The following is a 55,469-nucleotide window of genomic DNA, read 5'->3' on the forward strand; positions in this document are numbered from 1 at the left end:
CGACCACCGGCGGCGCTCCTCGCTGCTCGACCACCGGCGGCGCTCCTCGCTGCTCGACCACCGGCGGCGCTCCTCGCTGCTCGACCACCGGCGGCGCTCCTCGATGCTCGACCACCGGCGGCGCTCCTCGCTGCTCGACCACCGGCGGTGTTGCTAGCTGCTCGACCACCGGCGGTGTTGCTAGCTGCTCGACCACCGGCGGTGTTGCTAGCTGCTCGACCACCGGCGGCGCTCCTCGCTGCTCGACCACCGGCGACGCTCCTCGCTGCTCGACCACCGGCGGCGCTCCTCGCTGCTCGACCACCGGCGGTCGAGCAGCGAAGGACGAAGTCCTGAGCGCCCGCCGAGACCCCCGCAGCCGACAGCCGACCTCAGTCCGCGGCGAGCGCCGCCAACGCACCCGCCCCGGCGCACACCGCCCCGAAGAGGTAGACCCACGGGTACCCGCCGTACGTCCCGAGCCCCTCCATCGCGATCAGCCCGCCGCTCACCGCGCTGGCCGTGGAGGCGCCCACCTGGCGCGCGAGGGTGTTGAGGCCGTTGGCCGCCCCGACCTGCGCGGCAGGCGCCAGGGCCATCACGGCCCCGGGGAGCACCGCGAACGAGAGCCCGATGCCCGCGCCGACGACGACCGACGCGCCCACCAGCACCAGCGGACGCTGCACGCTCAGCGCGCTGACCGCGTAGCCGGCCCCGGCCACAGCGAGACCGGCCGCGAGCGAGACCCGGTTGCCCCAGCCCGCGACGAAGGGTCCGCTGAGCGAGGCCGCCAGCATCATCGCCAGTCCGGCGGGCACCAGGCACAGCCCGGCCTGGAGGACCGTCCATCCCGACCAGCGTGGGTCCTGGAGCAGCTGGGGCAGCGCGACGACGTGGGTGAACATCACCACCCCGGCCAGGACGGCGACCAGGTTGACGACCACCATCGCCCGCCGGGCCGCGGAGCGCAGGTCCACGAGCGGATGCTCGCGCACGAGCTGATGGCGCGCCCACAGCCCGAGCACCACCAGTCCCGCTGCGGCCGTCCCGCCCGCGCGCGCCGCGGTCCAGGTGCTGACGTGGGTGAGGGCGAGCAGGCTGAGGACCAGCCCGACCGACAGCGCGCCCGCGCCCACCCAGTCGAAGGACGGGCCGGCCTCCGGCCGGTCGCGCGTCGGCGGGACCGCCACGGCCACGGCCACGGTCGTCATCGCCCCGACGACCCCCACCGCCCAGAACACCAGGTGCCAGTCCGCGACCTGCGCGACCAGGGCGGAGGAGGTCACCCCGAGCGCCGTGCCGATACCCATCGTCGCGCTGAGCACCGCGCTGCCGCGCTGCAGCGACGTACCGCTCGTCGACTGGTAGAGCAGGCTGATCGCCGTCGGGATCATCGCCGTGGACACGCCCTGCAGGGAGCGGCCGGCCACCAGCAGCGGGTAGGCGTCGGCCAGCGCGCAGACCACCGAGCCGAGCGTGGCCAGCGCGCTCGACCAGAGCAGCACCCGGCGCCGCCCGAATCGGTCGCCCAGGGCGCCGCTGACCGGTGTCGCGACGGCGGCCACGATCATCGTGACCGTCACCGCCCAGGCAGCGTCCTCGCCGGTGACCCCGAACAGGGCGGGCAGCTCGGCCACCAGCGGGATGAGGCTCGCCTGGGCCATCACCCCGACCAGGCAGGCCAGGGCCAGCACTAGGACCTGACCCCGCGGCGAGCGGAGCAGGCCCAGGGGCCTCACTGCACGACCGCTCGCGCCATCTCCTCCAGCATCGGCCGTACGTCGCCGCGCCGGTAGCCGAGCAGCTCGACCACGGCCGGGTCGGGCTCGTAGCGGATCACCGCGCCGCGGCCCGGCACGATCATGTGGTCGGGCAGGAACGGGTGCGACTCCTCGCGCTCCTCCAGCGTCCGGCCGCCGCCGCTGACGTCGAAGACCAGCTGGAAGTAGTCGCGGTAGCTGAGGTTCTCGTCCCCGATCAGGTACGCCGCCCCCGGCTCGGCGTTCTCGAGCGCGCCCGCGATCGCCTCCGCGAGGGAGCGCGCCGACATGTAGTTGGTGCCGCCCGGAGGAGCCGCGTCCGGCACCTTGGCCGTCAGCTCGCCGCGCCCCCAGGCCAGCATCTTGGCGAAGCCGCGGGCGTTGCGGCCGGGGATGGTGCCGACGATGGACGGCGGGTTCAGCGTCGAGACGTTGAAGTCGCCGTCGGCGAGCTCCCGGGACCGGTCGTCCGCCAGCTGCCGGGCGCGGACGTACGGGTTCGACTCGGCCAGGTCGGGCCGGACCATGTGGTAGTAGCTGCCGACCTGCACGGCCCGTCGTACGCCGGCCCGCTTGGCGCGCGCCATGAACGCCGGCACGCCCTCGGACTGGTACGCCGCCCAGAAGTCGGCGTCCGCGTCCTCGGCCTTCACGTGGCGCACGTCCTGCCCGGCCGCGAAGACGACCGCGTCGAACGGCTCCAGCTCGGCCTCGGTGAGGCCGCCGGTCGCGTAGTCGCCGAGCAGCACCGGGTAGCCCGCCACCGGGGACTCCTCGCCCGGCGCGCTCCGGGCACCGATCGTCACCTCGTGGCCACGCTCGGTCAGCAGCGTCGCGGCGTGGCAGCCGATCATCCCGGTGCCACCGATCACCAGCGTCTTCATCCAGACATCCTTCGGTTGTGGGGTCGTTCAGCGGGGGTGCGGGTCAGGCGAAGGTGGCCAGCCCGCCGGCCAGGACGGGACCGCGCGCGGACGCGACGTCGAAGGCGCCGCCGTCCCAGCCGCGCACCTCGAGCGTCTCGCCGGGGAACACCGGGGCCGCGAAGCGACCCTCGAGCCGGCTCAGGTCGGCGGGGTGCGCGCCGGCCCGCTCGGCCAGCACCAGCGTGGCGGCCGACAGCGTCGCGAGGCCGTGCAGGATCGGGCGCGGCTGGCCGATGCCCGCGGCGGCCTCGGGGTCCACGTGGATGTGGTGGCGGTCGCCCAGCAGCCGGTAGAGCAGCGCCGCGTTGTCGGCGGTCGGCAGCTCGGCCGTCCAGGCGGGCTCGCCGTCGGGCGCGGGCGGCCGACCCGGGCCGCGCTCGCCACCGAAGCCGCCACGACCCGGGGCGAACAGCGACCAGGTCGCCAGGAAGCAGTCGCTCTCCACCGTCACGTCGTAGACGGCGGCGCTCCCCTTGTCCCAGACGGCGCTGACGCTCGCCTTCATCGTCAGCTCGCCGCTGGCGGGCATCGGCGCCCGCGCCTCGAGCACCTGCGAGCCGTGCAGGGCGTTGCCCACGTCGAAGGCGCCGGCGCCGCCCAGGACGTCGGGCGCCCACTGCGCGAGGGTCAGGGCGAACGACGGCAGCACCCGCAGCCGGTCCTCGAAGATCAGGTCGAGCTGGTCGGGCCGGGCGCCGACGGCCAGCGCGAACAGGATGGGGTCGCGGTCGGTCCAGCTCACCGTGCGCTCGCCGAGCGCGACGCCGAGCCACTCCCCGGCCGGCGCACCGGACGCGGGCAGGTTCGACGGCACGTTCCCGGGCATGGCCGCGCTCACGCGCCGTACACCGGCTCGGGCGAGGGGGCCTGCCGCAGCAGCGCGCGCAGCCCCTCGCCGACGGCCTCGGCGCTCCAGCGCTCGCCGAGGTCGTGGGCGGGTCCGTGCGCCCAGCCGTTCTCGACGCAGATCCGGCCGCCCTCGATCTCGACCACCCGGCCGGTCACGTCGGCCGCGTCCTCGCTGGCCAGCCAGGCGACCACGGGCGAGACGTTGCCGGGGTGCATGACGTCGAACCCGGACTCGGGCGCGGCCATCTTGTCGGCGAACGGCCCCTCGGTCATCCGGGTGCGGGCCGAGGGGGCGATCGCGTTGACCGTCACGCCGTACCGGCCCATCTCGGCGGCGGCCACGAGCGTCAGCCCCGCGATGCCCGCCTTGGCGGCGGAGTAGGTGCCCTGGCCGATGCTGCCCTGCAGCCCGGCGCCCGAGGTGGTGTTGATGATGCGGGCAGCGCGGGTGCGAGCGGCCTTGGACTCGGACCGCCAGTACGCCGCCGCGTGGCGCATCGGCGCGAAGTGACCCTTGAGGTGCACGCGGATCACCGCGTCCCACTCCTCCTCGCTGGTGTTGACCAGCATCCGGTCGCGGACGAAGCCGGCGTTGTTGACCAGGATGTCGAGGCCACCGAAGGTCTCGATGGCCTGCTCGACCATCTCCCGGGCCGCGTCGAAGTCGGCCACGTCGGCACCGTTGGCGACCGCCTCGCCACCCGCGGCGCGGATGGTGCGGACCACCTCGTGCGCGGGCTGGTCGGACAGTCCCTCGCCCTCGTTGGAGGTGCCGAGGTCGTTGACCACGACCTTCGCCCCGTGCCGGGCGAGCTCCAGCGCGTGCTCGCGGCCGAGGCCGCGGCCGGCGCCGGTCACGATCGCGACCCGCCCTTGCAGGATGCCAGTCATGTCTGTCTCCATCGTCGTCCTGGGAACTCGGGAAAACCAAGCGTTCGCTAGGGTACCAAGCAAGTGCTAGGTTAAGGAACCCGCTCCGAGAGGTCGTGTCATGTCTACGCCCGCGCGCCTGCGCACCCCGCTCACCGAACTCACCGGGGTCGACCACCCGATCGTCCAGACCGGGATGGGCTGGGTCGCCGGCCCCCGCCTGGTCTCCGCCACCGCGAAGGCGGGCGCGCTCGGCATCCTCGCCTCGGCCACGATGACGTTGGAGGAGCTCGAGAAGGCGATCGTCGAGGTCAAGGGCCGCACCGACCGGCCCTTCGGTGTCAACCTGCGCGCCGACGCGGGCGACGCCACCCAGCGCGTCGAGCTGCTCGTGGAGTACGGCGTCAAGGTCGCGTCGTTCGCCCTCGCCCCGAGGCCCGAGCAGATCGCCCGGCTGAAGGAGAACGGCATCGTCGTGATGCCGTCGATCGGGGCGGCCAAGCACGCGAAGAAGGTCGCCTCCTGGGGCGCGGACCTGGTGATGGTCCAGGGCGGCGAGGGCGGCGGCCACACCGGCCCGGTCGCCACGACCCTGGTGCTGCCCAGCGTGCTCGACTCCGTGGACATCCCCGTCGTCGCCGCCGGCGGCTTCTTCGACGGCCGCGGTCTCGCCGCCGCGCTGTCGTACGGCGCTGCCGGGATCGGCATGGGCAGCCGCTTCCTGCTCACCAGCGACTCGGCGGTCCCGGACCCGATCAAGGCGCAGTACCTCGGCTTCGGACTGGACGGCACCGTGGTCACGACGAAGGCCGACGGCATGCCGCACCGGCTGCTGCGCACGGCGTACGTCGAGGGCCTCGAGGAGGAGAACCCGCTCAGGCGGCTGGTCCCCACCGCGCGGCGCACCCTGGAGTTCAAGCGGCTCAGCGGCGCGAGCTGGCGCGAGTTCGCGGGCGACGGCTGGCGGATGAAGAGGGCGAGCGACCGCAGCTGGTCGCAGATGACCCTGGCCGCCAACACCCCGATGCTGCTCAAGGCGGGCCTGGTCGACGGCGACACCACGGCCGGCATGCTGGCCGGTGGCCAGGTCGTCGGGCTCATCGAGGACCTGCCCTCGTGCGAGGAGCTGGTCGACCGGATCGTCGCCGAGGCGGTCGAGCGGATCGCCTCGGTCGGCACCGCCCTGGTCTGAGGAAGGGCGCTCGGACGCCGCGAGGGCGGCCACCCCACCTGGGGTGGCCGCCCTCGTGCGGTCCGGAGCGGCTCGGTCAGAGGCGCTCGATGATCGTGACGTTGGCCTGGCCGCCGCCCTCGCACATCGTCTGCAGGCCGTAGCGGCCGCCGGTGCGCTCGAGCTCGTGCAGCAGGCCGGTCATCAGCCGGGTCCCGGTGGCGCCGATCGGGTGACCCAGGGCGATGCCGCCGCCGTTGACGTTGACCTTCTCGTGCGGCGCGCCGGTCTCCTTCATCCAGGCCAGGACGACGGAGGCGAAGGCCTCGTTGCACTCGAAGAGGTCGATGTCGTCGATGCTCATGCCGGTCTTGGCCAGGGCGTGCTTGGTCGCGCCGATCGGGCCGGTCAGCATCCAGATCGGGTCGTCGCCGCGCACCGAGAGGTGGTGGATCCGGGCGCGCGGGGTGAGGCCGTGGTCCTTGACCGCCTGCTCGGAGGCGATCAGCATCGCCGAGGCGCCGTCGCAGATCTGCGACGCGACGCCGGCCGTGATCCGCCCGCCGGGAGCGAGCGGGTTCAGGCCGGCCATCTTCTCCAGCGAGGTGTCGCGCGGGCACTCGTCGGTGGTGAACACCGAGCCGTCGGCCAGCGTGACCGGCGCGATCTCGCGCTCGAAGCGCCCTTCGGCGATCGCCTGCTTGGCCCGCTCGTGCGAGGCGAGGGCGAAGCGCTCCATGTCCTCGCGGCTGCAGTCCCACTTCTCCGCGATCATCTCGGCGGAGTTGAACTGGCTGACCTCGACGTCGCCGTACCGCTCCCGCCAGCCCGGGGACTCCGCGAACGGGGTGGTGAAGCCGAACTGCTCGGCCACCGTCATCGCCGCGGAGATCGGGATGGCGGACATGTTCTGCAGGCCGCCGGCGACCACCAGGTCCTGGGTGCCGGACATGACGCCCTGCGCCGCGAAGTGCACGGCCTGCTGGGAGGACCCGCACTGCCGGTCGATGGTCACGCCGGGGACGTGGTCGGGGAGCCCGGCCACGAGCCAGGCGGTGCGCGCGACGTCGCCGGCCTGGGAGCCGATCGTGTCGCAACAGCCCATGATCACGTCGTCGACCGCGGACGCGTCGACGCCGCTGCGCTCGACGAGCGACCTCAGCACGTGCCCGCCGAGGTCGGCGGAGTGCACGGACGCGAGCGAGCCGCCGCGCTTGCCGACCGGGGTCCGGACGGCCTCGACGATGTAGGCCTCAGCCATGTCAGTTCTCCTCGTTCTCAGGATGGCTCAAGATCAGGCGTGCTGGCTGGACACGGCGAGGACCTCGCCGGTCATGTAGCTGGAGTAGTCGCTGGCCAGGAAGACCATGACGTTGGCGATCTCCCACGGGGCCGCGGCCCGGCCGAAGGCCTCCTTGCCCTTGAGCTCGGCGAGCAGCTCGGGGCTGGTCACCTTCTCCAGGAACGGGTGCATGGCCAGGCTCGGGGAGACGGCGTTCACGCGGATGCCGTACTGCGCCAGGTCGGCGGCGGCCGAGCGGGTCAGCGCCTTCACGCCCGCCTTCGCGGCGGCGTAGTGGGACTGACCCTCCTGGAAGCGCCAGCCGATCACCGAGGAGTTGTTGACGATGACGCCCTTCTTGCCGGCGGCCACGAAGCGCTTGCCGGCCTCCCGGATGCAGCGCATGGTGCCGGTCAGGGTGATGTCGAGGACCAGGTTCCAGGTCTCGTCCGGCATCTCCAGGATGTCGTCGGTGCCGCCCAGGCCGGCGTTGTTGATCATCACGTCGACGCCGCCGAAGGGCTCGGCCGCGTCGAGCAGCGCGACGACGTCCTCCTCCTTGGTCACGTTGCAGACGATCGCGGCGACCCGGTCCTCCCCGAACTCCTCCCCCAGCGCCTGCCGGGCCTCGCCGAGCCGGCGCTCGTGGGTGTCGGAGATGACGACCGCCTTCGCGCCCTCCTCCAGCACCTTGCGGGCCACGGCGGCGCCGATGCCGGCGCCCGCGGCCGCGGTGACCACCACCGTGCGGCCGGTGAGCAGCCCGTGGCCGGGGACGTAGTCGGGCAGGGGCTGTTCGGGCTTGGCGGCGCTCACGGGCGGGGCTCCTTCGGCAGGCCGAGCACGCGCTCGGCGATGATGTTGCGCTGGATCTCGTCGGAGCCGCCGTACAGGGTGTCGGCCCGACTGAAGAGGAACAGGGTCTGCTGGTCGTCGAGGTCGTACGGCGCCTGCTCCACCGTGAGCGCCTCCGCACCGCGGACCGCCATGGCGAGCTCGCCGAGGTCGCGGTGCCACCGTGCCCACAGCAGCTTGGACACCGAGGCTTCGGGACCCTCGGAGCCGGAGTCGTAGGCACTGAGCGTGCGCAGCGCGTGGGTGCGCATCACGGACAGGCCGATCCGGGCCTGCACGATCCGGTCGGCGAGCACCGGGTCGTCCCAGGCGCCGGTACGGCGCGCGGTGGCCTCGATGTCGTCGAGCTCGCGGGCGAAGCCGATCTGCTGGCCGACGGTGGAGACGCCGCGCTCGAAGCCGAGGGTCGCCATCGCCACCCGCCAGCCGTCGCCGGGCGCGCCGACGACCAGGTCGGCCGCGGTGCGGGCACCGTCGAAGAAGACCTCGTTGAACTCCGAGGTCCCGGTGAGCTGGAGGATCGGGCGGATCTCGACCCCGGGCTGGTCCATCGGGACCAGGAGGTACGACAGCCCGGCGTGGCGCTGCGACCCGGCCTCGGTGCGGGCCACCACGAAGCACCAGTCGGCGTGGTGGGCCAGCGAGGTCCAGACCTTCTGGCCGTCGACGACCCACTCGTCGCCCTCGAGCCGGGCCCGGGTCCGCACCCCGGCGAGGTCGGAGCCGGCTCCGGGCTCGGAGTAGCCCTGGCACCACAGCTCGGTGACGTCGACGATGCCGGGCAGGAAGCGCTTCTTCTGCTCCTCGGTGCCGAGCGCGATCAGGGTCGGGCCGAGGAGGGTCTCGCCGAGGTGGTTCACCCCCGCGGGCGCGTTCGCGCGCGCGTACTCCTCGTAGAAGATCACCTGCTGGAACAGGCTCAGCCCGCGGCCGCCGTACTCGACGGGCCAGCCCAGGCAGGTCCAGCCGGACTTCGCGAGGTGCTGGTTCCAGGCCACGCGCTCCTCGTAGGCCTCGTGCTCGCGGCCCGAGCCGCCGCGGCCCCTGATCGCGGCGAACTCGCCGACCAGGTTGTCCTCGAGCCACTGCCGGACCTCCAGGCGGAACTCCTCGTCCGCCGCGGAGTGGGTCAGGTCCACGATCAATCTCCTTCCCGGCCGCCGGAGGCCGGTGTCGCCCGGACTCGTCACACTACCAAACCAAGCACTTGTTTGGTAGTGTTCCCGCTCCCACCCCGAGAAGGAGACCGATGTCCGTGCAGCAGGCCCCGGAGACCACGAGCACCGAGCAGGAGCCGGTCGTGACCTACGAGGTACGCGGAGCCGTCGCGGTGGTGAAGCTGAACCGTCCGGAGTACAGCAACGCCCAGAACTCGAAGGTGACCTACGCCCTCGACGCGGCGTTCGTGCGCGCGGTCGACGACGACGCGGTCAAGGTCATCGTGCTGGCGGGCAACGGCAAGCACTTCTGCGGCGGGCACGACATCGGGACGCCGGGCCGCGACATCCACGAGTCCTTCGAGCGCAAGGCCGTCATCCACTGGGACCACGCGGACAAGCGGGGCGTGGACTCCCGCTTCGCCCGCGAGTCCGAGGTCTACCTCGGCATGTGCCGGCGCTGGCGCGAGATCCCCAAGCCGATGATCGCGATGGTCCAGGGCGCCTGCATCGCCGGCGGGCTGATGCTGGCCTGGTCGTGCGACTTCATCATCGCCTCCGAGGACGCCTTCTTCTCCGACCCGGTCGTGCGGATGGGCATCCCGGGCGTGGAGTACTTCGCGCACGCGTTCGTGATGAACCCGCGTGCCGCCAAGGAGTTCCTCTACACCGGCGGCCGGTTCGACGCGCGGCGCGCGCACGAGCTCGGGATGGTCAACCACGTCGTCCCCCGCGCGGAGCTGGAGAGCGCCACCTTCGCGATGGCCGACCGGATCGCCGAGATGCCCCGCCTGGGCCTCGCGCTCGCGAAGAAGGCCGTCAACCAGGTCGAGGACCTGCAGGGCCTGCGGGCGGGCATGGACTCCGTGTTCGGTCTGCACCATGCTGCGCACGCACACAACGCCGAGGTGGGCCGAGACTCGCTCGCCGGACTGGACGCCCGCGCGATGGCGCGCAGCAACAAGGAAGCGGATGGTGAGGTATGAGCCTGGGATTCACCGAGGCCGAGGAGGCCTTCCGGGCCGAGGCACGGGCCTGGCTGGCCGAGAACAACCCCGGCCGGCTGCCCTCGATGGACACCGAGGAGGGCGCCCGCGCCCACCGGGCCTGGGAGAAGACGCTGGCCGGCGGGCGCTGGTCGGTCGTCGCCTGGCCCGAGCAGTACGGCGGCCGTGAGGCCTCGCTGGTCGAGTGGGTGATCTTCGAGGAGGAGTACTACCTCGCGGGCGCCCCGACCCGGATCGCCCAGAACGGCATCTCCCTGCTGGCCCCGATCATCTTCGGCCACGGCACCCCCGAGCAGCAGGAGCGATTCCTGTCCGCGATGGCCGACGGCACCGAGGTCTGGGCGCAGGCCTGGTCCGAGCCCGAGGCCGGCAGCGACCTGGCGGGCATCCGCAGCCGTGCCGAGCGCGACGACGAGCGCGGCGGCTGGGTCCTCAACGGCCAGAAGACGTGGAGCTCGCGGGCGCCGTTCGCCGACCGCGGCTTCGGCCTCTTCCGCAGCGACCCGGCGGCCGAGCGGCACCGCGGCCTGACCTACTTCCTCTTCCCGCTCGACGCCGAGGGCATCACCGTGCGGCCCATCGCCCAGCTCGACGGCGACGCCGGCTTCGCGGAGATCTTCTTCGACGACGTCTTCGTCCCGGACGCCGACGTCCTGGGTGCGGTCGGCGACGGCTGGCGGGTCGCGATGAGCACGGCCGGCAACGAGCGCGGCCTGTCGCTGCGGGCCCCCGGCCGCTTCCTCGGCGCCGCGCACCGGCTCCTCGACCTGTGGGACGAGCGCGGCGCCGAGGCGCCGCACCTGCGCGACGCCGTCGTCGACGCCTGGATCGGCGCGCGCGCCTACCAGCTCTACACCTGGGGCACCGTCGACCGTCTGCAGGGCGGCGGGGACATGGGCGCCGACGGCAGCGTCAACAAGCTCTTCTGGTCCGAGCTCGACCTCGCCCTCCACGAGACCGCGCTCGACCTGCTCGGCCCCGAGCAGGAGCTGCGCGGCGAGGGCGCCGTCTCGGACGGCGCCTGGGTCGACGACTACCTCTTCTCGCTGGCCGGCCCGATCTACGCGGGCACCAACGAGATCCAGCGCAACATCGTGGCCGAGCGCATCCTCGGTCTCCCCCGCGGCGACAACAGGAGGTCGGGAGCATGAAGTTCGCTCTCTCACCGGAGCAGCGCTCCTTCGCCGAGGCCCTCGACGGGCTCCTCGGCGCCGCCGACGTCCCGGCCGCCACCCGCGCCTGGGGCGCCGGCGACACCGGTCCGGGTCTCGCTGTGTGGGACCAGCTCGCGGAGCTCGGCGTCCCCGCCCTAGTGATCCCCGAGGAGCTCGGCGGCATCGGCGGTACGCCGCTCGACGTCGCGGTCGCCTTCGAGGCCCTGGGCCGCCACGGCGTACCCGGCCCGTGGGTCGAGTCGGTCGCGCTGGCGCCCAGCCTGCTGGCCGGCACCGAGCACGAGGGCGTGCTGGGCGAGCTCGCGGAGGGGGCGGCCCGGGTCACGGTGGCCGCGCCGCCGCAGACGCCGTACGCCCTGGACGTCCAGGCCGCGACGCACACCTACCTCGTCGACGCGGACGGCCTCGCCGCCGCCGCCTCCACGCGGACGCTGGCCTCCGTGGACCCGTCCCGCCACCTGCACGCCGTCCAGGCCGAGGGCGCGACGGTCGCCGTCGACTCCGCGGCCCTGGCGCGAGGTCTCGACCTCGCTGCCCTCGCCAGCGCGGCGAGCCTCGTCGGCGCCGGGGAGCGGATGCTGCGCGAGGCCGTCGCCTACGTCGGCCAGCGACGCCAGTTCGGGCGCGCGATCGGCGAGTACCAGGCCGTCAAACACGCCCTCGCCGACGTCCGGGTCGCGCTCGACTTCGCCCGGCCGCTGGTGCACGGCGCCGCCCGCGAGCTCGAGGCCGGTTCCGACATCGCCGCGCGCGACGTCTCCGCCTCCAAGGTCGCCGCGAGCGACGCCGCCCACCTCGCCTCGCGCCGGGCGCTGCAGGTGCACGGGGCGATCGGCTACACCCTCGAACACGACCTGAGCATCTTCATCCTGCGCGTCCGTGCGCTGGTCGGCGTCTGGGGCACCCCGTCCCAGCACCGCGCCCGGGTGCTCGACCGCCTGACCGCGACAGCGAGGAGCTGACCCGTGCACTTCGGACTGAGCGAGGAGCAGGACGAGCTGGCGCGCGCGGTGCGCAGCCTGGTGGAGAAGCGGGCGGGACAGGTCGACGTCCGCACCGCCGCCGCCACCGAGGAGGGGTACGACACCGCCCTCTGGGAGACCCTGTGCTCCCAGATCGGCGTGACCGCGCTCGCCGTCCCCGAGGAGTACGGCGGCGCCGGCTTCAGCTCCTTCGAGACCCACGTGGTGCTCGAGGAGCTCGGCGCGACGCTGTCACCTTCTCCCCTGCTGGGCTCCGGCGTGTTGGCCGCCCGCGCGGTGCTCCTGGCCGGCAGCCCCGAGGACTGCGAGCGGCTGCTGCCGGGCATCGCCGAGGGCTCGACCGTCGCCGCCCTCGCGTGGGCCGACGAGCAGGGTCGCTGGCGCCGGGACGGCTCCGACGTCCGCGCCGTACGAGCGGGTGACTCCTGGGAGCTGACCGGGGTCTCGACCCTGGTGCTCGACGCCACCAGCGCCGACGCGCTGCTCGTGGTCGCCACCACCGACGACGGCCCGGCCGTCTTCGAGGTGGACCCCGAGGCCACGGGCGTCGAGCGTGTGAACACCCCCGGACTCGACCTCACCCTGCGCTTCGGCAAGGTCACCCTCGACGGCGTCGCCGGCACCCGGCTCTCGGGCGACCCCGACGTCGAGGCGCTGCTCGGCCGGCTGTACGCCGAGGCGGCGGTCGCCGTCTGCGCCCTGCAGGTGGGCGGCGCGCAGACCGCGCTGGACCTGACCGTGGCGTACCTGAAGGAGCGCGAGCAGTTCGGCCGGCCGCTGGGCTCCTTCCAGGCCCTCAAGCACCGCGCCGCCGACATGCTCGTCAAGGTGGAGACGGCCCGCTCGGTCTCCTGGTCGGCCGCCTGGGCGGTCGCCCAGGGCAGCGATGACCTGGTCACCCAGGCCGCCACCGCGAAGGCGTGGTGCTCGGACGCCTTCTCGGAGGTCGCCGGGGAGATGGTGCAGCTGCACGGCGGCATCGCCATCACCTGGGAGCACGACGCGCAGCTCTACTTCAAGCGGGCGCACGCCACGGGTCAGCTCTTCGGCAGCGCGCGCGAGCACCGGCGCCTGCTGATCGACGCCTGAGCCTCGATCACGGAGGCGGTCACTCCCCGCCGTTCCCCGCCCGCTCGGCGTGCAGCGGGCGGGAGACGTCGGCACCCGTGCTGACCCGCTGACCGTCGCGCTCGGCGGACAGCGTCCGCAGCGGCTCGGCCGGCCGCAGCCCGGCGAGGCTGCGGCGGGTGAGGTCCTGGTAGACCCGCACGCCACGCGCCTTCCAGGCCAGCGTCTCCTCGTCGAGAGGACCGACGACCCGGGCCGGGTTGCCCACGACCAGGGACGCCGGGGGCACCACGGTGCCCGCCCGAACGAAGGCGGAGGCGCCGATCAGCGAGCCGGCCCCGATGTCGGCGCCGTCCATCACGACGGCGTTCATGCCGACGAGGACACCCGAGCCGATCCGGCAGCCGTGCAGGATCGCGCCGTGTCCCACGTGGCTCTCCTCCTCCAGCACCGCCTCGGCGCCGGGGAACGCGTGTACCACGCAGGCGTCCTGCACGTTGGAGCCCCGGCGTACGACGATCCGGCCGAAGTCGCCGCGCAGGCTGGCGGACGGGCCGAGGTAGCAGCCCGCCTCGACGATCACGTCGCCGATGAGCGTGGCGGTCGGGTGGACGTAGGAGGTGGCGTCGACGACCGGGACCACGCCGTCGATCTCGTAGACGGACATCGCTCAGGCCTTCATTCCGCCGTCGATCACGAACTCCTGGCCGGTGCAGTACGAGCTCGCCGAGCTCAGCAGGAACGCCACCAGGGCGCTCGCCTCCTCGGGCCGTCCGGCTCGCGGGATCGGCAGGCCGCCCACGGCACCGCGACCGGCGCGGGACTCCTCCGAGATCATCTGGGTGTCCATGGCGCCAGGACAGATCGCGTTGACCCGGATGCCGTGCTCGCCGAGCTCGAGGGCGGCGGTCCGGCTCAGCCCGAGCAGCCCCCACTTCGACGCGGCGTACGCCGAGGCCTGCGGGTAGCCGCCCAGGCCCGCCACCGAGGAGATGTTGACGACGGCGCCGCCGTGCTCGCGCATCAGCGGGAAGACCGTCTGCATGCCGAGCGTCGGCCCCATCACGTTGACCCGGAAGTGCACCTCCAGGGTGCGCTCGTCGGTCTCGAGGAACGGCGCGCGCACGTACGCCCCGGCGTTGTTGACGAGGCCGTCGATCCGGCCGTGGCGCTCGGCCACCCGGTCCACGACGGCCGCCCACGCCGCCCGGTCGGTCACGTCGAGCGCCAGGCCCAGCGCGTCGCCCCCGTCGGCCGCGATCCCGGCCGCGACCTCCTCCGCGGGCGCGGCGGTCACGTCGGTGACCACGACGCGCGCCCCGTGGGCCGCCAGCACCCGGGCGTGGGAAGCGCCCATCCCCTGCCCCGCGCCGGTGATGAGCACGACCTTGCCGGTCAGGTCGACGACGGGCTGGACCATGGATCCTCCTGAGATTGGGCAAACAAGCGCTTGGTTTGGAATGTACCATCGATCACACACCGGACGAGGGAAGGCCGACCATGACTGCCGTGCACCACGTGGGGATCACCGTGAGCGACATCGAACGCTCGCTGGACTTCTACGCCGACCTGCTGGGAGGCGAGCGGCTCGGCCCGTACTCCCGCAGCGGACCCCGCATCGACGCGGTCACCGGCTACCCCGGGGTGACGGTGCACCAGGCGTTCGTCCGGGCGCCCGGCGGGTCGACGCTGGTCGAGCTGCTGCAGTACGAGAACGGCTCCTCGGTCGTGATCGACCCCGACAACGGGCACGTCGGCGCGGCGCACGTGGCGATCACCGTCACCGGCCTCGACGACCTCCTGGCCCGCTTGAAGGACCAGGGCGTCGAGGCCATCTCGGACCCGATCGTGGCCAGCGAGCCGATGGCCGGGCACCGCTGCGTCTACGTGCTCGACCCGGACCGCGTGCGCGTCGAGCTGGTCGAGCCGCCGGCATCCTGATCCGCGACACTCGCCGACACCTCGCGGGCGGCAGCGAGCAGCCGGTCCAGCCAGTGCCGGACCTCCGCCCCCGACGCGCCCGGCGGCATGCCCCACAGGGCGAGGGTCTCGATGACCCGGCCGTCGGGTGCGTGGACCGGCGCGGCCAGGATCCGGACGTCGTACTCGCCGTCGGCCGCGATCTCGGCCGGCTCGTAGTACGGGGTCAGGGTCTCGACGAGGGGGCCGGTGCGGCGGGACAGGACGGGGTCGTCGGCGTGACCGACGATCTCCTCCCAGACGGTGTCGTGGTCCGGCGCCACCAGACCGATCGACCAGCCCCGGTCGCGGACCCGGTCGAGCATCCGCCGGCACTCGGCGAGGGTTCCGGTCGGCAGGTCGCCGGAGGAGTACGACGTCCAGGTCGCGGTCGCCTCCCGATCTTCGAGGCCCCCGAGGAAGAGCGCGCCGTACGGCGGCACGAACGGGAGCCGGCGACCGACGTGAGCCCGGTACGAGCCCGCCGAGAGCCCCGCTCCCGCCATGATGACCAGGTCGCCGCCGACCACGGCCTGCGCGTAGCACTCGAGTCCCAGCTCGTGGGCGATCCGCTCCATCGGCCCGCGCGACAGGTCCGCGACCCGCAGCTGGTCGCGCAGGTCGGCGGCGTACGGCGCCACCAGCGTGCCCGGGTCGAAGCCGCCGTACCCGCCCTGGAAGAACAGCAGCGGCGAGCCCGGCCCCTGCAGCCCGAGGTCGCGCACCCGACCGAGCACGATGTCGTGGTCGCCCGCGTCGACGGTCCGGGCCACCTCGCAGTCGAGCCAGGCCAGGGCACCCTCGAGGACGGGCGCACCGCCCGGCGCGGGCCGCCACGCGACGTCCCTGAACTTGTCGTCGGCCTTGGAGGCGAACCGGCGGCACAGCTCCTCCTGGTCCACGGAGAGGACGTTGACGCAGAACGAGGTCGAGGAACGCAGCCGCGCGTAGCTGCTCGACGTCTTCTGCGGCAGGTACGCCACCAGCGGCGGGTCCAGCGAGACCGAGGTGAACGAGCCCAGCACCATCCCGCTCGGCTCGCCGTGCTCGTCGACCGCCGTGATCACCGTGACGCCGGTCGGGTAGTGCCCGAGCACCTGGCGGAGCTGCTGCTGGTCGACCATCGGCTGCTCAGTCATCGAGGTGCTCCCACAGGGTGCGCCCGCGGTACTCGCTGCGGAACAGGCCACGGGCCTGGAGCCGGGGCACGACCTCCTCGACGAAGTCGGCGAAGCCCACCGGCAGGTCGGCGGGCAGGATCACGAAGCCGTCGGCACCGCCGGCGGTGAACCACCGCTCCATCTCGTCGGCGAGCTGGTCGGGCGTGCCGACGAACGACCGGTGCCCGATGCTGAGCCCGATCCGCTGCACCATCTGCCGCAGCGTGAGCCCCTCGGACAGCGCCGTGCGGATGAACAGCTCCGGGCGGGAGACGCTGGCGTGGGCCGGGAGCTGGGACCGGATGTCCGGGAACGGCGCGTCGAGGTCGTGACCGCTGAGGTCGACTCCGCCGAACGACTGCTGGAGGAACTGCAGGGTCGCCTGCTCGCCCACGTGGGAGCCGAGCTCCTCGGCGAGCTCCCTGGCCGCCGCCTCGGTGCGCCCGAGGATGGGAGTGAGACCGGGCAGGACCTTCACGTGGTCCGGGTTCCTGCCGAAGCCCGCCGCTCGCCGCTTGACGTCCGCGACGAAGGCCTGCGACTGCTCCAGGTCCACCTGGGTGGTGAAGAGCAGGTTGCCCACCCGCGCGCCGAGGTCCATCCCGGGGCCGGACGAGCCGGCCTGGGCCAGCGGGAGCCGGCCCTGCGGGGAACGGGGGACGTTGAGCGGCCCCCGCACGTGGAAGTGGTCGCCGTGGTGGTCGATGGACCGGACCAGGTCGCCGTCGGCGTACACACCGGAGGCGCGATCGGCCACGACGGCGTGCTCGTCCCAGGCCTCCCACAGCGCCGTCACGACGTCGACGAACTCCTCGGCGCGCTGGTAGCGGTCGCCGTGGTCCGGGAGGTCGGTGCTGCCGTGGTTGGCCGCCGCCGCGGCGATGGCGGTCGTGACCACATTCCACCCGGCCCGGCCCTCGCTGAGGTGGTCGAGGGTCGCGAACTGCCGCGCGACGGTGAAGGGGTCGTTGTACGTCGTCGAGCTCGTGCCGACCAGACCGATCCGCGACGTGACGGCGGACAGCGCGGAGAGCAGCGCGACCGGGTCCGGGCGGGTGATGGCGTCCGTGGTGATCGAGGGGCTCAGGTTGAGCGTGTCGGCGATGAAGAACGCGTCGAACCGGCCGGCCTCGGCGAGCTGGGCCAGCTCTGCCCAGTAGCCCAGCGAGTGCAGCCGCTCCGGCTGGGTCCGCGGCGAGCGCCACACGGACTGCGCGACCCCCACCCCCTGGGCGAACAGCACCAGCTTCATCTGCGGTCGTGCTCCGGAACCCATGGCTTCTCCTCCGCTGCGCCGGTCGGCGCGTCGTTCGCTCGCCGCTCGCCGCGGCGGGGCGGGAGCGCTGTCGGATGTCGCTGTCAGATGTGACGGTCAGATGTGGCTGTCGACGGAACCCTGCAGGCGGGCCAGCTCCTCGGGGTCGAGCACCAGGTCCACTCCGCGCACCGAGTCGAGCACCGACTCGGGCCGGCTCGCGCCCGGGATCGGGATCACGCACGGTGAGATCGCGAGCAGCCAGGCCAGGGCGACCTGCTGCGGGCTGACCCCGCGGTCCTCCGCGACCGCGGCGAAGTCCGCGACCTGCGAACCCAGCGCCTTGGCCTCCCGCATGCCGCCGAACGGGCTGTAGGCGAGGAAGGCCAGGCCGAGCTCCTCGCAGAGCGCGACCTCGGGCAAGTGCTCACGCACGAGCGGCGACAGCTCGTTCTGCACCGAGACCAGCGCCGGGCCGAGGATGTCGACGGCGGCGCGGATCTGCTCGACGCCGGCGTTGGAGATCCCGACCCGTTGGACCAGGCCCTCGTCGTGGAGCTTCTTCAACGCCTCCATCGACTCGGCGTACGGCCGTCGCGGGTCGGGCCGGTGGTGCTGGTAGAGCGAGATCGAGTCGACGCCCAGGCGCCGCAGCGAGTCACGGCAGGCCTTCGCCAGGTGCTCGGCACTGCCGTCGATCCACCAGGTGAGGCCGTCGCGGGTGTGCCCGCCCTTGGTGGCCACCACGACGTCGTCCAGCGAGCCCGACCACGAGCGCAGCGCCTTCGTCAGCGCGAGCTCGTTGATCCCGTAGGCCCCGATCGGGCCGTAGACGTCGGCGGTGTCGAAGAGCCGGATCCCCGCGTCGAGGGCCGCGTGCACCGCGCGCGTCGCCCGAGCCTCGTCGACCCCCTCGACCTGGGTGAGGGTCATCGCGCCCATGCCCAGCGGGAAGAGCTCGAGGTCGCCGAGCCGCCGGTGGACGGTCACTTGCCCACCGACGTCCAGCCACCGTCGACCGGCACGCACACGCCGGTGGTGAACGTCGCGTCCATCAGCAGGTGCTCGATCGCCCCCGCCATCTCGTCGGGCGTGGCGAGCCGGCCGAGCGGGGTGCGAGCCTTCGTCGCCGAGACGTCGTACCCCTGGTCGATCATCTGCTGCACCATCGGCGTGAGCGTGTGGCCGGGAGCGACGCTGTTGACCCGGATGCCCAGCGGCGCCCATTCGATCGCGAGGTTCTGGGTCAGCTGGCTCACGGCAGCCTTGGCGACGCCGTAGTCGGCCTGGTTGACCCAGCCGCCGTACGCCGTCGTGGAGGAGATCGTCACCACCGCCCCCGTCGCGCCCGCGTCGCGGACCTGGCGGGCCATCGCGTTGGCCACCAGCAGGGTGCCGACGACGTGGACGCCGAGCACCCGGTTCATCTGGGCGGCATCGAGTTCCAGGGCCGGCACGTAGGCGCCGCGGATCCCGTGGGAGGTGACCAGCCGGGTCACCGGACCGAACGCCTCCCGGGCCTGGGCCATCGCGGCCTCGACCGCCTCGGTGTCGGTGACGTCCAGCGAGGCGTGCCGGAGCTGCTCACCGTCGTCCGCCGGCTCGGCGAGGTCGAGCACCGTGACGCGGACGCCGCGCTCCAGCAGCCGGGCAACGACGGCCGCTCCGATCCCGCTCGCCCCGCCGGTCACCACCGCGTGCTCACACATGTGCTGCTCCCCGTTCGGATCGAGTTCCCTGCTAACGTACCCAAACAAGCGCTAGGTTTACAAGGAGGCACAGATGAGCGACAAGACCCTGTCGCTGGAGGACCTTCCCCACCACATCGAGTCCGGCATGACGGTCGGGATCGGTGGCTGGGGATCGCGGCGGAAGCCGATGGCCCTGGTCCGCCAGCTGCTGCGCAGCGACGTCACCGACCTGACCCTGGTCACCCTGGGCGGACCCGAGGTCGGCCTGCTCTGCGCCGCCGGCAAGGTGCGCAAGATCATCTACGGCTTCGTCTCGCTCGACTCGATCCCGCTCGACCCGCACTTCCAGGCCGCCCGCGAGTCCGCGAGCATCGAGTCGGCCGAGTACGACGAGGGCATGTTCGTGGCCGCCCTGCGCGCGGGCGCCAGCCGCCTCTCCTTCCTGCCCAGCCGGGCGGGCCTGGAGAGCGACGTGCTGACCATGAACCCCGACCTGAAGACGGTCGCCTCGCCGTACGACGACGACGTGTACGTCGCCGTGCCCGGCGTCCGGATGGACGTCTCGCTGATCCACATGAACCGCGGCGACGTCCACGGCAACGGCCAGTACCTCGGCCCGGACCCGTACTTCGACGACCTGTTCTCGCGGGCCTCGGAGCGCACGATCATGTCGGTCGAGAAGATCGTCGAGACCAGCGAGCTCAGCGACCACCCGTTCCAGACGATGGTCATCAACCGGATGTACGTCTCCGGGGTCGTCGAGACGCCGCGGGGCGCCCACTTCACCAGCTGCGTGCCGGACTACGACCGCGACGAGAAGTTCCAGAAGCACTACGCGACCGCGGCCCGCGACGCCGCCGCCTGGCAGGAGTTCGAGCAGGCCTTCCTGGCCGGCGACGAGGCGTCGTACCAGCAGGCCGTCCGCGACTTCCACACCGCCGCATCCGAGGAGAGGGCATGACGACCACCACCGACATCACCCGGGCCGAGGTCTGCGTGACCGCATGCAGCGACGCCTGGCGCGACTCCGGCGAGGTCCTCGCGCACGCGGTGGGCATCGTGCCCTCCATCAGCGCCCGGCTCGCGCGGCTCACCCACTCCCCCGACCTGGTGCTCACCGACGGCGAGTGCTTCCTGATGGCGGAGCCGCCGCCCTTGGGAGCCAGCGCGCAGGCCGGCGGGACCATCGAGAGCTGGGTGCCGTTCGGGCAGATCTTCGACATCCTCAGCACCGGCCGACGGCACAGCATGATGGGCGCCAGCCAGATCGACCGGTACGGCAACCACAACATCTCCTCGATCGGCGACTGGCGCCGGCCGAAGCGGCAGCTCATCGGGGTCCGCGGGGCGCCGGGCAACACCGTCAACCACCGCGTCGACTACTGGGTCTCCAGCCACACCAGCCGGGTCTTCGTCGAGCAGGTCGACGTGGTCTGCGGGGTCGGCCACGACCGGGCGCGCGCCCACACCAGCTCGTCGCTGCGCTTCCACGACCTGGGCGTCGTGGTGACCGACCTGGCCGTCCTCGACTACGACGCCGAGGGTCTGTTGAAGGTGCGCTCGCTGCACCCCGGCGTGAGTGCGGAGCAGGTCCGCGAGGCGACCGGGTTCGACATCGACGTGTCGCAGGCGGTCACCACGCGGGTGCCCGACGAGCACGAGCTCGAGCTCATCCGGACCATCGACCCCCGCGGCCTGCGCGACCGCGAGGTCCGGGTCTAGTGGCGCGCCACTAGCGGGCGAGCAGGCCTCCGTGCAGCAGGGTGATGAACTGGTCGGCGACCTTCTCGTGCTGAAGCTTGCCGCGCGGGTTGTACCAGCGCACGGAGGCCCACACCGTGTCCCGGATGAAGCGGTAGACGATGTTGCTGTCGAGGTCCTGGCGGAAGTCGCCGGACTCCCGGCCGGCCACGAGCACGTTGAGCCACACGGCCTCGACCGCGCGGCCGGTCTTCGGGACGAACTCGAACTCGGGAACGTGGTTCAGCAGGGCCGCCTCGTTCTGGTAGAGCGCGACGGCGTGGGACTCGGCGTGGATCGTGGCGAAGGACGCCCGGATCAGCTCGTCGAGCGTCTCGCGCGGGTTCGCGCTGCCCTCGACGATCGCCGTGAAGCGCGACAGCAGCCCGTCCATGAACTGGCGCAGGATCTCCTCCAGCATCGCCTCCTTGGAGTCGAAGTGGTGGTAGAGACTGCCGGAGAGGATGCCGGCCTCGTCCGCGATGTCGCGCACCGTCGTCTGCGAGTAGCCCCTGGTGGCGAAGAGCTCGGCGGCGATGGAGAGCAGCTGGGTACGGCGCGCCGACCCCTTGCCCGTCCCCTGGCCGCGTTTGCGTGCCTTCTCCTGACCCTGCGACGCCATCGCCGTCTCCGTTCCGTTGGGTGGCGACCTGAGCGCCGACACCTCATTCTTACCGCTGGAGCCCTTCGGGGGCGACGCGGGTGCCTCTAGGCTACCGAACAAGCACTTGCTTAATAAGGAGATCCGTTGTCCACGCCACTGACCGTTCCCGCCCTCCTCGACCACGGCGCCGCGAGGTTCGGCGCCAGTCCCGCCATCGTCGACGGCGATCTCCGGCTGTCGTACGGCGAGCTGGCCGTCGAGGCGCGCCGGACCGCACGGGCCTACCTGGCCGCCGGCGTACGGCCCGGCGACCGGGTCGCCATCTGGGCTCCCAACCGCGGCGAGTTCATCCTCGCCCTGCTCGGCGCCCAGGTCGTCGGCGCCTCCGTCGTCCCGCTCAACACCCGCTACCGCGGGCACGAGGCCCGGACGGTGCTCGACCGGGCGCGCGCCAGCGTGCTGGTGCTCTGCAACGGCTTCCTCGGCGCGGACTACCTCTCGATGCTGGCGCAGTCCGCCGAGCCCGAGGCGCCAGCCGGCGACCACCCCGTCGCCGGGCTCCCGCACCTGCACACCGTGGTCGACCTCGACTCCGGCGGCAGCCCGGGCACGGTGGGCTGGGCGGAGTTCCTGGCCGGCGCGGACCGGGTCTCGGCCGAGCAGCTCGCCGAGGCCGAGGCGACGGTCACCCCGGACACCGTCTGCGACATCCTCTTCACCTCCGGCACGACCGGGATCCCCAAGGGCGTGATGAGCGCGCACCGGCAGACCATCGGCGTGGCCGACGTCTGGGCCACGGGCGCCTCGCTGTCGGAGGCGGACCGGTACGCCATCGTGAACCCGTTCTTCCACGGCTTCGGCTACAAGGCGGGCGTCATCGCCGCCCTCTGCGCCGGTACGTCGATCCACCCCGTGCTCACCTTCGACCCGGTGGGCCTGATGCAGCTCGTCGAGCGCGAGCGGATCACCGTGCTGCCGGGGGCGCCGACGATCTTCCTGACCCTGATCAACCACCCGCGGCTCAGCGAGTTCGACCTCTCCTCGCTGCGCTTCGCCATCGCCGGGGCGGCCTCGGTGCCCGAGACCCTCTTCGAGCAGATGCTCGACATCCTCGGCTTCGAGACCGTCGCGCAGGCCTACGGGCTCACCGAGTGCGTGGTCGCCACCCAGTCGCGCCCGGGCGAGGACCCCCGCCACGTCGCGGAGACCACCGGGCCGGCCTGCCCCGGCATCGAGATCCGGATCGTCGACCCCGAGGGGAACGACCTGCCCGTCGGCACCGACGGGGAGATCCTGCTGCGCGGCGACAACGTGATGCTCGGCTACTTCGAGGACGAGGCGGCGACCGCGGCGGTCGTGGACGCGGACCGCTGGTTCCACACCGGGGACATCGGCCGACTCGACGAGCACGGCTGCCTGAAGATCACCGACCGGATCAAGGACATGTTCATCGTCGGCGGCTTCAACGTCTACCCGGCCGAGGTGGAGAGCGTGCTGTGCAGCCACCCCGACATCGTGGAGGCGGCCGTGATCGGCGTCGACGACGAGCGGATGGGCGCGCTCGGCCGGGCGTACCTCGCGCTGCGCCCCGGTGCGACGATCGACGAGGCCGCGCTGACGGCGTACTGCCGGGAGCGACTGGCCAACTTCAAGGTGCCGCGGGAGTTCGTGGCGATCGGCGAGTTCCCCCGCAACGCCAGCGGCAAGATCCTCAAGAAGGACCTGCGGGCCGAGGCCTGACCACCACGACGAGAGGCCCCGTCCGGCAGTGCCGGACGGGGCCTCGTCGCTCGAGTCGGAGTGCTCAGCTCAGGCGCTCGAGCACCAGGGCCATGCCCTGGCCGCCGGCCGCGCACATCGTCTCCAGGCCGAACTGGGCGTCGCGCTCCTGCAGGCCGTGGATCAGGGTGGTCGCCATCCGCGCACCGGTCGACCCGAACGGGTGCCCGAGCGCGATCGCCCCGCCGTTGACGTTGACCCGGTCCAGGTCGAGGCCGAGCTGGTCGATCGAGGGCAGCACCTGGGCCGCGAAGGCCTCGTTCATCTCGACCAGGTCGATGTCCGAGATCGAGAGACCCGCGCGGGCGACGGCCTGCCGGCTCGCCTCGACCGGGCCCATGCCCATGATCTCGGGGCTGAGCGCGGACACGCCGGACGCCACGATCCGGGCGAGCGGGGTGATCCCCAGCTCCTTGGCGCGGGTGTCGCTCATGATCACCAGCGCCGCCGCGCCGTCGTTGAGCGGGCAGCAGTTGGCGGCCGTGACGGTTCCGTCGGGACGGAAGACCGGGTCCATCGAGGCGACCTTCTCCAGCTTCACGCCCCGGCGCGGCCCGTCGTCGGTGTCGACCACGGTGCCGTCGGCCAGCACGACCGGCGTGATGTCGGTCTTCCAGAAGCCCCGGTCGGCCGCGGCCTCGGCCAGGTTCTGGCTGCGGACGGCGTACTCGTCCTGGGCGCTGCGCGAGACGTCGAAGAGCTGCGCGACGTTCTCGGCCGTCTCGCCCATCGCGAGGTAGACGTCGGGCACGAGGCCCTGGGTGCGCGGGTCGACCCACGGCTCGCCCCGCTCGACGCGCTCTTTGCCGCGCTCGGCGGCGTCGGCGTAGATCGGGTTGCGGGTGTCGGGCATCCCGTCGGACTTGCCCTGAGCGAAGCGCGAGACGCACTCGACCCCGGCCGAGACGAAGACGTCGCCCTCGCCGGCGCGGATGGCGTGCAGGGCCATCCGGGTCGTCTGCAGCGACGAGGCGCAGTAGCGGTGCACGGTGGTGCCGGGCACGCCGTCCAGGCCGAGCCGGAGGGCGACCATGCGGCCCAGGTTGTAGGCCTGCTCGCCGGCGGGCTGGGCGCAGCCCAGCATCAGGTCCTCGACCGTCGTGCGGTCCAGGGCGGGTACGGCGTCCAGCGCCGCCTCGACGATCTGGGCGCCGAGGTCGTCGGGGCGCAGGTCCTTCAGCGATCCCTTGAAGGCGCGGCCGATCGGGGACCGGGCGGCGGAGACGATGACTGCTTCGGGCACGGGTGCTCCTGTGGTTGGGCTGACGGGTCAGGCGTTGGGGGTGTGCTGGAGGAAGGCGGGCCACTCGCCGCCGCCGTCGACGTCGAGCACCGCGCCGGTGATGTGGCTGGCCAGCGGGGAGGTCAGCAGCAGGCAGGCCTGGCCGATCTCCTCGGGCGTGGCGAGCACCCCGCGCGGGATCGTGGCGGCCACCTTGGCGAACTGCTCCGCGTCGCCGTAGTGGTCGACCGAGCCGGGCGTCGCCACCAGGCCGCAGCTGACGGCGTTGACCCGGACGTCGGGCGCCCACTCGACGGCGAGGCTGCCGGTCAGGCTCTCCAGGGCGGCCTTCGCCGCGCCGTACACGGCGGTGCCGGGGCTGGGCCGACGCGCCGAGATCGAGGTGATGTTGACGACCACGCCGTGCTCGGCCTGCTTCAGGTGCGGATACGCCGCGTGCATGACGTGCACCGCGGACATGAAGTTGAGGTCGTTGATCTTGGCGTGGAAGCGCGGCGAGCCCGCGGCGAAGTCCGAGAACGGCGCCCCGCCGGCGTTGTTGACCACGACGTCGATCCGGCCGCGGCGGGCCGCGACGTCCTCGATCCAGGCGGAGACCTGGTCGGCCTCGCGGACGTCCACCGCGCTGAAGTGCGGGCTGCGTCCGTCGACCTCGGTCAGGCTCTCGGGCGTGCTGCGGCCGCAGATCTCGACGTGCGCGCCGGCCGCCAGGTAGGTCCGCACGATGCCGTCTCCGACGCCGCGCGCGCCGCCGGTGACCAGCACGACCTGGTCGGTCAGGTCGATGGTGAACGCCATGGGTCTGCCTCTTCTCTGCGACGGGGAGTGCCCCGGGGTGGTACCAAACAAGTGCTAGGTTGCTCCACCGTACAGGAAGAGCCGTCCCGGGAGCCGCGCAGTGAGACTCGCCATCAACAGTCCGATCGTCGTCGCGCTACCCGGCACCTTCAGCCCCTGGGAGCGGGACGCGGGGATCGCCGAGCTCGCTGCGATCGTCGAGGACGCCGACCGGCTGGGCTACGACCATGTGACGTGCAGTGAGCACGTCGTCGTACCGGCCCCGGTCGCGGAGGTGCGCGGGGGCACCTACTGGGACCCGCTGGCGACCTTCGGCTACCTCGCCGCCCGCACCACCCGGATCCGCTTCGCCACCCAGGTGCTGGTGCTCGGCTACCACCACCCGCTCGAGATCGCCAAGCGGTACGGGACGCTCGACGTGGTCAGCGGCGGCCGGCTGATCCTCGGCCTCGGCGTGGGCAGCCTGGAGGAGGAGTTCGAGCTGCTCGGCGCGACCTTCCAGGGCCGCGGCGACATCGCCGACGACGCGCTCCGCGCCCTGCGGGCGAGCCTGTCCCGCGCGGAGCCGGCGTACCACGGTCCGCACTTCGACTTCGACGGCGTCGTGGTCGAGCCGCACGCCGTCCAGGACGAGGTGCCACTGTGGATCGGCGGCCGGACCCGCCGCTCGCTGCGACGTGCGGTCGAGCTCGGCAACGGATGGGTGCCTTTCGGTCTCTCACCCGAGGAGCTCGGCCGGCTGCTCGCCTCGGCTCCGATCCCCGAGGGCTTCGACGTCGCCCTGAGCCCCGCCACCCCACTGCAGCCCACCGCCGCCCCCGACGCGACGCTCGCCGCCCTGACCGAGCTCGCCGACGCCGGCGCCACCATCGCCTCCGTCAAGCTCGCCGCCACCGGCGTCGAGGACTACCGCGAGCAGCTGCACGCCCTGATGGAGATCGCCGGCGACCTGTAGCCGACCCTACGCCGACTCTCGACCCACCGGGTTTCGAGGCTCAGGCCCGGGGGGCCTTCGCACCTCAACCAGCGTCACTCACCCGACGCTGGTCGAGGTGCGAGCGCAGCGGCGAGGGTCGCTGGTTGAGGTGCGAGCGGAGCGAGCCTCGAAACCCGGCGAGGTACGAGACCGCAGCAATCGACGCCGACTCTCGACCCACTGGGTTTCGAGGCTCAGGACTCCGTCCTTCGCACCTCAACCAGCGTCACTCGCCGCTGGTTGAGGTGCGAGCGGAGCGAGCCTCGAAACCCCCGCAGCCCGAGAAGCAACGGCGACCAGGGCCGACTCCCGGCCCACTGGGTTTCGAGGCTCAGGACTCCGTCCTTCGCACCTCAACCAGCGTCGCTCACCTGACGCTGGTTGAGGTGCGAGCGGAGCGAGCCTCGAAACCCGGTGAGACGGGAGTCGGGCTCGACCCGTGGCTCGGAAACCAACCAAGTGCTAGGTTGCCAGACATGAGCAGAGTGAGCATTGTCAGTGGCGGGGCGCTCGGGATCGGCGGGGCCACGTCGCGGCGGCTCGCGGCCCGCGGGGACACCGTGGTGCTCAACGACATCGACGGCGACGCGGCAGCCGCCACGCGGGACGCGATCGTGGCCGAGGGCGGCGAGTGCGTCGTCGTCGTGGGCGACATCGTCGAGCACGACGTCGTGGCGCAGGTGGTGGAGACCGCGCTCGGGATCACCGGGCGCATCGACGTCCTGGTCAACAACGTCGGCGACTTCCGACCGGCGTCCAAGGACTTCCTGCGCAGCAGGCCCGAGCAGTGGGAGCGGCTGCACGAGCTCAACCTGCTGCACGTGCTGCGCCTGACCCACGCGGCGCTCCCCCACCTCATCGAGCAGGGCGGCGGCGCGGCCATCGTGAACAACTCGACCGTCGAGGCGTTCCGCGGGATCCCCGGCCACGCCGTCTACTCGGCGTACAACGCCGGCGTCTCGGCCTTCACCAAGAGCCTGGCCGTCGAGGTGGGCCGCCACGGCATCCGCGTCAACGCGATCGCGCCCGACCTGGCCGACAGCCAGCAGACCCCGGCCGCGGCGATGCTCAACGGCAAGGACCCGGCGTTGATCCCCACCTGGGTGCCGATGGGCCGCTTCGGCCACGTCGAGGAGTACGCCGCCGTGATCGAGTTCCTCACCTCCGACGCCGCGTCGTACCTGACCGGTCACACCATCCCCGTCGACGGCGGCACCCTGGCCGCCTCCGGGTGGTACGCCCGGGTCGACGGCAAGGGGTGGACCAACTTCCCGTTGCACGCCTGAGGAGAGCCATGCCCACGACCCCCGACACGCCCGCCCTGCACTCGCAGACCTTCCGGCTCAGCTACGCCGACACCGACCCGGCCGGGATCCTCTACTACGCCGCCTGGTTCCCGTGGATGGAGCGGATGCAGAGCGAGTGGTTCTTCCTCAACGGCCTGCGCCAGGACCAGCTCAGCGAGCGGCACGGCTTCTGGTCGGTCACCTGCCACACCGAGTGCGACTACCTGGTGCCGGTCGGCCTCTTCGACGAGATCCGGATCGAGCTGCGCCTGGGCCGGGTCGGCCGCGGCTCCTTCGACATGCTGCACCACATGGTCCGCACCAGCGACGGCGTACTCGTCGCGAAGGCGCTGATCACCGTTGTGACGGTGACGCCCGACGGGTCGGCGACGGCCATCCCGCCGATCCTGCAGCGCCACCTCGACAGCTGGGCGGACGGCGCCGCGCTCGAGCAGGTGGCCGACCATGCCTGAGCACCTGCGGGTCGCCCTCGGCGACCTCGTGCACCGGTACGCCGCCCTGGCCGACCAGCGCCGCACCGAGGAGCTGGCCGCGCTGTTCACCGAGGACGGCGAGCTCGTCGTACCGACCCCGCCGGAGCGCCTCGAGCCGCACCTGGAGCTGCGCGGGCGCGCGGCCATCACCGAGCACCTGGCCGTCCTCTCCGGGCTCACGCTGACTTCGCACCAGCTCGTCGGCGAGGTGTACGACGCCCTCGACGACACCCGCGCCACCGGCCGGGTCGCCTGCGTGGCGCACCACCTCGACGGCGAGCGGGACGTGGTCTGGCACCTGCACTACGACGACACCTACGTCCTCGAGGCGGGCGCGTGGCGGTTCCGCCGGCGCGAGCTGCACCTGGACTTCATCCACACCCAGCGGATCTCCGCCCACCGCTGAGCCGGACACGACGAGGGGCCTCGCCCGCGGATCGCTCCGCGGTCGAGGCCCCTCGTCGTGGCGGTGTCGCTCAGGCCGGCGGCGCGGCCGTCGTACGCCCGAAGTAGGCGTCCTGCAACACCGTGATGTCGCTGACCTCGGAGGCACGCTGCGAGAGCACGTTGCGCCCCATGTCGAGGACGGTGACGTGGTCGGCGATGGCGAAGGATGCCTCGACGGCCTGCTCGACCAGCAGGATCCCGAGCCCCGTCTCCTTCAGCTGGTGCACCCGGTCCATCACCTCGCCGACGATGACCGGGGCGAGACCGCCGGACGGCTCGTCGAGGAGCAGCAGGCTCGGCTTGGACATCAGCGCCTGGCCGATCGCGAGCATCTGCTGCTGGCCGCCGGACATGGTCGACGCCAGCTGCGCGCGCTTCGAGCCGAGGATGGGGAACAGCTCGTAGATCCGCTCCACCTCCTCGCGCAGGGCGGCCCGCTTGACCTTGCGGGGGTAGCCGCCGAGCAGCAGGTTCTGCTCGATCGTCTGCCCGTGGAAGACGCGCTTGCCCTCCTGCACGTAGGCCATGCCCTTGCGCACCCGCAGGTGCGGCGCGACCTTGTTGATGTTCTCGCCGTGGAGGACCACCTCGCCGCCGGCGACCTTGTTGAGGCCCGTGAGGGCACGCAACGTCGTCGTCTTGCCCGCTCCGTTGCGGCCGAGCAGCACGGTGATCTCGCCGGCGCGGACCTCGAACGAGGCGTCCCAGACGACCCGCAGGTCGCCGTAGCCGGTGGCCAGCGAGTCGACCTTCAGGAGGGGCTGTTCGGCTGCTGCACTCACTTGTCGTCTCCTGCTCCGACGGGGGTGTGCCCGTCGATCACGTCGGCCATGGTGGCCGGACCGCCCTGGTGGGCGTCCGGGTCCACCCCGAGGTACTCGCTCATCACCCGCGGGTTGTTCTCGATCTCCTCGGGCGTGCCCCGGGCCATCAGCTGCCCGTGGGCCAGCGCGACGATCTCGTCGGCGAGCGAGAGGACGAGCTGGAAGTTGTGCTCGACGAGCAGCACCGTGCCGCCCGCGTCGCGGACCCGGCGGATCATGTCCGCGAGCCGCTGCACCTCGTCCTCGTCGAGACCCGAGGCGACCTCGTCGAGCAGCAGGACGCCCGGGTTGCTGATCAGGCAGCGGGCGACCTCGAGCAGTCGTCGCTGGCCGAGCGGCAGGGCCACCGCCTCGACGTCCTCGAGGTGCCGGATGCCGACCATGTCGAGCACCCGGTCGGCCTCGGCGAGGTCCTCCCGGCGTACCCGGCGGTAGCGCGGGAGCCGCAGCACCGCCTCGATGACCGTGGCCCGGTGACCGGAGTAGCGCCCGGCCATCACGGCCTCGCGCACCGTGATGCCCTCGGGGATGTTGGGCGTCTGGAAGGTACGGGCGACCCCGGCCCGGGCCACCTTGTCGGACCCGAAACCCTGGAGCTCCCGGCCGTCGAGGCTGATGCGGCCCTCGTCGGTCTTGTAGAACCCGCAGATCATGTTCAGCAGGGTCGTCTTGCCCGAGCCGTTGGGGCCGATCAGCGCCGTGACGCGGCCCGGCTCGGCCGTGAGGTCGACCTGGGAGAGCGCCTGATTGCCGCCGAAGGCCTTCGAGATGCCCTGGACGACCAGCTTCTGTCCGGGCACCGGAGGCATCTTCGCGGTCAGCGCGTCGTCGCTCGGGGTCCCCGGCTGGCCGCCGTGGGTGATCCGCTTCCACAGCGCCCGGGCGAGTCCGGCGAGCCCGCCGGTCAGCAGGACGCCGCCGATGATGAGGAACGCCCCGGTGACCAGCAGCGAGTAGGTCTGGAAGTCGGTCGACGCGTTGAGCCCGAACTGCAGGATGAACGCACCGACCACGGCGCCGTACACGCTCGCGGAGCCGCCGAGCACGGAGGCGGCCAGGATGGTCGTCGCGACGCCGAAGGCGAACGCCTCCGGGGAGACGTACAGGTCGAGGCTGGCGAAGAGGGCACCGGCGAGGCCGGCCGGCACCGCCCCGAGGGCGTAGGCCAGCAGCTTCATCCGGAACACGTTGATGCCCATCGACCGGGCGAGCACGGGGCTCTGCTTGAGCACCCGCAGCGCGGTGCCGTGGCGCGAGACGACAATGTTGCGCATCACCGCGAACCACAGGACCGTGACGACGGCGATGACCATGAAGTACTCGTCGGGGTCGAGCAGGTGGCCGAAGAGCGTCGGGCTGAGGATGCCGGTCAGCCCGTTCCGGCCGCCGGTGTCCTCGCGGAAGATCGACAGCACGTCCGGCAGGAGCAGGACCAGGAAGAACGACGTCATGGCCAGCGACCAGCTGCCCAGGCGCAGACCGGGTACGCCGGTCACGATCCCGACCACGAGCGCGACGGCGCCCCCGGCCAGGAGCTGAAGCAGGATGTCGGTGTGCCCGGCGCGGGAGAGCATCCCGGCCGTGTAGGCGCCCCCGGCGTACATCGCGACCTGGCCCATGGCCAACTCGCCGGCGAAGCCGAGGCTGAGGTTCAGGCCGCTCACCAGGAGCGCGAGGATCATGGCCAGCTGGAGCTGGCGGACGATCGAGAACTCGAGCCCCAGGTGGGGCACGAGGATGAGCAGGATTCCGAGGGCGAGGGGCACCAGCCACAGCGGCTTGCCCTCGAGGCGGCGTGCGAGCGTCATCTCAGACCACCCTCTCCTTGGCACGGACGAACAGGCCGGCGGGTCTGAGCATGAGCACCGCGATCAGGATCAGGAACACGGTGAGGTTGGCGTACTCGCCACCCCAGTAGCGGGCTGCGAAGGCCTCCGCCAGACCGACCAGCGCACCGCCGACCAGCACCCCCTCCATGGAGCCGAAGCCGCCGATCGCCAGCACCACGAAGCCCTTCAGCGCCAGCGCGGCGCCGAGCGTCGAGACCGCGAAGGTCTTGGGGCCGACGAAGAGCCCGACCGCGCCGGCGATCAGGCCCGCCGCCACGAAGGCGGCGAACGCCAGCTGGCGCACGTTCACCCCGCGCAGCTGGGCCGCCTCCCGGTCCTCGGACATGCCGAGGAGGGCCAGGCCGGTCAGGGAGCGCCGGCTGTACTGGGTGAGCCCGACGACCAGCACGATCGCCAGGGCGATCAGGGCGAGCTCCACCGGGTAGACCCGGCCGCCCAGCAGCGTCATGGCCTCGTCCCCGCCGAAGAAGGGCACCGTGAGCGGCTGGCTGCCCCAGGTCAGCTGGGCGACGCCGTCGAGGAAGATCGAGGCGCCGAGCGTGGTGACCAGGACGTTGTGCATGTCCTTCACGGGCCGGATGGCGATCCGCTCCTCGATGGCGGCGGCGAGCCCGACCGCGCCCGCGGCCATCAGCAGCACGAGCGGCCAGGCCAGGTCCCAGGTGACCAGGCCGGAGTAGGCCACGAACGCGCCGATCATCATGAGCTGGGCCTGGGCGAAGTTGAAGGTCTTCGACGAGATGAAGACGATGTTGTATCCGATGGCGACCAGTGCGTACACGGCGCCGAGGGCGAGACCGCCCCAGATGAGAGTCACGGTGGGTTTCCTCGTGGTCGTCGAGCGTTCGTCCGAGCACTGGCCGTGACCAGTGACCCGTCGGGATGGCCCCGTGCCGGGCCGGCGTGCGCCGGCCCGGCACGGGGATGCGTCCGCTGCGTGCTGGCTACGGGTGGAACTGACCGTCCTTGAGGATCGACGGCGGGATGAAGGCGAACTCCTCCGGCGTGGGCTGCGAGTCGTGCTGCTCGGCGGTGAAGTTGTACGTCGAGAGGATCGCGGTCGGCGCGGCCTCCTGGACGGCCGGGTCCTCGAGCGCCTCGGCCAGCTTCTCCGGGTCGGTCGAGCCGGCCTTCTCGGCGGCGGCCTGCACGAGCAGCGGCGCGTCGTAGTTGTAGGCCAGGATCAGCGTCGCCTTGATGTCGCCGATCGCCTTCATCCGCTCGACCGCGTCGACGACCTCGGCCGCCTCGGGGTCGAACGCCGTGCTGTTGTAGACGTGCATGACCAGGTTCGCGACCTGGCTCGTGCCGAGGACACCGCTGGGCGGCTCGGTGGAGATCAGGCCCGTCGCCGACACCGAGGTGTTGCCGATGATCGGGACGTCCCAGCCGAGCTTGTCGATGCCCTTCAGGACGTAGCCCAGCGGGGCGCCGTACGCGTCGAGCACCAGGGCGTCGGGGTTCTGGCCCTTCAGCGCCTCGAGCTGCGGGGTCATGTCGAGCGCGGCGATGTCATACTCCTCGTTCCCGACGACCTCCGCACCTTCGCTGAAGATCTCCTCGGCCTGCTTGCCGAAGACCTCGCCGTACGAGCTGGAGCCGTGCAGGATCGCGACCTTCTCGTAGCCGTTCTCCTCGAAGTACGGCAGGTACGACCGGATCTGGTCGCCGGCGCTGGCCGAGAGGTCGAAGTTGAGCGGGAACTGCTCGGGGTCGGCCGAGGTCTCGGTCGGGCCGATGTTGAAGGAGAGGATGTTGTTCTGCTTCAGGATCGGCAGCGTCGCATCGGCGACGGTGGAAGGACCGGAGTTGAGGACCAGGTCGGGCTTGTCCTTGGCGATCGCCTCGCGCAGCTTGGTGACGGCGATGGTCGGGTCGGCCTGGTCGTCGATGACGTCGATGACGACCTTGCGACCGTCGATCCCGCCCGCGTCGTTGACCGCGTCCACGCCGGCCTCGGCCGAGAGCACGGACGTCGACGCGTTGTCCGCCAGCACACCCTCGGCACCGATGCCCCCGAGCACGACGACGCGGTAGTCGCCACCGTCACCGCCCGCGCTGTCCGAACCGTCGTCGGCGCAGCCGGCGGCCACCATCGAGAGACCCGCGAGTCCCCCGACCAATCCGATAAGACGTCTGTTCATTCCTGATCCCTCCACAACGAGCAAACCAAGCGCTTGCTAGTTTGATGACGTTAACATGACTCGAATCACACCTGTCAAGACACCTCTGGAGGCGCCCCATGACCGACCCGCGAACGACCACGAACGCCCCCCGGCTGGCGCTGGTGACGGGCGCTGGCGGTGGCCTCGGGCAGGCGATCTGCCGGCGCCTCGCCGCTGACGGAGACCGCCTGGCGCTGCTGATCCGTCGTACCCGGCCGGACGCCCTCCTCGAGGAGCTCGGCGAGCAGGTGGTGCACGTCGGCACGGTCGACCTCGCCGACGGGGAGGCCGTCGCCAGCGCGGTCGGCGCCGTGGTCCGCGAGGCCGGCGAGGTCGACGTGGCGGTGCATGCGGCGGGGCCGCACGTGCCGATGGTGCACCTGTCCCGCGTCGGCCCCGAGCAGTTCTCCCAGCAGCTCGACGCCGACGCCAAGGCGTTCTTCAACCTGATGCATGCTCTGCTGCCCACGCTGCGCTCCACCCGCGGGTCGATGACGGCCGTGACCACCGCGGCCACCTCGCGCTTCCCCACCCGCGACGGCCTGTCCTCGGCGCCGAAGGCGGCGGTCGAGGCCCTGGTGCGCGGGTTCGCAGCCGAGGAGGGTCGCTTCGGGGTCCGCGTCAACAGCGTCGGCCCGGGCATGCTGACCGACGGGATGGCGGAGCGGCTCATCGCCAACGGGGACCTCGACGAGCGGGCGCTCGAGGTGGCCCGCTCGAACATCCCGCTGCGCACCTTCGGCACCGCCGTCGACATCGCCGAGGCGGTCGCCTTCCTGGCCTCCGACAAGGCGGGCTTCATCACCGGGCAGAAGCTCGACGTCGACGGCGGCTACGGCGTCTGATGTCCCGGCCATACCACGACGAAGGAGCAGACATGGACCGCACGACGCAGAGCCGGGCCGACTTCGGCTTCGAGCACGGCGACACCCTGCTGGTGACCGGCGCCGCCTCGGGGATCGGCCGCGCCGTGGCCCTCCACGCGGCCCGGATGGGGCTGCGCGTCTCCGCCTGGGACCTGCAGGCCGAGCCGCTGGCGACCCTCGCCGCGGAGATCGAGGGCGCCGGCGGCGAGGTGATGACCGTGGTGGGCGACGTCTCCGACGAGACGGCGGTGCGCGACGGGTTCGCCGCACTGGCCGAGACCTTCGGCGCCGCCCGCTACCTGGCCAACAACGCCGGGCCGCCGTCCTCGATCCCGCTGGAGTTCGACGAGGCGGTACGGATCAGCGTCGGCAGCGTCCGGCGGATGACCGAGACCTGGGCCGCCTCGGGGCTGCCTGCCGGTGCCGCGATGGTCGCGACGACCTCGGTGGCCGGCAACCTCGTCGGCACGGAGAGCGACTGGTACTCCGCCGCCAAGGCCGCCGTGATGGGCTACGTCCGCCACCTCGCCGCTCACCGGGCCGGGGAGTTCCGCAGCAACGCGGTGGCCCCAGGCATGACTGACACCCCCCGGCTCGCCGGCTTCGCGAGCTCGGAGAACGGCCAGCAGATCCTCGGGCGGATCCCCCTCGGCCGGATGGGCTCCCCCGACGACATGGCGATGGCGATCCTGTTCCTGCTCTCGCCGCTCGGCGCCTACGTCAACGGGGTGTTCCTGCCCGTGGACGGCGGCTGGACGATCACCCAGTGAGCGAGCGCGACCGACGGTGAGCACCGCGTCCGCACGGCCTGCCTCCAGCGCCGTACGGCGTCGCCCGGGGGTGCTGGAGCGGGTCACGCAGGTCCTGGACGCCTTTGCCGACGGGCCGGAACGGCTGCTCCTCGACGACGTCGTGGGCATCACCGGCCTACCGCAGTCCACCGCGTTCCGACTGCTGCGCCAGCTGGTCGGACTGGGCTGGGTCGAGCACGTCCCGCCGGGGTATCGCCTGGGCCCGCGCCTCCCGGTGCGCCAGGCCGACACGGAGCGACTGCGGGCGGCGGCGTCACCGCACCTCACGGAGCTGCACCTGGCCACCGAGGCGGTCGTCCACCTCTCGGTCCTCGAGGGCGACGCGGTCCACTACCTCGACAAGGTGGGCGGGGCCGCATCGGCGACCGTGCCGTCGCGGGTGGGCGCGAGGATCGTCGCCTCCGACACCGTGAGCGGGCGGGTACTCCTGGCCGCCATCGCCCCGGAGCTGGTCGACCAGATGATCTCGCCGACCCGACCGGTGCCGCTCAGCGACGGCGACGACCTGCATCTGGTGCTCCGACGGGTGCGCGAGCGGGGTGGTCTCGCGCACTCGTCGGCCTCCTCGAACTCCAGTCGGATCAGCTCGCTGGCCGGCCCCGTCCTGGGTCCCGGAGGTCCCGTCGCCGCCATCTCGGTGGCCTGTCGGGGCGAGCTACCGGCTGCCAGGTTCGCCCCCTTGGTGACCCGGGCGGCCCGCGCCACCGGCGAGGCGCTCAGCCGAGGGTGAGCACGACCCGGGCGGCACCGCCCGCGCGCATCAGGTCGAAGCCCTCGTTCACCCGCTCCAGGGGAAGTCGCTCGGCGACCAGGGCATCGAGCTCGAGGCGACCCTCGAGGTAGAGCCGCGCCAGCATCGGGATGTCGCGGTGGAAGTGGTTCGACCCCATCAGCAGTGCCTGCACACCCTTGGCCTGCACCAGCAGGTCGAGGCCGGGCAGCTCGAGACTCACGCCGGCCGGCGGCACGCCGACGAGGTAAGCCGTACGCCCCGCCCGCAGCATCCGCAGCGCGTCGGCCAGGGTCGCCGGGACGCCGACGACGTCGAAGACGTGGTCCGCGCCGCCCGCGGTCAGCTCGCGCACGTCGGTCACGGCGTCCGGCGCCGAGCCGTCGACCACGTGGGTCGCACCGAAGCGGCGGGCCAGGTCGAGCTTCGCCGCGCTGAGGTCCACGGCCACGATCTGCCCCGCCCCCGCGAGCCGGGCGCCCTGGACGACGTTGAGACCGACCCCGCCGCAGCCGATCACGGCGACCGTCTCGCCGGGACGGATCCGGGCGCCGTTGATCGCGGAGCCGACGCCCGTCATGACCCCGCAGCCCAACAGGCAGGCGACCTCGGCCGGCACCTCCTCGGGGATCCGCACGACCCCGCTGGCGTGGACCAGCACCTGCTCGGCGAAGCCGCCGATGCCGGCCAGTTGGCTGACCGGCTCCGCGCCGCGCCGCAGGCGCGGTCGGCTCCGGTCCGGGCGGGCGAGTGCCCACCGGCGCTCGCACAGCCACGTCCGACCGACCAGGCACTCCCGACAGGCCCGGCAGAACATCGACTGGCAGGCGACGACGTAGTCGCCTACCTCGACATGGGCGACGTCCACGCCCACAGCCTCGACGTAGCCCGCCACCTCGTGCCCTGGCACCGTCGGCAGCGGCGTCGGCAGGGTGCCCTTCAGCGCGTGCAGGTCGCTCTGGCACAGCCCCGAGGCGACCACCCGGACCCGGACGTCGGAGGGCTCGAGCAGGTCGTCGACACGCAGGTCCTCGATCGCGAGCGCCCCCGGGGTCTCGGTCAGCAGCGCCGCGCGGACGGCGATCCCGGCGCTCACAGCTGGACGGCCTTGATCTCGAGGTACTCGTCCAGGCCGTAGCGACCGCCCTCGCGCCCGATGCCGGAGTGCCGATAGCCGCCGAAGGGGGCCTGGATGTTCCAGGCCCCGCCGTTCACCCCGACCTGACCGGTGCGCATCCGCCGCGCCACCGCCAGTGCCCGCTCCGGCGAGGCCGACCAGACGCTGCCCGAGAGCCCGTAGCGGGTGTCGTTCGCGACCGCGACGGCCTCATCGTCCGAATCCACCGGGATCACACAGGCAACCGGGCCGAAGATCTCGTCCTGGGCGATCGTCATCCGCGAGGTCACGTCGCTGAAGACGGTCGGCCGGACGTAGTGGCCGGACGCGAAGCCCTCCGGCCGGTCCGGGCCGCCGGTGAGCAGCCGTGCACCCTCCTCGATCCCGGTCCGGATGTAGCCAGTGACCCGAGCGCGCTGGACCTCCGAGACCATCGGGCCGATCACGGCGTCCTCCTCACGCGGGTCCCCGAGCCGGAGGTCGGCGAGGCCGGCGAGCAGCGCCGCCTCGACTTCGGCGAGCCGACTGCGGGGCACGATCAGGCGGGACAGAGCGGCGCAGGCCTGTCCGCTGTTGTTGAGCCAGCCGAGCAGGAAGCGCGGAACGGCCACGTCGAGGGCGGCGTCCTCCAGCAGGACGCACGCCGACTTGCCGCCCAGCTCCAGCGCGACGCGCTTGACACCGGGAGCCGCGACCTGGGAGATCCGGACCCCGGTCGCCGTGGACCCGGTGAAGCTGACCACGTCGACCGCCGGGTGGGCCACCAGCGCCTCCCCGACCTCCGGGCCGGTGCCGATCACCAGGTTCGCGACACCGGCGGGCAGGCCGGCCTCGACGAGGGCCTCGACGAAGACGACGGCCGTGAGCGGCGTGAGCTCGGACGGCTTGACCACGACCGTGCAGCCGGCCGCGAGGGCGGGGACCACCTTGGTGCACAGCTGGTAGATCGGGAAGTTCCACGCGGTGATCGCCACCGCGACGCCCGCCGGCTCGCGGAGCACCAGGGAGTTGCCGAGTCGCTCCTCCCAGGCCAGCCTCTCGATCTGGTCGGCGTTGTCGCGCAGCACCGCGATTGCCAGGTCGCCGTGCCGCACCCGGCCCTGCGCGACCGGGGTACCGATCTCCCGGGCCGCGGTCTGCGCGATCTCCTCGACGTGCCCCTCCAGCACGTCGGCGGTCCGCCGAAGCAGGGCCGCGCGCTCGGCCACGGGCGTGGCGGCCCAGGGAGCGAACGCGGCCCGGGCACACTCCACCGCATCGGCGGCGTCCTGGGCGCCTGCGGCGCGATAGCGACCCAGCTCGCTGCCGTCGGTGACGTCGTCGACCACGACCTCGGTCGCACTCGTCCCCTCGCGCCAGCTGCCGTCGATGAAGCTCGCCCTGACCAGGCTCATCGAGCCCCTCCTCGATTCGATTTGAACAAGCGTTTGGTGCGCAACGCTAGACCTGCCAGGAGCGCCGGCAACCGCGCTTCCGTTGGGTGGCAGTGGCGCCGCCCGTACGCCTTTGCCCCGACGGCGGCACCCAGTAGAGTTCCCAACCAAGCACTTGATAGGGAGCCGACGTGGACCTTGCCTTCTTCTCGTTCGTCACGCTGAGCAACGCGAGCGCCGCGGACCACCGCACCTACAACCAGTGGCACCAGCTGGACCACCGACCGGAGAACCTCGCCCTCCCCGGCGTGGCCTGGGGCGACCGGTGGAGCCGGCCCGAGGAGTACAAGTCCGTCAGCACCGGCACCGACGCCACGCACGCCCGGACCGACTACGTCGCCATGTACTGGTTCCGCTCCCCGATCGAGGAGTCGGTCGGCGCCTGGGATCGCCTCGGCGAGGACTCCTTCCAGTGGGGTCGCGGGCCGCTGCTGCCCGGCGTGCACCGCAACCTGCTCGGCTTCTTCCGCCCCGTGAAGGGGTACGCCGCCGCCTCGGCGCTGGTCGGCCCCGACGTCCTGCCCTTCCGGCCCAACCGGGGCCTCCACGTCACGCTCACCCGCCACCAGGACCACCACGGTGCCGCCACCCACGCCCGGCACACCTGGGAGGACCGCCGGCTGATCCCCGCGCTCCTCGACCTCGACGGGGTCGCAGGCGCCTGGACGTTCAGCTTCTCCCACCACCAGCAGCACTCCACGCTGCCGATGACCGACGGCGGCGAGCACGCACCCGGATCACTCCGGCTGCGCCTGGTCTACCTCGACGGCGAGCCGCTCGAGACCACCGAGCGCATCCACGCGGCGGAGCAGGCCCTCGCCGACGCGGGCGACGGCGACCCGTCTGGCACGGGCACCGACGTACTGCTCGCCACGCCGGTGCGGACGATCATCCCGTGGCAGGACTGGTGAACCGGACCTCTGCGCCCGGACCGGACGTTCTGGGCTGAAGTTTCGGCCGAGAACGTCCAGGTACTCCGGTCTACCGGTGAATCTGCGTCCCGACCCCGGTCAGCGCTTCTCCCCCGCCCCGCCGTACCGCTCCCAGTCCTCGGGGTCGTGGGCGATCCAGACCTGCGCCGCACTGGCCCGCTCGTGGTGGGCCAGGCGGCGCAGGGACGCGCGGGCGGCGACCGAGTCGACGTCGCCGTGGTAGTGGATCTCGGCGTCGTAGGCCCCGCGGGTATGTACGACGTCGCCGGTGAGGATGAACGACTGCCCGCGCAGCCGGACCAGCAGCGCCAGGGAGCCCGGGGTGTGACCGGGCAGGTGCAGGGCGGTCACGGCGCCGTCGCCGAACAGGTCGCGGTCGCCGGACAGCTCGGTCCAGGCGATGCCGTGCCTATCGTCGAAGTCCTCGGTGCGGAACCAGGTCGAGGCGAAGCGCTCCGGCGCCCGGGCGTACTCCAGCTCGCCGGCGCCGACGTACGTCGTCGCGTGCGGGAACCGCTTGAGCGCGCCGGCATGGTCGAAGTGCAGGTGCGAGGCCACGACCGTCGTCACGTCGGCCAGCGTGAACCCCAGCCGGTCGAGGTGGTGCTCGACGAGGTGCTCGTGGCGGAAGTCGATCCGGATCCGCTCCGCCATCTCGCCGTACCCGCCGACCGGGTCGCCCGCGTGGTCGGGGTCCAGGCCGGCGTCGTACAGCACCAGCCCGTCGGCGTGCTCCACGAGGTAGATCGGGAACGGGATCCGCGGCGCCCCCTCGCCGAGGAGCGCCACCTGGGCCGGCGACTGGTACGTCGCCGGCTCCAGCGCCCACATGCGGGCAGCGCGGCTCATCGCTCGCCGGCGGCCGCAAGCAGGGCGCGACTGCCCGCCGGGAGAGCGTTCTCGCGTCCGGCGGCGATGAACGTCGCCCGGATGTCCGTCCGCTGCTCGTCGGTGAGCCGCGCGTAGGGGCTGGTCCGGGTCGGGGCGAACCAGACGTCGTTGGCCTCCCACGCGGCGACGCGCAGCGGCGCCTTGTCGATCTTGCCGTTGGCCGTGGTCGGTACGGCGTCGACCACCCGGACGAACGTCGGTCGCCACTTGGCCCCGAGGTCGGGCTGCTCGGCCAGGAAGGCGGAGAACCGCTCGGGGTCGAAGTCGTGGCCGTCCTTGAGCGTGACGACGGCCATCAGCAGGTCGCCCGTCTTCGGATCGGGTACGCCGAACGCGTGCGCTCCGGCGAAGGCCGGGAAGCGCACCAGGATGCGCTCGACCGGGGCGGCGCCGAAGTTCTCCCCGTCGACGCGCAGCCAGTCGGCGGGCCGGCCGCCGAAGTAGAAGTAGCCCGCCTCGTCGCGGTAGCCGAGGTCACCGGTCCAGAAGTGCTCCCCGCCGAGCTTCAGCCGGTCGGCCATCGCCCCGGGGTTCCGGTAGTACCCCTCGAACGATGCGCCCCGGCCGATCGCCACGATCTCGCCCGTCGCCTGCTCGGCGTTGAGCAGCACCCCGGCGTCGTCGAAGACCGCCCGCGGGCACTCCTCGCCCGTCTCCGGGTCGCGGATCTCCGCGACCACCCCGGCTGCGGGCAGACCGAGCGAGTTGTCCGGGGATCCCGGCACCGGCGTGATCCGGATGACGCCCTCGCTGGCGCCGTACCCCTCCCGGACGTCGGGGCACGCGAAGCGCTCGCGGAAGGCACGCACCTCGGCCGGGGACGCCTCGGACCCGAAGACGACCTCGAGGGAGTTGTCCCGGTCCGACTCCTGCTCGGGTTGGCTCAGGATGTAGCTGAGCACCCGACCGACGTAGTTGAAGAAGGTGATCCGGTGCTCGCGGATGTCGGAGATGAAGCGGGAGGCCGAGAACCTGCGGACCATGACGACGGTCGCGCCGACCTCGGCCGCGGTGGCCAGGGTCATCATGATCGCGTGGCCGTGGAAGAGCGGCAGGCACAGGTAGTTGACCGAGCCGCGCCGTACGGCGATCCGCTCGGCCATGCTCTCGGTGAGGCGGCCGAGGCGGCCCTGGCTGCAGATCACCGCCTTGGGCGCACCCGTCGACCCGGAGCTGAAGAGCAGCAGCAGGATGCTCGCGGGGTCGGGCAGCCCAGCCGGCAGCTCGGCGCCGGCGTGCTCCTCGAGCAGGCGCGCGTACGCCGCGGACTCGATGTCGAGCACCCGGTCGGCCGGGATGCCGAGGTCGAGACCGTCGATGCTGTCGGCGTACATCGGCTCGGTGAGCAGCAGGTCGCAGTCGGCGTGCCGGACGTCGTGGGCGAGCTCCGCGCCGCGGCGGGTCGGGTTGATGCCGACGACGGCGTCCCCGTTGAGCGCGGCACCGAGGATCCAGAAGACGAAGTCGGGGACGTTCTGCAGCAGGATCCCGACGTGCCGCTGGGTACGGCCCTCCCCCGGCTCGACCGTCCGCAGCAGCGACGCCCGCACGCACGACTCCCGGACGACCTCGTCCCAGGTCCAGCTGCGGCCCTCGAACCGCAGGCCCTCGTGGTCGTCCCCGACCCGGCGGCGTACGACCTCGGCGAACGTCTCCATGAATCCTCCATTTGAGCAAGCATTTGGTTGCCTCAACCGTAGGGTCGGGGGTGCCCCTCGTCAAGCGGCTCGAGCACGACCGCCGACGCCGCCCGGAGGGGCGGCGTCGGCGGTCGGAGGCTGGATCGCGAACGAGTCAGGAGGAGAAGACGACTCCGGCGTAGTCGGCGTCGCGGACCTCGGAGCAGCGGTCGATGTAGCCCTTGAGGCCGCCGAGGTAGGGCATGAAGCTGGCGGCCTTGCCCTCGATGTTGGCGCCGGAGTACCACGAGGCGGCCTGGGGGAAGAGGGTCCCGTTGGCCACGTCGTCCACGTGCCGGGTCCAGGCCGCGGCGGCGTCCCGACGGGCCTCGACCATCGTGTGCCCGCGGGCCCGCGCGTGCTCGACGAGGTCCAGGACCCAGTCGACCTGGTGCTCGGCTCCCATGACCATGTTCGCGAACACCGAGGGGCTCCCCGGGCCGTGCGGGATGAACAGGTTCGGGAACCCGGGGACCAGCAGCCCCACCAGGGTCTGGGGACCGTCCGCCCAGGATTCGGCGAGCACGTCACCGCGCGGGCCGCGCAGGTCGACCCGGGTCAGCGAGCCCGTGAGGGCGTCGAAGCCCGTGGCCAGCACCAGGACGTCGAGCTCATAGGAGCCGGTGGTGGTCTTGACCCCCCAGGAGGTGATCTCGGTGATCGGCTCGCGGCGCAGGTTGACCAGTTCCACGTTGTCGCGGTTGAAGGTCGCGTAGTAGCCGCTGTCGGTGCAGATCCGCTTGGTCCCGATCGGGTGGTCGGTGGGGACCAGGTCCTCGGCGGTCCGCGGGTCGGTCACGATCGAGCGGATCTTCTCGGCCGCGAACTCCGCCGCCGCGGCGTTGACCACCGGGTCGGTCATCTGGTTCGGGAACACCTTGCTGAACAGCACCCCGCCGGTGGCCCAGCCCGCCTCGAACGCCGCCCGGCGCTCCGCGTCGTCGATCTCCTCGAACGCCCTCGGGTAGGCCTGGTGCATCGACCCGCCGCCGCTGGCCCGCGAGACGGTACGCCGGTGGGCGTAGTTGCGCTTCTCCTCCTCCAGCTGCTCCGGCGGCAGGTCGCGGTTGAGGACCGGCACGCTGAAGTTCGGCGTCCGCTGGAACACGGTCAGCCGCTCGGCCGCCTCCGCGATGATCGGGATCGCCTGGATGCCGGAGGACCCGGTGCCGACGACGCCGACGCGCCGTCCGGAGAAGTCCACCTCCTCCTCGGGCCACTGCGCGGTCAGCAGCATCCGGCCCGCAAAGGTCTCCAGCCCCGGGATCGGCGGCACGTTCGGGGTCGAGAGACTCCCGGTCGCGAACATGACGTAGCGGGCCCGGAACACCTCGCCGCCGTCGGTCTCGAGGGTCCACAGGACGCTCGCCTCGTCGAACGTCGCGCGGACCACGCGGGCGCCGAACCGCAGGTCGCGGTGCAGGTCGAACCGCTCCGCGACGTGCTCGGCGTAGCGCCTGATCTCGGGCTGCGTGGCGTAGCGCTCCGACCACACCCACTCCTGCTGCAGGTCCTCGTCGAAGGAGTAGGAGTAGTCCAGGCTCTCCACGTCGCACCGGGCGCCGGGGTAGCGGTTCCAGAACCACACCCCGCCCACACCCGTGGCCGCCTCCAGGCCGAGCACGCTCCAGCCGCGGCGACGGGCCTGGATCAGCGCGTACATGCCGGCGAACCCGGCGCCGACCACCAGGAAGTCCAGGGGCTCGGCGGGCGTCGCGCTCTCGGGCTGATTCATCGGGACTCCTAGAGGGTGGGGGACGAAGCGGACGGAAGGCTCGCCAGCAGCACGTCGACGTCCGACCACAGCAGCTCGCGGGCACTGGCCCCCGCCGCGAGGGTCGCCATCGTGGCGAAGCCGTGGAACAGGTCGGGGTAGTGCCGGTGCCGCACGGGTACGCCGTCGGCGCGCAGCCGGACGACGTACTCCTCGCCCTCGGTGGTCAACGGGTCACGACCCGGGGTGACGACCACCGCCGGCGGCAGCCCGGCCAGGCTGGCGGCCCGCGGCGGGACGACGTACTCGACGGGCTCGGGGACCGGGCCGTCGGGCAGGTACTGCTGCCAGTACCAACGCATGTTGTCGGTCGTGTTGTAGCAGCCGGTGCCGAAGCGGCGGTGGCCCTCGTTGCCGAAGACCGGCTCCAGCACCGGGTAGAGCAGCACCTGACCCGCGATCGCGGGGCCACCGGCGTCGCGCGCCATCAGGCAGACCGCCGCGGCCAGGTTGCCGCCCGCGCTGTCGCCGGCCACCAGCACCCGGCCGGCGTCCACGCCGAGCCGCTCGGCCTGCTCGACGACCCAGCGGGTCACCAGGAACGCGTCCTGGGCGGCGGCCGGAGCCTTGGCCTCGGGAGCCAGCCGGTACTCCACCGAGACCACGACCGCGTCCAGCCGGCGCGACATCGTCCGGCAGAACCCGTCGTGGGACTCGATGCCGCAGAACACGAAGCCGCCGCCGTGGCAGAACACCACCACGGGTCGGGCGACGTCGGTGGTGCCGTGCGGCTGGTAGACCCGCACCCGCAGCGTGCGTTCCGCGTCCTCGATGAACTCGTCCGTCGCCGACCGCACGTCGTCGAGGTTCGTCGGCGGCTGCGCACGGCTCGCCACCAGCTCCCGCACCTCGTCGGGGCTCAGCGTCGCGACGGCCGGGAACCCGGCGTCCAGCGCCGCGAGCATCTCGTCGACCTCGTTGGGCAACTTATTCACAGGAGGAATGTACCTGTTAGGAATAGTTTGTCCAGGTCGTACCCCCGGGTCCGGGGTCAGGGCTGCGTCGGCAGGCCCCGCTCGAGGAGCTGCTCGCCACGGCGGCGCATCAGCTCCGGTCCCCGGTCGTCGGTGAACACCCAGAAGTCGCCGCGGGCCAGGCCGTCGACGATCCGCTCGGCGGCGTCGTACGGGTCGAGGCCGCGCTCCAGGTTCGAGACCCGCATGGCTTCGAAGTGCTCGCCCGCTCCCGAGTCCCCCTGGGGTGCGAGCCCACCGGCGTCGGCGAAGATCCGGGTGCGCACCCAGCCGGGCAGCACCACCGAGACCCGCACCGCCGACCCGACGTCGGCGAGGTCGTGGAACAGGCACTCCGACAGCCCCACGACCGCGTGCTTGCTGGCGATGTACGCGCCCTGGAACGGCATCGTCGTGACCCCGCCGACCGAGGCCACGTTGGCCACCGTCGCGGGCGAGCCCTGCCCGATCATCCGGGGCACGAACGCCGCGACCCCGTGGAAGACCCCGTCGAGGTTGACCGCCATCAGGCTCCGCCATCGGGCCGGGTCGATCTCCCAGACCCGGCCACCGGTCTCGATCCCGGCGTTGTTGACCAGCAGCTCCAGGCTGCCGTGCCGCTCGAACACCTCCCCCGCCAGCCGACCCATCGCGGCGGGATCGGTCACGTCGACGGAGTGGGCCACGGCCTCGCCGCCGTCCGCCCGCACCCGCTCCGCCACCGCCTCGGCCCTCCCGAGGTCGACGTCGGCCACGAGCACCGTCATCCCGCGCTCGGCCAGCCGACGGACCAACCCCTCCCCGATCCCCGAGCCACCTCCGGTCACGAGCGCGGTGCCACTGGTCAGGGTCATGGAGCCTCCAAGGTCGAGTCGGCAGAAGTTGTCCCTCGAGTCGGCAGAAGTTGCCCGCCGAGTCGTCAGAAGATGTCGGCGGAGCCGGTGGCGGGCTGGATGAAGAGGCCGGTCGCCTCGACGGTGCGCTGCCCGCGCTGGCTGATCCAGGCCGTCGCCCGCACCTTGCGGCCCTCGGGCTCGGCCACCTCGCCCTCGACGACGATCGGTACGTCGAGCAGGGTCGGCGCGCGGAAGGCGAGCTCGAGCCCGGCGGTGTAGCACGGTCGGCCCTGGGCCTGGACGAGCGAGCCGAGGAAGGCGTCGAGGATGTGCGCGGCGAACCCGCCGTGCAGCAGGTCGGGCGGCCCCTCGTGGACGGAGTCCGGGGTGAGCTCCGCGCGTCCTCGCGCCCCGTCCACGACCATCCGCAGCGGCACCATCATCGGGTTGAAGCGGAACATCGTCCACGCCCGGCCGGCGCGGACCTGTCGCACCGCCTCCTCGTCGAAAGGCACCCGGAGCACCCGCGGACCGGCCTCGCCCAGCTCGGCGGTGACCGCGTCCAGCGCGGCGGCCGCGGCCCGCAGCCGGTCCGGGTCCGCCTGCGAGGTGGAGACGTGCCGCATCAGCCGCCGGGTCGCCTCGACCAGCTCGCCGGTCGCCTCCCAGACCTCCGCGCGGTCCGGGCTCAGGTCGACGGCGACCTCGCCGGCGCTCACGGGCGAACCTCGGTGGGTACGGCGAAGCCGGTGAGGCGCTTGAAGTTGCCGGCGGCCAGCGCGGTGCGTTCGTCGTCGGTCAGGGGCAGCGTCTTGAGCACCTCCACCGACTTCCACGCCTGGGTGAAGCGCGGGTCCACGTGCTCCGGCGCCGGCCGGTGATCAGGCCGCTGCGGGAGCAGGTCGCAGAAAACGTAGTTGGTGCCGAACATGACCCGCTCGCTGCCGACCCGGCGCACGAAGGCCACCAGCTCCTCGGGCGAGACGGTGCCGTCCGCGACCTCGTGCAGCCGCAGCGAGGTGTCGCCGTACACGTGGTCGTACCGGGCGGCGAGGTCCAGGAACTCCTGGTCGAGCGGTCCGCCGAACGTCCGGTCGTGCCCGCAGTGGGCGAAGACCAGCTGCAGGGTCGGGAAGCGTCGCAGCGCACCGGCGAACCCCGCCGGGCGGCAGTGGGGGCTGTGCCCGCCGGTCTCGGTCAGCACCGGGATGCGCTCCGCGACGCAGTGCTCGTAGAGCTCGAAGAGCAGCGGGTCCTCCCCGGGGATCCCCAGGTCCGACGGCACCAGCTTCACGCCGAGGGCACCCCGGGCACGCTGCCGGACGACCTCCTCGACCGCGCCCTGGGATCCGAGCACCACGGGGTTCACCCCCGCGAAGAAGCCGAGCCGTGGTTGCTCGACCACCGTGGCGGCCGCCCAGTCGTTGTTGGTCCGGATTCGTACGGCGACCCGCTCACGGAGCTCCGTCTCCTCCCGGGAGCGGCGAGGCTCGTCGTCGGGCAGCAGGTAGGCGCCGTGGCGCAGGTACCGGCCGCTCCACGTGAACATCAGCATGTTCGCGGCGGTGATGCCCGTCTGCGCCAGCATCTCCAGCAGCTCGGGCACGGTGCCGAGGTTGGGAGCGTCCGGCTTCACCAGGTGCGGGGTGAGGAAGTAGTCCCGCATCTCGTGCCCGTGCGCGTCGTCGCGCTGCACGTGGGTGTGCATGTCGATGATCTCGAGCTCGCTCACGGCTGCCCCTCCGGGTCGGTCGGGCCGAGGAGGTCCCGGAGGGCGGCCGGCACCGAGCCGCCGCCGAGCGCGGGGCGCGCCGTCGTGTGCAGCACCCCGCCGTCGGAGACCACGGCGTGCCCGGTCAGGTACGACGAGAGGTCCGAGGCGAGGAAGAGCGCGACCCCGGCGGTCTCCCCCGGCTCCCCGAGCCGGCCCAGCGGCGTCGCGCGGGCGGCCGCGGCGAAGAACTCCCGGTGCTCGGGGGTCGACTCCGGGCCCTGGCCGAGTCGCCGGGTGGCCTGGGTCCAGTGGGTGCCCGGCACCAGGCAGTTCACCCGGATGCCGTACGGCGCCAGCTCCACCGCGGCCGTCTTCGTGAAGTGGACGACCGCCGCCTTCGAGGAGCCGTACGGCGAGAGGTTCGGCGACGCCGTCATCCCGCTGGTGGAGGCCACGTTCACGATCACCCCGGCGACGCCGTGCTCGATCATCGCGATCGCCTCGGCCTGGCAGGAGAGGAAGGTCGAGACCAGGTTCAGCTCCAGGACCCGGTGCAGCTCCTCCGGGGTGACGTCGAGGAACGACTTGTTGACCCCGGCGGTCCCGCCCGGGACGTTGACCGCGACCGCGACCGGACCGAGCGCGTCGACCGCCTCGGCCACCATCCGGCGGGGCGTCTCGTGGTCGGTCAGGTCGCCCTGGATCGCCACGGCCCGGCGGCCGAGGGAGCGGACCTGCGCGGCGCACGCCTCGGCGCCCTCGCCGTCGAGGTCCATCGCGGCCACGTCGCACCCGGCCGCGGCCAGCCGCAGCGCGGTCTCGCGGGCGATGCCCGCCCCGGCGCCGGTGACCAGCGCGACCTTGCCCTCCAGACCCAGGAGGCCCGACAGGCCCAGGTCGTCAGTCACCCCCGTGCTCCCCGCGCAGCTGCCGCAGGGCGTCCCACAGCGGCTCGGCCGAGTCGCGGCCGCGCTGCTGCTGGTCCGCGGTGACGAACTGGCGGCCCGCGAACGTGACCGCCCACTCCCGGATGGCCCAACGCTCCCTGACCCGCCAGCCGACCTCGGTCCGGACGAGGTGGTCGACGTACCGGAACCCGCTGGTCCAGTTGAGCGACGCCGCATCGGCGGGCGACCCCCAGTGCACCGCCGTCCCGTACGTCTCCGCGACCGCCTCGTCCCCGCGGATCTCGGCAAGGTGGTTCCCGATGAGGTGCTGGGTGCCGTCGAGCACCGGCAGCGCCGAAGCCAGGTAGGCGATGAACTCGTCGACGGAGCCGTCGAAGCCGGTGTGGTGGTCGATGCCGTCGGGCGTGTAGACCGAGCGCAGCGCCTCGAGATCCAGCCGGTCGACGGCTCGGCAGTACGTCGCCACCAGGTCGCGGATCTCCTGCCGGTCCTCGAGCAGCGCCAGCCGAGCGGCGGCGTCCTCCGGGCCGCTCATCCGACGCTCCGGGCCCGGAGCAGCTCGTCGGGCAGCGCCGGTGGCGGGTTGAACGAGAGGTAGTCGGGCAGGAAGGAGGCCTCGTCGAGGTCGGCCGGCTGCCACCCCTCGACGAGGGTCGTGCCGTCGAGGGTCCGGACCGGGCGGTCCAGCTCGCGGAGCAGCGGCAGACTGTAGGTCACCCGCCCGGTCAGCGTCGCGGGGTCGCCGGTGCACAGGGCGAGCGCCGCCTCGGCCATCGTCTCCTCGGGCTCCGAGGGCCAGCCGGGTACGACGGCGGAGGCGTTCTCGGTCGCCACCCCGCGGTTGGGCGCGAGCGCGTTGACGGCGATCCGGTCCGGAGCCAGCTCCATCGCCATGCCGGTGGTCATCCGGTCGAGCATCGCCTTGGTCCCGCCGTACAGCACGGCGCCCGCGAGCGGGTGCGGGGCGTACGGCGGCCCGACGCGCGGCGCCGAGGTGCGCGAGGAGATGTTGAGGATCCAGCCCGCACCGCGACGACGCATCCCCGGGACGACGGCCTTGGCCAGGTCCCAGGTGTTCCACAGGTTGGTCTCGACCGAGTCGAGGAACCACTCGCGGCGGATGTCGAGGAAGGTCGCGCCGTGGTGCCGCGTCGCCGCGGCGTTGTTGACCAGGATGTCGACGGTGCCGCCGAGCCGCTCCTCGATGCGCTCGACCAGGGCGACGCGGTCCAGGTCCGCGGCACCCAGGTCCGCGGCGAACGCCTCGGCGGTTCCGCCGTCGGCCCGGATCAGCTCGACGGTCTCCTCCAGGGAGCCGGCGAGGGTGCCGTCACCCGGCCGCAGGGTGCGGGCGACGGCCGCGACCGTGATGCCCTCGGCGGCCAGCCGCCGGGCGATGGACCGGCCGATGCCCCGGCTCGCGCCGGTGACGAGGGCGAGGTGGGCGGCGCTCATGCGGGTGCTCCGATCGCGGGGGCGGTCTCCAGGAGGTCGCCGAGGAGCGCCTGGACGGCGGCGGCGCTGCCGAGGGTGAAGGCGACCTGGCGGCCCCACAGGAAGTAGCGGTGGATGGGGTAGTCGACGTCGGCGCCGAGACCGCCGTGCAGGTGCTGGGTCGCGTGGACGATGCGCAACCCGCCGCGCGACGCCCACAGCTTGGCCACGAGGGCCGCGACCCGGCCCTCGTGCTCGGCGCCGCGGTCCAGGTCCCACGCGGCCCGGCGGGTGGTGAGCCGGATGGCCTCGACGTCGAGGTGGGCGTCGGCGGCGCGCAGCGGCACCGCCTGGTTGGTCGAGAGGGGCCGGCCGAACTGGTGCCGCTGCGAGGTGTACGCCGCGGTCATCCGCAGGGCCTCCTCGCCGACGCCGACCATCAGCGCCGCGAGCGCCACCCGAGCACGGGTCCGGGTCCACCCGGCCGCATGCGGGCCGGCTCCGGCGAGCACGTCGTCGGGTCCGAGCTCGACCCCGTCCAGGTCGATCGCGGCGGCGTTCACCCGGTCGGTCGCGTCGACGGAGGTGATCCGCACGCCCTGGCGGTCCGTCGGGACGACGGCCAGGACGACCTCGTCGCCGCCGAGGTCCACCGGTACGACGACCGCGACGGCGACGCCACCACCGGGGACGGATGCCAGTCGCCCGCCCAGCCGGATCCGGTCGCCGGAGCGCGTACCGCGGACCGGCTCGGAGCCGTCGGCGGCCTGCTCGAAGCCGCCGGTGAGCACGTGGGTGCCGTCGAGGAGACCGGGCAGCCAGCGCTGTCGCTGGTCGACGGAGCCGAACTCGGCGATCGGGAACCCGGCCGTGGCCACGGCGCTCCACAGCGGCACCGGGGCCACGCGGCGGCCCTGCTGCTCCAGGAGGGCGACCAGCCCCAGCATGCCGAGCCCGGACCCTCCGACCGCCTCGGGCAGGGCGACGCCGAGCAGCCCGGTGTCGCCGAGGGTCCGCCACAGCGCGCCGTCGAAGCCGGCCTCGTCCTGCTCCACGGCGCGTACCCGCTCGACCTCGGCGCGGTCGGTGAAGACCTCCGCGGCCAGCGCGGCGACCTGCACCTGGTCGTCGTCGAACCTGAACTCCATCTCAGCCCTCCTGGGCGCCGGCGACGCCGGCTCGGTCGGTGGAAGCGGCGGCCCGTCGCGCACCGACGGTCATGCCGAGGGTCTTGGCCGCGACGATCTCGCGCATCACCTCGTTCGTGCCGCCGCCGAACGTGTTGTTCTGCGAGCGGCGCCCCAGCGACTCCACGCGCCCGTCCAGGGCGGCGCCCCGGCTGCCCGGGCGCAGCAGCCCGGTGGCACCGAGCACCTCCTGCAACATGCCGTACGCCGTCACGACCGCCTCGGTGCCGAAGATCTTGGCGGCGGCGGAGTCGCCGCCGTCGAGGGTGTTGGCGGCCACGTCGGCGACCAGACGCAGGTTGACCAGCTCCGAGGCGCTCAGCAGCGCGTAGGTCTCGGCCAGTTTCGAGCGCACCCACGGCACGTCGTACACGCGGTGCTCGCCGACCCGCTCCGCGAGGACCCAGGCCAGCACCTGGTCGTACATCTCGTTGGCGATGCCGTTGCGGGCGGCCAGCGCCACGCGCTCGTGGTTGAGCTGGTTGGTGATCAGCCCCCAGCCCTGGTTCAGCTCGCCGATCACGTTGCTCACCGGGACCCGGACGTCCTCGTAGTACGTCGCGGACGTGCTGATCCCGCCGACCGTGTGGATCTCGGTGACGGAGAACCCCGGCGACGAGGTCGGGACCAGGACCACCGAGATGCCCCGGTGCCGCGGCGCGTCCGGATCGGTGCGCACGGCGAGCCAGACCCAGTCCGCGAAGACGCCGGCGCTGGTGAAGATCTTGTTGCCGTTGATCACCAGGTCGTCGCCGTCGCGGACCGCGCGGGTCTGCAGGGAGGCGAGGTCGGTGCCGGCGTCGGGCTCGGTGTAGCCGATCGCGAAGATCAGCTCGCCGGCCAGGATCCGGGGCAGGAAGTACTCCTTCTGCTCCGCCGTGCCGTGCTTGATCAGCGCGGGCGCCACCGTGTTCAGGGTGACCAGCGAGAGCGGGGCGTTGGCGCGGATGCACTCGTCGTAGAAGACGAAGAGCGCCTCGGGGTCCTCGCCGCGGCCGCCGTACTCGGTCGGGAAGCCGAGGCCGAGCCAGCCGTCCTTGCCCATCTGGCGCAGGATCCGCTCGAAGGTCGGCCCGCCCTCGGTCTGGGTGACCAGGTCGACGCGGTCCTCCTCGGAGATGGTGGCGGCGAAGTACGCCCGGAGCTCGGCGCGCAGCGCCTTCGACTCGGGTGAGAGATCGGGATGCATGGGACTCCTGTCGGGTCGGTACGGCGGCGGTAGGCAGGGTCAGCGGTCGGCGCTGAGCACCAGGCCGCTGTGGGGAACCGGCGATCCACCCGTCACGAGGACGTTGTCGATCGCCTTCGCCGGCTGGTTGGTCGAGGTGCCCCGGATCAGCCGGACCCCCTCGGCGATGCCGTTGATGCCGTGCAGGTAGCCCTCGCCGAGCTGACCGCCGTGCGTGTTGACGGGCAGGCGTCCGTCGACCTCGAGGTTCCCGTCGAGCAGGAAGTCCTTGGCCTCGCCCCGGCCGCAGAAGCCGTACTCCTCGAGCTGCAGGAGCACCATCGGCGTGAACGCGTCGTACAGGACGGCGGCGTCGATCTCCGCCGGCCCGAGACCCGACTGCTGCCACAGCTGCCGGGCGACCAGCCCGACCTCCGGCATCTCGTCGATGTCGGGTCGGTAGTAGCTGCTCATGGAGATCTGCTGCGGCCCCACCCCCTGGGCGGCGCCGCTGACCAGGGCCGGCGGGTGCGGCAGGTCGCGGGCGCGCTCGGCGCTCACGATGACCAGCGCCTGGCCGCCGTCGCTCTCCTGGCAGCAGTCGAGCAGCCGGAGCGGCTCGGCGATGAACTTCGACGCCTGGTGGTCCTCGAGCGTGATCGGCCGACCGTGGAACCACGCCAGCGGGTTGTTCGCCGCGTGCTTGCGGGAGAGCACCGAGACCCGGCCGAAGTCCTCGCTGGTGGCGCCGTACTTCGCCATGTAGCGCTGGGCCAGGAACGCCTCCTGCTGGGCCGGCGTGAGGAGGCCGTAGGGGTTGATCCAGTTGCGGTACTCCTGGTCGGTGTTCTGCACGTAGGCGAACGGCGGCGGGCCGGCGCCGAAGCGGTGGCCGGAGCGCTCGTTGAAGGCCCGGTAGACCACGACGACGTCGGCGACGCCGCTGGACACCGCGAGGGCGGCCTGCTGGACCGGGGCGCAGGCACCGCCGCCGCCGTGCGGGATCCGGCTGAAGAACTTGAGCTCCGGGATGCCGAGGGCGCGGGCGACCGCGATCTCCGGGTTGGTCTCCATGGTGAACAGGGCGAAGCCGTCGACCTCCTCCACCCCGATCTGGGCGTCGGCGAGGGCGGCGAGGACGCTCTCGCAGGCCAGCCGCCACTCGCTGCGGCCGGAGTCCTTGGAGAACTCGGTGGCGCCGATGCCCGCGATCGCGGCGCGCCGGGAGAAGGTCTGGGTGACGCTCACAGGGTGTTCCCTTCGTGCTCGGAGAGGGTGACGGTGGCGCTCACGTGCACCCCCAGCTCGTTGCGGCCCACGACCTTCAGCGTCGTCAGCCCGTCCACCAGCTCCGTGACCTCGCCACCGAAGGTGAGGGTGTCGCCGGCGAAGTGCGGGACGCCGAGCCGCAGCGAGACCGACCGGATCCGGGTGGCCGGACCGCCCCAGTCGGTGACGAAGCGGTCGATCAGCCCGTTGGTGGAGTTGATGCTGATGAAGATGTCGCGCATCCCCCGCTCCTGCGCCCTGCCCGGGTCGTGGTGCACGTCCTCGAAGTCCTGCGAGGCGATGGCCGCCGCGACGATGGCCGTGCGGTCGAGGAGTACGACGAGCTCCGGGAGCCGGTCGCCGACGGCGTGGGCCGGGAGACGCTCGCGGGTGCTCATCGGTCGCCGCCGAGGGGGCGCAGTCGGGGCAGCGTCTCGTCGTGGGCGTGCGCCCCGAAGACGACCTCCAGGTCCATCCCGAGGCGCAGGTCCTCGGGATCGACCCCCTCGATGTCCGCGACGAGGCGGGTGCCCTCCTCGAGGTCGATCAGTCCGACGGCGAGGGGATAGGTGAAGGCCGGGTCCTGCGGGTGGTGGATCACGGTGAAGCTGTGCAGGGTGCCCCGGCGCGACGACTCCAGGGTGTCCCACTCGAACGACCGGCACGACGGGCAGACCGGGCCCGGCGGATGCCGCAGCGTGCCGCAGTCCGCGCACCGCTGGATCAGCAGCCGGCCCTCGCGGGCGGCGTCGAACCAGAAGACGTTGTCGTGGGTGCGGATGATCGGGGGGACGGACGTCGTGCTCACTGCGTCTCCTTCGGCTTGAAGCGGAGCAGCCGGAACCGCTCCTCCGCCAGGACGACCCGGTCCTGGTCGACGTACGACTTGTGCAGGGTGAGGAAGTGGCCCTCCCCCAGGGCGGTGGTCTTGGGCTCGGAGACCGCCTCGATGACGAAGTGGCAGGTGACCCGCTGACCGGGGTGCACCGTGCGGTGGTAGGTCTGCTCCACGTCGGTCGCGACCACCGAGGTGAAGCCGGCCGCGTCGAGCTCGGCCATCAGCCGGGCGTAGGGGAAGTCCTCGGCGACGCCCTCGGCGCGCAGCCGCTGCACCTCGCGGTAGCGCCGGTAGCCCGACATCACCCAGGTGGAGATCATCGCGGGCGGGCAGGCCACGTCCGGGAGACCCTGCGCGCGAGCGGCCTCGGCGTCGACGTAGACCGGGTTCTCGTCCTCGAGCGCCTCGACCCAGTGCCGGATCATCGCCTCGTTGACCACGTGTCTCGAGACCCGGGGCGGCTCGGCCTCGAGCCCCACGTAGCGCTGCAGGTCGATCATCCGGCCACCACCTCATCGGAGTTGAGCAAGCGTTAGGTTGTTTAACCTAGCAGGGGTCCGCCGCCTCCGGAAGGGGCTCGGGTCCCGGGCGGCTCATCAGGACGGCCGCGACCACCGCCGCCAGGAGGCAGATTCCGGCGCCCACGAGCGTCGCGGTCTCGAAGCCGAGCCGGCTCGGGCTGGTGGCGCTGCCACCGAAGGCGGACAGCACGGCGATGGCGAGCGCGCTGCCCATCGCGAAGCCCACGAAGCGCAGCACGAGGTTCACGCTCATCACGCTGGCGGTCTCCTCGTTCGGGACCGCCCGGACCACCAGCCACGGGATCGCGTTGAAGGTCATGCCGCTCGCCGTACCGCCGACGCACATCGCCGCCACGAGCTGCCACGGATCGCCGTGCCAGCGCCACAGGGACAGCAGCGAGGCGGCGTACAGCAGGCACCCGATCGGGATCAGCACCTCAGGACCGAGGTGGCGACCGGCGCGCAGCGCGATCCGGTTCCCCACCACGCTCAGGGCGGAGTACGGCGTCAGCATCAGGCCGGCGACGACGACCGACCGGCCGAGCCCGTAGCCCTCGCCGGGCGGACTCTGGGCGATGACCAGCACACAGGTCATCAGCACGTACATGCCCACCCCCGCGAGGACCGCGGTCAGGTGCGCCCCCAGCACCACCGGCAGCCGGGCCAGCCGGAAGTCGATGAGGGGCACCGCGACCCGGCCGAACCAGCGGAACGCGACCACCACCAGCACGACCCCGACCCCCAGGACGATCAGCGTCCGGGGCGAGGCGTAGCCCCACAGGCCGCCGCGACTCACTCCCAGCAGCACGGCGAAGGTGCCGCCGCCGAGGAGCAGCGCTCCCGTGACGTCCAGCCCGCCGGGCGCGACCACCGTCGACGACGGCACGACGGCCACCCCGATGGCCAGCCCCAGGAGCATCAGCGCGAAGCCGAACCAGAGGGCGCCGCCGAGCCCCGCGACGCTGGCCACGAACGAGACGACCGGGAAGCCCAGGCCCGCCGCGGCGACGGTGGCCACCGAGAGCGTCGACAGGCCGCCCGTGACCTCCTCCTC

General features: G+C 72.5%; 57 protein-coding genes and 1 pseudogene (1 of these 58 running past the window's edge). 17 read left to right on the forward strand and 41 right to left on the reverse strand.

Annotated features, from left to right (window positions below; genetic code table 11):
* The 5 genes from VMF51_RS09285 to VMF51_RS09305 all read right to left on the reverse strand — a co-directional run.
* A partial coding sequence (locus VMF51_RS09285; protein WP_325474138.1) for a hypothetical protein occupies positions 1-277 on the reverse strand: 277 nt, incomplete at its 3' end.
* Positions 278-371: 94 nt separating this feature from the next.
* Complete coding sequence (locus VMF51_RS09290) at positions 372-1,718, reverse strand: MFS transporter (protein ID WP_325474139.1); 1,347 nt, start codon at positions 1,716-1,718, stop codon at positions 372-374.
* Complete coding sequence (locus VMF51_RS09295) at positions 1,715-2,623, reverse strand: NAD-dependent epimerase/dehydratase family protein (RefSeq protein WP_325474140.1); 909 nt, start codon at positions 2,621-2,623, stop codon at positions 1,715-1,717. Before VMF51_RS09295 ends, VMF51_RS09290 begins: the two co-directional genes overlap by 4 nt.
* 43 nt (positions 2,624-2,666) lie before the next feature.
* The gene (locus VMF51_RS09300) at positions 2,667-3,491 is read right to left on the reverse strand and encodes a MaoC/PaaZ C-terminal domain-containing protein (RefSeq protein WP_325474141.1); all 825 of its coding nucleotides are present in this window, start codon (positions 3,489-3,491) and stop codon (positions 2,667-2,669) included.
* Positions 3,492-3,499: 8 nt separating this feature from the next.
* Positions 3,500-4,405 (reverse strand): SDR family oxidoreductase, encoded by a 906-nt coding sequence (locus tag VMF51_RS09305; RefSeq protein ID WP_325474142.1) that lies wholly within the window; start codon positions 4,403-4,405, stop codon positions 3,500-3,502.
* 100 nt (positions 4,406-4,505) lie between these two features.
* Here VMF51_RS09305 and VMF51_RS09310 point away from each other — a divergent pair, with 100 nt between their 5' ends.
* Positions 4,506-5,576 (forward strand): NAD(P)H-dependent flavin oxidoreductase, encoded by a 1,071-nt coding sequence (locus VMF51_RS09310; protein ID WP_325474143.1) that lies wholly within the window; start codon positions 4,506-4,508, stop codon positions 5,574-5,576.
* A gap of 76 nt (positions 5,577-5,652) precedes the next feature.
* Here the strand turns inward: VMF51_RS09310 and VMF51_RS09315 are convergent, their stop codons facing one another.
* The 3 genes from VMF51_RS09315 to VMF51_RS09325 are packed head-to-tail and all read right to left on the reverse strand — an operon-like array spanning position 5,653 to position 8,831.
* Complete coding sequence (locus tag VMF51_RS09315) at positions 5,653-6,816, reverse strand: acetyl-CoA C-acetyltransferase (RefSeq protein ID WP_325474144.1); 1,164 nt, start codon at positions 6,814-6,816, stop codon at positions 5,653-5,655.
* A 33-nt stretch (positions 6,817-6,849) separates the two neighbouring features.
* On the reverse strand, positions 6,850-7,653 hold the full coding sequence (locus tag VMF51_RS09320; protein WP_325474145.1) for an SDR family oxidoreductase: 804 nt from the start codon (positions 7,651-7,653) through the stop codon (positions 6,850-6,852).
* Positions 7,650-8,831, reverse strand: coding sequence for an acyl-CoA dehydrogenase family protein (locus VMF51_RS09325; RefSeq protein WP_325474146.1), 1,182 nt, complete (start codon positions 8,829-8,831; stop codon positions 7,650-7,652). Before VMF51_RS09325 ends, VMF51_RS09320 begins: the two co-directional genes overlap by 4 nt.
* 110 nt (positions 8,832-8,941) lie before the next feature.
* On the opposite strand from VMF51_RS09325, the gene VMF51_RS09330 reads away from it, so the two are divergent.
* Genes VMF51_RS09330 through VMF51_RS09345 form a run of 4 tightly spaced genes read left to right on the forward strand, consistent with a single transcriptional unit; the run spans position 8,942 to position 13,103 of the window.
* Positions 8,942-9,835 (forward strand): enoyl-CoA hydratase, encoded by an 894-nt coding sequence (locus tag VMF51_RS09330; RefSeq protein ID WP_325474147.1) that lies wholly within the window; start codon positions 8,942-8,944, stop codon positions 9,833-9,835.
* Positions 9,832-11,007, forward strand: coding sequence for an acyl-CoA dehydrogenase family protein (locus tag VMF51_RS09335; protein WP_325474148.1), 1,176 nt, complete (start codon positions 9,832-9,834; stop codon positions 11,005-11,007). Before VMF51_RS09330 ends, VMF51_RS09335 begins: the two co-directional genes overlap by 4 nt.
* Positions 11,004-11,993, forward strand: coding sequence for an acyl-CoA dehydrogenase family protein (locus VMF51_RS09340; RefSeq protein WP_325474149.1), 990 nt, complete (start codon positions 11,004-11,006; stop codon positions 11,991-11,993). Before VMF51_RS09335 ends, VMF51_RS09340 begins: the two co-directional genes overlap by 4 nt.
* Positions 11,994-11,996: 3 nt before the next feature.
* Positions 11,997-13,103: an acyl-CoA dehydrogenase family protein gene (locus VMF51_RS09345; protein ID WP_325474150.1), complete on the forward strand. Its 1,107-nt coding sequence runs from the start codon at positions 11,997-11,999 to the stop codon at positions 13,101-13,103.
* Positions 13,104-13,122: 19 nt separating this feature from the next.
* Here the strand turns inward: VMF51_RS09345 and VMF51_RS09350 are convergent, their stop codons facing one another.
* Together VMF51_RS09350 and VMF51_RS09355 are read right to left on the reverse strand one after the other, a co-directional pair.
* A complete protein-coding gene (locus VMF51_RS09350) occupies positions 13,123-13,749 on the reverse strand; it encodes a transferase hexapeptide repeat family protein (protein ID WP_325474151.1) in 627 nt (208 codons plus the stop codon).
* A gap of 3 nt (positions 13,750-13,752) precedes the next feature.
* Positions 13,753-14,502 carry an SDR family NAD(P)-dependent oxidoreductase gene (locus VMF51_RS09355; RefSeq protein ID WP_325474152.1) on the reverse strand — a complete coding sequence of 250 codons (750 nt, stop codon included), beginning with the start codon at positions 14,500-14,502 and terminating at the stop codon, positions 13,753-13,755.
* A gap of 80 nt (positions 14,503-14,582) precedes the next feature.
* Here VMF51_RS09355 and VMF51_RS09360 point away from each other — a divergent pair, with 80 nt between their 5' ends.
* Positions 14,583-15,023 (forward strand): VOC family protein, encoded by a 441-nt coding sequence (locus tag VMF51_RS09360; protein ID WP_325474153.1) that lies wholly within the window; start codon positions 14,583-14,585, stop codon positions 15,021-15,023.
* On the opposite strand, the gene VMF51_RS09365 is transcribed toward VMF51_RS09360, so the two are convergent.
* From VMF51_RS09365 to VMF51_RS09380, 4 genes are all read right to left on the reverse strand, one after another.
* Positions 14,966-16,180, reverse strand: a complete 1,215-nt coding sequence (locus VMF51_RS09365; protein ID WP_325474154.1) for a flavin reductase — start codon at positions 16,178-16,180, stop codon at positions 14,966-14,968. The two genes, VMF51_RS09360 and VMF51_RS09365, sit on opposite strands and share 58 nt — an antisense overlap.
* Positions 16,173-17,477: an LLM class flavin-dependent oxidoreductase gene (locus tag VMF51_RS09370; RefSeq protein ID WP_325474155.1), complete on the reverse strand. Its 1,305-nt coding sequence runs from the start codon at positions 17,475-17,477 to the stop codon at positions 16,173-16,175. The genes VMF51_RS09365 and VMF51_RS09370 overlap by 8 nt, the downstream gene beginning before the upstream one ends.
* Before the next feature lie 96 nt (positions 17,478-17,573).
* The gene (locus VMF51_RS09375; RefSeq protein WP_325474156.1) at positions 17,574-18,446 is read right to left on the reverse strand and encodes an aldo/keto reductase; all 873 of its coding nucleotides are present in this window, start codon (positions 18,444-18,446) and stop codon (positions 17,574-17,576) included.
* A complete protein-coding gene (locus tag VMF51_RS09380; protein WP_325474157.1) occupies positions 18,443-19,165 on the reverse strand; it encodes an SDR family oxidoreductase in 723 nt (240 codons plus the stop codon). The genes VMF51_RS09375 and VMF51_RS09380 overlap by 4 nt, the downstream gene beginning before the upstream one ends.
* A 73-nt stretch (positions 19,166-19,238) precedes the next feature.
* Between VMF51_RS09380 and VMF51_RS09385 the strand changes: the two genes are divergently transcribed.
* Together VMF51_RS09385 and VMF51_RS09390 are read left to right on the forward strand one after the other, a co-directional pair.
* On the forward strand, positions 19,239-20,108 hold the full coding sequence (locus VMF51_RS09385) for a CoA transferase subunit A (RefSeq protein ID WP_325474158.1): 870 nt from the start codon (positions 19,239-19,241) through the stop codon (positions 20,106-20,108).
* Entirely contained in the window at positions 20,105-20,869 is a 765-nt protein-coding gene (locus VMF51_RS09390) for a CoA-transferase subunit beta (protein WP_325474159.1), read from the forward strand. Before VMF51_RS09385 ends, VMF51_RS09390 begins: the two co-directional genes overlap by 4 nt.
* Before the next feature lie 10 nt (positions 20,870-20,879).
* Here VMF51_RS09390 and VMF51_RS25865 read toward each other — a convergent pair whose 3' ends face one another.
* A complete protein-coding gene (locus VMF51_RS25865; RefSeq protein ID WP_414689452.1) occupies positions 20,880-21,251 on the reverse strand; it encodes a hypothetical protein in 372 nt (123 codons plus the stop codon).
* Positions 21,252-21,305: 54 nt separating this feature from the next.
* Positions 21,306-21,509, reverse strand: a pseudogene (locus VMF51_RS25870) (helix-turn-helix domain-containing protein); the annotation flags it as partial.
* Between the two features lie 126 nt (positions 21,510-21,635).
* Between VMF51_RS25870 and VMF51_RS09400 the strand changes: the two are divergent.
* Positions 21,636-23,231: an AMP-binding protein gene (locus tag VMF51_RS09400; protein WP_325474161.1), complete on the forward strand. Its 1,596-nt coding sequence runs from the start codon at positions 21,636-21,638 to the stop codon at positions 23,229-23,231.
* A 64-nt stretch (positions 23,232-23,295) separates the two neighbouring features.
* Here VMF51_RS09400 and VMF51_RS09405 read toward each other — a convergent pair whose 3' ends face one another.
* Positions 23,296-24,513 (reverse strand): acetyl-CoA C-acetyltransferase, encoded by a 1,218-nt coding sequence (locus VMF51_RS09405; RefSeq protein WP_325474162.1) that lies wholly within the window; start codon positions 24,511-24,513, stop codon positions 23,296-23,298.
* A 27-nt stretch (positions 24,514-24,540) separates the two neighbouring features.
* Complete coding sequence (locus VMF51_RS09410; protein ID WP_325474163.1) at positions 24,541-25,311, reverse strand: SDR family oxidoreductase; 771 nt, start codon at positions 25,309-25,311, stop codon at positions 24,541-24,543.
* Between the two features lie 100 nt (positions 25,312-25,411).
* Between VMF51_RS09410 and VMF51_RS09415 the strand changes: the two genes are divergently transcribed.
* From VMF51_RS09415 to VMF51_RS09430, 4 genes are all read left to right on the forward strand, one after another.
* A complete protein-coding gene (locus VMF51_RS09415) occupies positions 25,412-26,266 on the forward strand; it encodes an LLM class F420-dependent oxidoreductase (RefSeq protein WP_325474164.1) in 855 nt (284 codons plus the stop codon).
* A 497-nt stretch (positions 26,267-26,763) separates the two neighbouring features.
* Positions 26,764-27,573, forward strand: coding sequence for an SDR family NAD(P)-dependent oxidoreductase (locus VMF51_RS09420; protein WP_325474165.1), 810 nt, complete (start codon positions 26,764-26,766; stop codon positions 27,571-27,573).
* Positions 27,574-27,581: 8 nt separating this feature from the next.
* On the forward strand, positions 27,582-28,046 hold the full coding sequence (locus VMF51_RS09425; protein ID WP_325474166.1) for a thioesterase family protein: 465 nt from the start codon (positions 27,582-27,584) through the stop codon (positions 28,044-28,046).
* Positions 28,039-28,473, forward strand: a complete 435-nt coding sequence (locus VMF51_RS09430) for a nuclear transport factor 2 family protein (protein ID WP_325474167.1) — start codon at positions 28,039-28,041, stop codon at positions 28,471-28,473. Before VMF51_RS09425 ends, VMF51_RS09430 begins: the two co-directional genes overlap by 8 nt.
* Positions 28,474-28,543: 70 nt before the next feature.
* Here the strand turns inward: VMF51_RS09430 and VMF51_RS09435 are convergent, their stop codons facing one another.
* The 4 genes from VMF51_RS09435 to VMF51_RS09450 all read right to left on the reverse strand — a co-directional run bounded on the left by VMF51_RS09435 (position 28,544) and on the right by VMF51_RS09450 (position 33,332).
* Positions 28,544-29,296: an ABC transporter ATP-binding protein gene (locus VMF51_RS09435; RefSeq protein WP_325474168.1), complete on the reverse strand. Its 753-nt coding sequence runs from the start codon at positions 29,294-29,296 to the stop codon at positions 28,544-28,546.
* Positions 29,293-31,146: a branched-chain amino acid ABC transporter ATP-binding protein/permease gene (locus VMF51_RS09440; protein ID WP_325474169.1), complete on the reverse strand. Its 1,854-nt coding sequence runs from the start codon at positions 31,144-31,146 to the stop codon at positions 29,293-29,295. The genes VMF51_RS09435 and VMF51_RS09440 overlap by 4 nt, the downstream gene beginning before the upstream one ends.
* A 1-nt stretch (position 31,147) precedes the next feature.
* Complete coding sequence (locus VMF51_RS09445; protein ID WP_325474170.1) at positions 31,148-32,005, reverse strand: branched-chain amino acid ABC transporter permease; 858 nt, start codon at positions 32,003-32,005, stop codon at positions 31,148-31,150.
* Between the two features lie 127 nt (positions 32,006-32,132).
* Positions 32,133-33,332: an ABC transporter substrate-binding protein gene (locus VMF51_RS09450; RefSeq protein WP_325474171.1), complete on the reverse strand. Its 1,200-nt coding sequence runs from the start codon at positions 33,330-33,332 to the stop codon at positions 32,133-32,135.
* Positions 33,333-33,430: 98 nt separating this feature from the next.
* On the opposite strand from VMF51_RS09450, the gene VMF51_RS09455 reads away from it, so the two are divergent.
* Genes VMF51_RS09455 through VMF51_RS09465 form a run of 3 tightly spaced genes read left to right on the forward strand, consistent with a single transcriptional unit; the run spans position 33,431 to position 35,761 of the window.
* Positions 33,431-34,198: an SDR family NAD(P)-dependent oxidoreductase gene (locus VMF51_RS09455; RefSeq protein WP_325474172.1), complete on the forward strand. Its 768-nt coding sequence runs from the start codon at positions 33,431-33,433 to the stop codon at positions 34,196-34,198.
* A gap of 32 nt (positions 34,199-34,230) precedes the next feature.
* Positions 34,231-34,989 carry an SDR family oxidoreductase gene (locus tag VMF51_RS09460; RefSeq protein ID WP_325474173.1) on the forward strand — a complete coding sequence of 253 codons (759 nt, stop codon included), beginning with the start codon at positions 34,231-34,233 and terminating at the stop codon, positions 34,987-34,989.
* A 16-nt stretch (positions 34,990-35,005) separates the two neighbouring features.
* A complete protein-coding gene (locus tag VMF51_RS09465; protein ID WP_325474174.1) occupies positions 35,006-35,761 on the forward strand; it encodes an IclR family transcriptional regulator in 756 nt (251 codons plus the stop codon).
* On the opposite strand, the gene VMF51_RS09470 is transcribed toward VMF51_RS09465, so the two are convergent.
* Entirely contained in the window at positions 35,748-36,857 is a 1,110-nt protein-coding gene (locus tag VMF51_RS09470) for a Zn-dependent alcohol dehydrogenase (protein ID WP_325474175.1), read from the reverse strand. The two genes, VMF51_RS09465 and VMF51_RS09470, sit on opposite strands and share 14 nt — an antisense overlap.
* Complete coding sequence (locus VMF51_RS09475; protein WP_325474176.1) at positions 36,854-38,272, reverse strand: aldehyde dehydrogenase family protein; 1,419 nt, start codon at positions 38,270-38,272, stop codon at positions 36,854-36,856. The genes VMF51_RS09470 and VMF51_RS09475 overlap by 4 nt, the downstream gene beginning before the upstream one ends.
* Positions 38,273-38,442: 170 nt before the next feature.
* Between VMF51_RS09475 and VMF51_RS09480 the strand changes: the two genes are divergently transcribed.
* Entirely contained in the window at positions 38,443-39,222 is a 780-nt protein-coding gene (locus VMF51_RS09480; RefSeq protein ID WP_325474177.1) for a hypothetical protein, read from the forward strand.
* A 99-nt stretch (positions 39,223-39,321) separates the two neighbouring features.
* Here the strand turns inward: VMF51_RS09480 and VMF51_RS09485 are convergent, their stop codons facing one another.
* The 17 genes from VMF51_RS09485 to VMF51_RS09565 all read right to left on the reverse strand — a co-directional run.
* The gene (locus VMF51_RS09485) at positions 39,322-40,092 is read right to left on the reverse strand and encodes an N-acyl homoserine lactonase family protein (protein ID WP_325474178.1); all 771 of its coding nucleotides are present in this window, start codon (positions 40,090-40,092) and stop codon (positions 39,322-39,324) included.
* Positions 40,089-41,792, reverse strand: a complete 1,704-nt coding sequence (locus VMF51_RS09490; protein WP_325474179.1) for an AMP-binding protein — start codon at positions 41,790-41,792, stop codon at positions 40,089-40,091. The genes VMF51_RS09485 and VMF51_RS09490 overlap by 4 nt, the downstream gene beginning before the upstream one ends.
* Positions 41,793-41,928: 136 nt before the next feature.
* Positions 41,929-43,548: an NAD(P)/FAD-dependent oxidoreductase gene (locus VMF51_RS09495; RefSeq protein WP_325474180.1), complete on the reverse strand. Its 1,620-nt coding sequence runs from the start codon at positions 43,546-43,548 to the stop codon at positions 41,929-41,931.
* 8 nt (positions 43,549-43,556) lie between these two features.
* Positions 43,557-44,522 (reverse strand): alpha/beta hydrolase, encoded by a 966-nt coding sequence (locus VMF51_RS09500; RefSeq protein WP_325474181.1) that lies wholly within the window; start codon positions 44,520-44,522, stop codon positions 43,557-43,559.
* A gap of 56 nt (positions 44,523-44,578) precedes the next feature.
* Complete coding sequence (locus tag VMF51_RS09505) at positions 44,579-45,394, reverse strand: SDR family NAD(P)-dependent oxidoreductase (protein WP_325474182.1); 816 nt, start codon at positions 45,392-45,394, stop codon at positions 44,579-44,581.
* A gap of 65 nt (positions 45,395-45,459) precedes the next feature.
* The gene (locus VMF51_RS09510) at positions 45,460-46,095 is read right to left on the reverse strand and encodes a hypothetical protein (protein ID WP_325474183.1); all 636 of its coding nucleotides are present in this window, start codon (positions 46,093-46,095) and stop codon (positions 45,460-45,462) included.
* The gene (locus tag VMF51_RS09515; protein WP_325474184.1) at positions 46,092-47,108 is read right to left on the reverse strand and encodes an amidohydrolase family protein; all 1,017 of its coding nucleotides are present in this window, start codon (positions 47,106-47,108) and stop codon (positions 46,092-46,094) included. The genes VMF51_RS09510 and VMF51_RS09515 overlap by 4 nt, the downstream gene beginning before the upstream one ends.
* Positions 47,105-47,998 (reverse strand): SDR family oxidoreductase, encoded by an 894-nt coding sequence (locus VMF51_RS09520; protein WP_325474185.1) that lies wholly within the window; start codon positions 47,996-47,998, stop codon positions 47,105-47,107. The genes VMF51_RS09515 and VMF51_RS09520 overlap by 4 nt, the downstream gene beginning before the upstream one ends.
* Positions 47,991-48,533 (reverse strand): nuclear transport factor 2 family protein, encoded by a 543-nt coding sequence (locus VMF51_RS09525; protein ID WP_325474186.1) that lies wholly within the window; start codon positions 48,531-48,533, stop codon positions 47,991-47,993. Before VMF51_RS09525 ends, VMF51_RS09520 begins: the two co-directional genes overlap by 8 nt.
* Positions 48,530-49,453, reverse strand: coding sequence for an SDR family NAD(P)-dependent oxidoreductase (locus VMF51_RS09530; protein ID WP_325474187.1), 924 nt, complete (start codon positions 49,451-49,453; stop codon positions 48,530-48,532). Before VMF51_RS09530 ends, VMF51_RS09525 begins: the two co-directional genes overlap by 4 nt.
* Positions 49,450-50,580 (reverse strand): acyl-CoA dehydrogenase family protein, encoded by a 1,131-nt coding sequence (locus tag VMF51_RS09535; RefSeq protein WP_325474188.1) that lies wholly within the window; start codon positions 50,578-50,580, stop codon positions 49,450-49,452. The genes VMF51_RS09530 and VMF51_RS09535 overlap by 4 nt, the downstream gene beginning before the upstream one ends.
* A 1-nt stretch (position 50,581) precedes the next feature.
* Complete coding sequence (locus VMF51_RS09540; RefSeq protein ID WP_325474189.1) at positions 50,582-51,808, reverse strand: acyl-CoA dehydrogenase family protein; 1,227 nt, start codon at positions 51,806-51,808, stop codon at positions 50,582-50,584.
* Between the two features lie 39 nt (positions 51,809-51,847).
* Positions 51,848-53,035: a lipid-transfer protein gene (locus VMF51_RS09545; protein ID WP_325474190.1), complete on the reverse strand. Its 1,188-nt coding sequence runs from the start codon at positions 53,033-53,035 to the stop codon at positions 51,848-51,850.
* The gene (locus VMF51_RS09550) at positions 53,032-53,454 is read right to left on the reverse strand and encodes a beta-hydroxyacyl-ACP dehydratase (protein WP_325474191.1); all 423 of its coding nucleotides are present in this window, start codon (positions 53,452-53,454) and stop codon (positions 53,032-53,034) included. Before VMF51_RS09550 ends, VMF51_RS09545 begins: the two co-directional genes overlap by 4 nt.
* Positions 53,451-53,864 carry a Zn-ribbon domain-containing OB-fold protein gene (locus tag VMF51_RS09555; protein WP_325474192.1) on the reverse strand — a complete coding sequence of 138 codons (414 nt, stop codon included), beginning with the start codon at positions 53,862-53,864 and terminating at the stop codon, positions 53,451-53,453. Before VMF51_RS09555 ends, VMF51_RS09550 begins: the two co-directional genes overlap by 4 nt.
* A complete protein-coding gene (locus tag VMF51_RS09560; RefSeq protein WP_325474193.1) occupies positions 53,861-54,394 on the reverse strand; it encodes an FAS1-like dehydratase domain-containing protein in 534 nt (177 codons plus the stop codon). The genes VMF51_RS09555 and VMF51_RS09560 overlap by 4 nt, the downstream gene beginning before the upstream one ends.
* Positions 54,395-54,440: 46 nt before the next feature.
* On the reverse strand, positions 54,441-55,469 hold the 3' portion of the coding sequence (locus tag VMF51_RS09565) for an MFS transporter (protein ID WP_325474194.1). The gene runs 369 nt beyond the window's last position; 1,029 of the gene's 1,398 nt are visible here — the last part of the coding sequence; the start codon falls outside the window, past its right edge; its stop codon occupies positions 54,441-54,443.

It is taken from the genome of Nocardioides sp., from assembly GCF_035503875.1.
Classification (GTDB): Bacteria; Actinomycetota; Actinomycetes; order Propionibacteriales; family Nocardioidaceae; genus Nocardioides.

Coding starts and splice junctions, on each gene's coding strand:
- VMF51_RS09535 (WP_325474188.1), bottom strand. CDS start 50,580: ATGGAGTTCAGGTTCGACGACGACCAGGTGCAGGTCGCCGCGCTGGCC.
- VMF51_RS09475 (WP_325474176.1), bottom strand. CDS start 38,272: ATGAGCCTGGTCAGGGCGAGCTTCATCGACGGCAGCTGGCGCGAGGGG.
- VMF51_RS09355 (WP_325474152.1), bottom strand. CDS start 14,502: ATGGTCCAGCCCGTCGTCGACCTGACCGGCAAGGTCGTGCTCATCACC.
- VMF51_RS09330 (WP_325474147.1), top strand. CDS start 8,942: ATGTCCGTGCAGCAGGCCCCGGAGACCACGAGCACCGAGCAGGAGCCG.
- VMF51_RS09340 (WP_325474149.1), top strand. CDS start 11,004: ATGAAGTTCGCTCTCTCACCGGAGCAGCGCTCCTTCGCCGAGGCCCTC.
- VMF51_RS09425 (WP_325474166.1), top strand. CDS start 27,582: ATGCCCACGACCCCCGACACGCCCGCCCTGCACTCGCAGACCTTCCGG.
- VMF51_RS09525 (WP_325474186.1), bottom strand. CDS start 48,533: ATGAGCGGCCCGGAGGACGCCGCCGCTCGGCTGGCGCTGCTCGAGGAC.
- VMF51_RS09560 (WP_325474193.1), bottom strand. CDS start 54,394: ATGATCGACCTGCAGCGCTACGTGGGGCTCGAGGCCGAGCCGCCCCGG.
- VMF51_RS09385 (WP_325474158.1), top strand. CDS start 19,239: ATGAGCGACAAGACCCTGTCGCTGGAGGACCTTCCCCACCACATCGAG.
- VMF51_RS09410 (WP_325474163.1), bottom strand. CDS start 25,311: ATGGCGTTCACCATCGACCTGACCGACCAGGTCGTGCTGGTCACCGGC.
- VMF51_RS09350 (WP_325474151.1), bottom strand. CDS start 13,749: ATGTCCGTCTACGAGATCGACGGCGTGGTCCCGGTCGTCGACGCCACC.
- VMF51_RS09295 (WP_325474140.1), bottom strand. CDS start 2,623: ATGAAGACGCTGGTGATCGGTGGCACCGGGATGATCGGCTGCCACGCC.
- VMF51_RS09490 (WP_325474179.1), bottom strand. CDS start 41,792: ATGGAGACGTTCGCCGAGGTCGTACGCCGCCGGGTCGGGGACGACCAC.
- VMF51_RS09305 (WP_325474142.1), bottom strand. CDS start 4,405: ATGACTGGCATCCTGCAAGGGCGGGTCGCGATCGTGACCGGCGCCGGC.
- VMF51_RS09370 (WP_325474155.1), bottom strand. CDS start 17,477: ATGGGTTCCGGAGCACGACCGCAGATGAAGCTGGTGCTGTTCGCCCAG.
- VMF51_RS09310 (WP_325474143.1), top strand. CDS start 4,506: ATGTCTACGCCCGCGCGCCTGCGCACCCCGCTCACCGAACTCACCGGG.
- VMF51_RS09460 (WP_325474173.1), top strand. CDS start 34,231: ATGGACCGCACGACGCAGAGCCGGGCCGACTTCGGCTTCGAGCACGGC.
- VMF51_RS09455 (WP_325474172.1), top strand. CDS start 33,431: ATGACCGACCCGCGAACGACCACGAACGCCCCCCGGCTGGCGCTGGTG.
- VMF51_RS09440 (WP_325474169.1), bottom strand. CDS start 31,146: ATGACGCTCGCACGCCGCCTCGAGGGCAAGCCGCTGTGGCTGGTGCCC.
- VMF51_RS09495 (WP_325474180.1), bottom strand. CDS start 43,548: ATGAATCAGCCCGAGAGCGCGACGCCCGCCGAGCCCCTGGACTTCCTG.
- VMF51_RS09335 (WP_325474148.1), top strand. CDS start 9,832: ATGAGCCTGGGATTCACCGAGGCCGAGGAGGCCTTCCGGGCCGAGGCA.
- VMF51_RS09505 (WP_325474182.1), bottom strand. CDS start 45,394: ATGACCCTGACCAGTGGCACCGCGCTCGTGACCGGAGGTGGCTCGGGG.
- VMF51_RS09300 (WP_325474141.1), bottom strand. CDS start 3,491: ATGCCCGGGAACGTGCCGTCGAACCTGCCCGCGTCCGGTGCGCCGGCC.
- VMF51_RS09360 (WP_325474153.1), top strand. CDS start 14,583: ATGACTGCCGTGCACCACGTGGGGATCACCGTGAGCGACATCGAACGC.
- VMF51_RS09380 (WP_325474157.1), bottom strand. CDS start 19,165: ATGTGTGAGCACGCGGTGGTGACCGGCGGGGCGAGCGGGATCGGAGCG.
- VMF51_RS09365 (WP_325474154.1), bottom strand. CDS start 16,180: ATGACTGAGCAGCCGATGGTCGACCAGCAGCAGCTCCGCCAGGTGCTC.
- VMF51_RS09450 (WP_325474171.1), bottom strand. CDS start 33,332: ATGAACAGACGTCTTATCGGATTGGTCGGGGGACTCGCGGGTCTCTCG.
- VMF51_RS09390 (WP_325474159.1), top strand. CDS start 20,105: ATGACGACCACCACCGACATCACCCGGGCCGAGGTCTGCGTGACCGCA.
- VMF51_RS09550 (WP_325474191.1), bottom strand. CDS start 53,454: ATGAGCACCCGCGAGCGTCTCCCGGCCCACGCCGTCGGCGACCGGCTC.
- VMF51_RS09430 (WP_325474167.1), top strand. CDS start 28,039: ATGCCTGAGCACCTGCGGGTCGCCCTCGGCGACCTCGTGCACCGGTAC.
- VMF51_RS09530 (WP_325474187.1), bottom strand. CDS start 49,453: ATGAGCGCCGCCCACCTCGCCCTCGTCACCGGCGCGAGCCGGGGCATC.
- VMF51_RS09420 (WP_325474165.1), top strand. CDS start 26,764: ATGAGCAGAGTGAGCATTGTCAGTGGCGGGGCGCTCGGGATCGGCGGG.
- VMF51_RS09485 (WP_325474178.1), bottom strand. CDS start 40,092: ATGAGCCGCGCTGCCCGCATGTGGGCGCTGGAGCCGGCGACGTACCAG.
- VMF51_RS09540 (WP_325474189.1), bottom strand. CDS start 51,808: ATGCATCCCGATCTCTCACCCGAGTCGAAGGCGCTGCGCGCCGAGCTC.
- VMF51_RS09315 (WP_325474144.1), bottom strand. CDS start 6,816: ATGGCTGAGGCCTACATCGTCGAGGCCGTCCGGACCCCGGTCGGCAAG.